This window comes from Mesorhizobium silamurunense (assembly GCF_014843905.1).
In the GTDB taxonomy this organism is placed as follows: domain Bacteria; phylum Pseudomonadota; class Alphaproteobacteria; order Rhizobiales; family Rhizobiaceae; genus Mesorhizobium; species Mesorhizobium silamurunense.
In genome coordinates this window covers 1-55,128 of record NZ_LPVS01000099.1, presented here as the reverse complement: position 1 = coordinate 55,128, position 55,128 = coordinate 1, and the positions used below count along the sequence as shown (strand labels likewise).

General features: G+C 65.0%; 58 protein-coding genes and 3 pseudogenes (1 of these 61 only partly in view). 23 read left to right on the top strand and 38 right to left on the bottom strand.

Going from position 1 to position 55,128, the window contains the following annotated elements:
* Positions 1-473, bottom strand: the 5' portion of a protein-coding gene (locus AU465_RS29635; protein WP_192255998.1) for a response regulator transcription factor. It extends 265 nt beyond the left edge of the window; only the first 473 of its 738 coding nucleotides appear in the window; it begins with the start codon at positions 471-473; its stop codon lies off the left edge, out of view.
* Complete coding sequence (locus AU465_RS29630) at positions 473-1,750, bottom strand: GAF domain-containing sensor histidine kinase (RefSeq protein ID WP_192255996.1); 1,278 nt, start codon at positions 1,748-1,750, stop codon at positions 473-475. The genes AU465_RS29635 and AU465_RS29630 overlap by 1 nt, the downstream gene beginning before the upstream one ends.
* A 227-nt stretch (positions 1,751-1,977) precedes the next feature.
* Between AU465_RS29630 and AU465_RS29625 the strand changes: the two genes are divergently transcribed.
* The 8 genes from AU465_RS29625 (at position 1,978) to AU465_RS29595 (ending at position 10,974) form a co-directional block, all read left to right on the top strand.
* Positions 1,978-4,389, top strand: a complete 2,412-nt coding sequence (locus tag AU465_RS29625) for a glucan 1,4-alpha-glucosidase (RefSeq protein WP_192255994.1) — start codon at positions 1,978-1,980, stop codon at positions 4,387-4,389.
* Between the two features lie 92 nt (positions 4,390-4,481).
* Complete coding sequence (gnd, locus tag AU465_RS29620; RefSeq protein WP_192255992.1) at positions 4,482-5,495, top strand: phosphogluconate dehydrogenase (NAD(+)-dependent, decarboxylating); 1,014 nt, start codon at positions 4,482-4,484, stop codon at positions 5,493-5,495.
* 14 nt (positions 5,496-5,509) lie between these two features.
* A complete protein-coding gene (zwf, locus tag AU465_RS29615; RefSeq protein WP_192255990.1) occupies positions 5,510-6,886 on the top strand; it encodes a glucose-6-phosphate dehydrogenase in 1,377 nt (458 codons plus the stop codon).
* A 15-nt stretch (positions 6,887-6,901) separates the two neighbouring features.
* Complete coding sequence (locus tag AU465_RS29610; protein ID WP_192255988.1) at positions 6,902-7,606, top strand: ROK family protein; 705 nt, start codon at positions 6,902-6,904, stop codon at positions 7,604-7,606.
* Between the two features lie 189 nt (positions 7,607-7,795).
* A complete protein-coding gene (locus AU465_RS29605) occupies positions 7,796-8,260 on the top strand; it encodes a Ros/MucR family transcriptional regulator (RefSeq protein ID WP_192255986.1) in 465 nt (154 codons plus the stop codon).
* A 216-nt stretch (positions 8,261-8,476) separates the two neighbouring features.
* Positions 8,477-8,671 carry a hypothetical protein gene (locus tag AU465_RS36820; RefSeq protein ID WP_246506535.1) on the top strand — a complete coding sequence of 65 codons (195 nt, stop codon included), beginning with the start codon at positions 8,477-8,479 and terminating at the stop codon, positions 8,669-8,671.
* A 24-nt stretch (positions 8,672-8,695) separates the two neighbouring features.
* The gene (locus AU465_RS29600) at positions 8,696-9,577 is read left to right on the top strand and encodes a pyridoxal phosphate-dependent aminotransferase (RefSeq protein ID WP_312891331.1); all 882 of its coding nucleotides are present in this window, start codon (positions 8,696-8,698) and stop codon (positions 9,575-9,577) included.
* 158 nt (positions 9,578-9,735) lie between these two features.
* Entirely contained in the window at positions 9,736-10,974 is a 1,239-nt protein-coding gene (locus AU465_RS29595) for an MFS transporter (RefSeq protein ID WP_192255982.1), read from the top strand.
* A 96-nt stretch (positions 10,975-11,070) separates the two neighbouring features.
* Here AU465_RS29595 and AU465_RS29590 read toward each other — a convergent pair whose 3' ends face one another.
* From AU465_RS29590 to hemC, 7 genes and pseudogenes are all read right to left on the bottom strand, one after another.
* Complete coding sequence (locus AU465_RS29590; RefSeq protein WP_192255981.1) at positions 11,071-11,655, bottom strand: hypothetical protein; 585 nt, start codon at positions 11,653-11,655, stop codon at positions 11,071-11,073.
* A 24-nt stretch (positions 11,656-11,679) separates the two neighbouring features.
* A pseudogene (locus tag AU465_RS29585) lies at positions 11,680-12,396 on the bottom strand (glutamine amidotransferase).
* Positions 12,397-12,410: 14 nt separating this feature from the next.
* Positions 12,411-12,887, bottom strand: a complete 477-nt coding sequence (locus AU465_RS29580; protein WP_192256025.1) for a tellurite resistance TerB family protein — start codon at positions 12,885-12,887, stop codon at positions 12,411-12,413.
* Between the two features lie 32 nt (positions 12,888-12,919).
* Positions 12,920-14,491: a heme biosynthesis protein HemY gene (locus tag AU465_RS29575; protein ID WP_192255979.1), complete on the bottom strand. Its 1,572-nt coding sequence runs from the start codon at positions 14,489-14,491 to the stop codon at positions 12,920-12,922.
* Between the two features lie 10 nt (positions 14,492-14,501).
* Positions 14,502-15,974, bottom strand: a complete 1,473-nt coding sequence (locus AU465_RS29570) for a COG4223 family protein (RefSeq protein WP_192255977.1) — start codon at positions 15,972-15,974, stop codon at positions 14,502-14,504.
* 99 nt (positions 15,975-16,073) lie between these two features.
* Positions 16,074-16,784, bottom strand: coding sequence for a uroporphyrinogen-III synthase (locus tag AU465_RS29565; RefSeq protein ID WP_192255975.1), 711 nt, complete (start codon positions 16,782-16,784; stop codon positions 16,074-16,076).
* A gap of 1 nt (position 16,785) precedes the next feature.
* Positions 16,786-17,709 carry a hydroxymethylbilane synthase gene (gene hemC / locus AU465_RS29560; protein WP_192255973.1) on the bottom strand — a complete coding sequence of 308 codons (924 nt, stop codon included), beginning with the start codon at positions 17,707-17,709 and terminating at the stop codon, positions 16,786-16,788.
* A 100-nt stretch (positions 17,710-17,809) separates the two neighbouring features.
* Here hemC and AU465_RS29555 point away from each other — a divergent pair.
* The 6 genes and pseudogenes from AU465_RS29555 (at position 17,810) to AU465_RS29530 (ending at position 21,954) form a co-directional block, all read left to right on the top strand.
* Positions 17,810-18,940 (top strand): annotated as a pseudogene (locus tag AU465_RS29555) (tRNA (adenosine(37)-N6)-threonylcarbamoyltransferase complex transferase subunit TsaD).
* Positions 18,937-19,962 (top strand): NAD(P)H-dependent glycerol-3-phosphate dehydrogenase, encoded by a 1,026-nt coding sequence (locus tag AU465_RS29550; RefSeq protein ID WP_192255971.1) that lies wholly within the window; start codon positions 18,937-18,939, stop codon positions 19,960-19,962. The pseudogene AU465_RS29555 and the gene AU465_RS29550 overlap by 4 nt, the downstream one beginning before the upstream one ends.
* A gap of 18 nt (positions 19,963-19,980) precedes the next feature.
* Positions 19,981-20,277, top strand: coding sequence for a YciI-like protein (locus AU465_RS29545; RefSeq protein WP_192255969.1), 297 nt, complete (start codon positions 19,981-19,983; stop codon positions 20,275-20,277).
* Between the two features lie 108 nt (positions 20,278-20,385).
* Positions 20,386-20,811, top strand: coding sequence for an EVE domain-containing protein (locus AU465_RS36815; protein WP_192255967.1), 426 nt, complete (start codon positions 20,386-20,388; stop codon positions 20,809-20,811).
* Positions 20,808-21,479, top strand: coding sequence for a class I SAM-dependent methyltransferase (locus tag AU465_RS29535; protein ID WP_192255958.1), 672 nt, complete (start codon positions 20,808-20,810; stop codon positions 21,477-21,479). Before AU465_RS36815 ends, AU465_RS29535 begins: the two co-directional genes overlap by 4 nt.
* Before the next feature lie 49 nt (positions 21,480-21,528).
* Positions 21,529-21,954, top strand: coding sequence for a DUF1761 domain-containing protein (locus AU465_RS29530; RefSeq protein ID WP_192255956.1), 426 nt, complete (start codon positions 21,529-21,531; stop codon positions 21,952-21,954).
* A gap of 65 nt (positions 21,955-22,019) precedes the next feature.
* On the opposite strand, the gene gcvA is transcribed toward AU465_RS29530, so the two are convergent.
* Positions 22,020-22,946, bottom strand: a complete 927-nt coding sequence (gcvA, locus tag AU465_RS29525; protein ID WP_192255954.1) for a transcriptional regulator GcvA — start codon at positions 22,944-22,946, stop codon at positions 22,020-22,022.
* Between the two features lie 130 nt (positions 22,947-23,076).
* On the opposite strand from gcvA, the gene AU465_RS29520 reads away from it, so the two are divergent.
* Positions 23,077-23,331, top strand: coding sequence for a hypothetical protein (locus tag AU465_RS29520; protein ID WP_192255952.1), 255 nt, complete (start codon positions 23,077-23,079; stop codon positions 23,329-23,331).
* A gap of 81 nt (positions 23,332-23,412) precedes the next feature.
* Here the strand turns inward: AU465_RS29520 and AU465_RS29515 are convergent, their stop codons facing one another.
* Positions 23,413-23,946, bottom strand: coding sequence for a L,D-transpeptidase family protein (locus AU465_RS29515; protein ID WP_246506533.1), 534 nt, complete (start codon positions 23,944-23,946; stop codon positions 23,413-23,415).
* A 146-nt stretch (positions 23,947-24,092) separates the two neighbouring features.
* Here AU465_RS29515 and AU465_RS29510 point away from each other — a divergent pair, with 146 nt between their 5' ends.
* Both AU465_RS29510 and AU465_RS29505 read left to right on the top strand, forming a co-directional pair.
* Positions 24,093-24,776, top strand: a complete 684-nt coding sequence (locus AU465_RS29510) for a response regulator transcription factor (protein ID WP_095804844.1) — start codon at positions 24,093-24,095, stop codon at positions 24,774-24,776.
* A gap of 225 nt (positions 24,777-25,001) precedes the next feature.
* Positions 25,002-25,457: a cyclic nucleotide-binding domain-containing protein gene (locus AU465_RS29505; RefSeq protein ID WP_192255948.1), complete on the top strand. Its 456-nt coding sequence runs from the start codon at positions 25,002-25,004 to the stop codon at positions 25,455-25,457.
* Between the two features lie 221 nt (positions 25,458-25,678).
* Here the strand turns inward: AU465_RS29505 and AU465_RS29500 are convergent, their stop codons facing one another.
* From AU465_RS29500 to tesB, 7 genes are all read right to left on the bottom strand, one after another.
* Positions 25,679-26,485, bottom strand: coding sequence for an exodeoxyribonuclease III (locus AU465_RS29500; protein WP_192255946.1), 807 nt, complete (start codon positions 26,483-26,485; stop codon positions 25,679-25,681).
* Positions 26,486-26,783: 298 nt separating this feature from the next.
* On the bottom strand, positions 26,784-27,452 hold the full coding sequence (locus AU465_RS29495) for an outer membrane lipoprotein carrier protein LolA (protein WP_192255944.1): 669 nt from the start codon (positions 27,450-27,452) through the stop codon (positions 26,784-26,786).
* 144 nt (positions 27,453-27,596) lie between these two features.
* On the bottom strand, positions 27,597-30,248 hold the full coding sequence (locus AU465_RS29490; RefSeq protein ID WP_192255942.1) for a DNA translocase FtsK: 2,652 nt from the start codon (positions 30,246-30,248) through the stop codon (positions 27,597-27,599).
* Between the two features lie 210 nt (positions 30,249-30,458).
* Positions 30,459-30,734: a hypothetical protein gene (locus AU465_RS29485; RefSeq protein WP_192255940.1), complete on the bottom strand. Its 276-nt coding sequence runs from the start codon at positions 30,732-30,734 to the stop codon at positions 30,459-30,461.
* Positions 30,735-31,093: 359 nt separating this feature from the next.
* Positions 31,094-32,422, bottom strand: a complete 1,329-nt coding sequence (locus AU465_RS29480; RefSeq protein ID WP_376774917.1) for an ammonium transporter — start codon at positions 32,420-32,422, stop codon at positions 31,094-31,096.
* Between the two features lie 49 nt (positions 32,423-32,471).
* Positions 32,472-32,810, bottom strand: coding sequence for a P-II family nitrogen regulator (locus AU465_RS29475; RefSeq protein WP_006327120.1), 339 nt, complete (start codon positions 32,808-32,810; stop codon positions 32,472-32,474).
* Positions 32,811-33,058: 248 nt separating this feature from the next.
* A complete protein-coding gene (tesB, locus tag AU465_RS29470; RefSeq protein WP_192255936.1) occupies positions 33,059-33,922 on the bottom strand; it encodes an acyl-CoA thioesterase II in 864 nt (287 codons plus the stop codon).
* Positions 33,923-34,030: 108 nt separating this feature from the next.
* Here tesB and AU465_RS29465 point away from each other — a divergent pair, with 108 nt between their 5' ends.
* Positions 34,031-35,293, top strand: coding sequence for a ubiquinone biosynthesis hydroxylase (locus AU465_RS29465; protein WP_192255934.1), 1,263 nt, complete (start codon positions 34,031-34,033; stop codon positions 35,291-35,293).
* 213 nt (positions 35,294-35,506) lie between these two features.
* On the opposite strand, the gene AU465_RS29460 is transcribed toward AU465_RS29465, so the two are convergent.
* The 3 genes and pseudogenes from AU465_RS29460 to AU465_RS29450 form a co-directional block, all read right to left on the bottom strand.
* Positions 35,507-36,037, bottom strand: a complete 531-nt coding sequence (locus AU465_RS29460; protein ID WP_192255933.1) for a hypothetical protein — start codon at positions 36,035-36,037, stop codon at positions 35,507-35,509.
* A 151-nt stretch (positions 36,038-36,188) separates the two neighbouring features.
* Positions 36,189-36,545: pseudogene (locus tag AU465_RS29455) on the bottom strand (YciI family protein).
* Positions 36,546-36,547: 2 nt separating this feature from the next.
* Positions 36,548-36,769 carry a hypothetical protein gene (locus AU465_RS29450; RefSeq protein ID WP_192255931.1) on the bottom strand — a complete coding sequence of 74 codons (222 nt, stop codon included), beginning with the start codon at positions 36,767-36,769 and terminating at the stop codon, positions 36,548-36,550.
* A 448-nt stretch (positions 36,770-37,217) separates the two neighbouring features.
* On the opposite strand from AU465_RS29450, the gene AU465_RS29445 reads away from it, so the two are divergent.
* On the top strand, positions 37,218-37,643 hold the full coding sequence (locus AU465_RS29445; RefSeq protein ID WP_059189445.1) for an OsmC family protein: 426 nt from the start codon (positions 37,218-37,220) through the stop codon (positions 37,641-37,643).
* A gap of 268 nt (positions 37,644-37,911) precedes the next feature.
* Here the strand turns inward: AU465_RS29445 and AU465_RS29440 are convergent, their stop codons facing one another.
* The 7 genes from AU465_RS29440 to AU465_RS37525 form a co-directional block, all read right to left on the bottom strand.
* Positions 37,912-38,541, bottom strand: coding sequence for a YceH family protein (locus tag AU465_RS29440; protein WP_192255929.1), 630 nt, complete (start codon positions 38,539-38,541; stop codon positions 37,912-37,914).
* Positions 38,542-38,821: 280 nt separating this feature from the next.
* Positions 38,822-39,601 (bottom strand): succinate dehydrogenase iron-sulfur subunit, encoded by a 780-nt coding sequence (locus AU465_RS29435; protein ID WP_192255927.1) that lies wholly within the window; start codon positions 39,599-39,601, stop codon positions 38,822-38,824.
* Positions 39,601-40,035 (bottom strand): DUF3052 family protein, encoded by a 435-nt coding sequence (locus tag AU465_RS29430; protein WP_192255925.1) that lies wholly within the window; start codon positions 40,033-40,035, stop codon positions 39,601-39,603. The genes AU465_RS29435 and AU465_RS29430 overlap by 1 nt, the downstream gene beginning before the upstream one ends.
* A 2-nt stretch (positions 40,036-40,037) precedes the next feature.
* On the bottom strand, positions 40,038-41,873 hold the full coding sequence (gene sdhA, locus AU465_RS29425) for a succinate dehydrogenase flavoprotein subunit (protein WP_192255923.1): 1,836 nt from the start codon (positions 41,871-41,873) through the stop codon (positions 40,038-40,040).
* A gap of 4 nt (positions 41,874-41,877) precedes the next feature.
* Positions 41,878-42,273, bottom strand: coding sequence for a succinate dehydrogenase, hydrophobic membrane anchor protein (gene sdhD, locus AU465_RS29420; RefSeq protein WP_192255921.1), 396 nt, complete (start codon positions 42,271-42,273; stop codon positions 41,878-41,880).
* Positions 42,273-42,695: a succinate dehydrogenase, cytochrome b556 subunit gene (gene sdhC / locus AU465_RS29415; protein WP_192255919.1), complete on the bottom strand. Its 423-nt coding sequence runs from the start codon at positions 42,693-42,695 to the stop codon at positions 42,273-42,275. The genes sdhD and sdhC overlap by 1 nt, the downstream gene beginning before the upstream one ends.
* Positions 42,696-42,926: 231 nt before the next feature.
* Complete coding sequence (locus AU465_RS37525; RefSeq protein WP_312891330.1) at positions 42,927-43,121, bottom strand: hypothetical protein; 195 nt, start codon at positions 43,119-43,121, stop codon at positions 42,927-42,929.
* 542 nt (positions 43,122-43,663) lie between these two features.
* On the opposite strand from AU465_RS37525, the gene AU465_RS29405 reads away from it, so the two are divergent.
* Positions 43,664-44,017, top strand: coding sequence for a hypothetical protein (locus AU465_RS29405; protein ID WP_192255915.1), 354 nt, complete (start codon positions 43,664-43,666; stop codon positions 44,015-44,017).
* Between the two features lie 40 nt (positions 44,018-44,057).
* Here the strand turns inward: AU465_RS29405 and AU465_RS29400 are convergent, their stop codons facing one another.
* Positions 44,058-45,254: a diguanylate cyclase gene (locus tag AU465_RS29400; protein WP_192255913.1), complete on the bottom strand. Its 1,197-nt coding sequence runs from the start codon at positions 45,252-45,254 to the stop codon at positions 44,058-44,060.
* Between the two features lie 125 nt (positions 45,255-45,379).
* On the opposite strand from AU465_RS29400, the gene AU465_RS29395 reads away from it, so the two are divergent.
* Complete coding sequence (locus tag AU465_RS29395) at positions 45,380-45,694, top strand: hypothetical protein (protein ID WP_192255905.1); 315 nt, start codon at positions 45,380-45,382, stop codon at positions 45,692-45,694.
* Between the two features lie 68 nt (positions 45,695-45,762).
* Here AU465_RS29395 and leuC read toward each other — a convergent pair whose 3' ends face one another.
* From leuC to rplS, 7 genes are all read right to left on the bottom strand, one after another.
* Positions 45,763-47,172, bottom strand: coding sequence for a 3-isopropylmalate dehydratase large subunit (leuC, locus tag AU465_RS29390; RefSeq protein WP_192255903.1), 1,410 nt, complete (start codon positions 47,170-47,172; stop codon positions 45,763-45,765).
* A gap of 470 nt (positions 47,173-47,642) precedes the next feature.
* A complete protein-coding gene (locus tag AU465_RS29385) occupies positions 47,643-48,278 on the bottom strand; it encodes a class I SAM-dependent DNA methyltransferase (RefSeq protein ID WP_192255901.1) in 636 nt (211 codons plus the stop codon).
* A gap of 109 nt (positions 48,279-48,387) precedes the next feature.
* Positions 48,388-49,200: an amino acid ABC transporter permease gene (locus AU465_RS29380; RefSeq protein ID WP_192255899.1), complete on the bottom strand. Its 813-nt coding sequence runs from the start codon at positions 49,198-49,200 to the stop codon at positions 48,388-48,390.
* Between the two features lie 266 nt (positions 49,201-49,466).
* A complete protein-coding gene (locus tag AU465_RS29375; RefSeq protein WP_192255897.1) occupies positions 49,467-50,264 on the bottom strand; it encodes a transporter substrate-binding domain-containing protein in 798 nt (265 codons plus the stop codon).
* 173 nt (positions 50,265-50,437) lie between these two features.
* Positions 50,438-50,941, bottom strand: a complete 504-nt coding sequence (locus AU465_RS29370; protein WP_192255894.1) for a MarR family winged helix-turn-helix transcriptional regulator — start codon at positions 50,939-50,941, stop codon at positions 50,438-50,440.
* Positions 50,938-51,372: an organic hydroperoxide resistance protein gene (locus tag AU465_RS29365; protein WP_192255892.1), complete on the bottom strand. Its 435-nt coding sequence runs from the start codon at positions 51,370-51,372 to the stop codon at positions 50,938-50,940. The genes AU465_RS29370 and AU465_RS29365 overlap by 4 nt, the downstream gene beginning before the upstream one ends.
* Before the next feature lie 410 nt (positions 51,373-51,782).
* A complete protein-coding gene (gene rplS / locus AU465_RS29360; protein ID WP_192255890.1) occupies positions 51,783-52,316 on the bottom strand; it encodes a 50S ribosomal protein L19 in 534 nt (177 codons plus the stop codon).
* Positions 52,317-52,729: 413 nt separating this feature from the next.
* On the opposite strand from rplS, the gene AU465_RS29355 reads away from it, so the two are divergent.
* Positions 52,730-53,482 carry a sulfite exporter TauE/SafE family protein gene (locus AU465_RS29355; protein ID WP_192255888.1) on the top strand — a complete coding sequence of 251 codons (753 nt, stop codon included), beginning with the start codon at positions 52,730-52,732 and terminating at the stop codon, positions 53,480-53,482.
* Here the strand turns inward: AU465_RS29355 and trmD are convergent.
* Positions 53,464-54,168 (bottom strand): tRNA (guanosine(37)-N1)-methyltransferase TrmD, encoded by a 705-nt coding sequence (gene trmD / locus AU465_RS29350; protein ID WP_192255886.1) that lies wholly within the window; start codon positions 54,166-54,168, stop codon positions 53,464-53,466. The two genes, AU465_RS29355 and trmD, sit on opposite strands and share 19 nt — an antisense overlap.
* The gene (rimM, locus tag AU465_RS29345; RefSeq protein WP_192255884.1) at positions 54,165-54,761 is read right to left on the bottom strand and encodes a ribosome maturation factor RimM; all 597 of its coding nucleotides are present in this window, start codon (positions 54,759-54,761) and stop codon (positions 54,165-54,167) included. Before rimM ends, trmD begins: the two co-directional genes overlap by 4 nt.
* A 98-nt stretch (positions 54,762-54,859) precedes the next feature.
* Here rimM and AU465_RS29340 point away from each other — a divergent pair.
* Positions 54,860-55,128 (top strand): site-specific integrase (locus AU465_RS29340; protein WP_192255882.1); only part of this gene is annotated, 269 nt, incomplete at its 3' end.

Sequence of the window (55,128 nt, the reverse complement as noted above, 5' to 3'; positions counted from 1 at the left end):
TCGATCAGGCTTTCATATTCGCCGTCGGTGATGCCTTCGAACCGGTCCTGGACGCGATGCTGGATGCCGCGGATCTCGCGGTCGATGATGCAATGCCCCTCGCTGAACACGCCGCGCAGCGCCGAGCGCATGCCTTCTTCGGTCGCCGACTTCAGCACATAGCCATAGACCGATCCCGGCGGCACGATACGCGCCACGCCCCGCACATAAGCCTCGTCGGCGAAATTCGACCAGAACAGGATATGCGTGCCGGCGCGCCGGCTCCAGATGGCGCGGGCCACCTCGATGCCCGTCGCCTTGGGCAATTGCAGGTCGAGCACGACATGCGGCGGCTGCCGCTCGGCCGCGAGGTTGATGGCGTCCTCGCCGTCGCCGGCTTCGATCACCTCGACGTCGCCGGGCCACAATTGCTCGACGGTGCGCCGCGCGAAGGTGCGGTGCAGCCCGTCATTTTCGGCAATCATGACCAGCATCAGACCGCCTCCGCCAATGGCTTGCCCTCGGTCGCCGCGGCGCCTGGCGCCGAAACCTTGCCCTGCGCGGGCTCGCGGTCGATCTCGACGATCACCCGCGTGCCGCCGTTGCGGCCGGCCGGCTCGAAACGCAGCCGCGCCCCGACAAGGGCCGCCCGCGTATGCATGTGGCCGATGCCGCCTTGGGCGGCGGGGTCGACGGCGCCGCAGCCGTGCCCATCATCGGTGACGGTCACGCTGAACGTGCCTGGCGTCGATGCCAGCTGCACCTCGATGCGACTTGGCCCGGCATGGCGCACCGCATTGTTGATTGCTTCCTGCACGATCCGGTAGAGCGCCGTGCGCAGCGTTTCCGACAGGCTGTCGGCACTGCCGTCGCTCATGTCGGCGATGCGCACCGCGATCGGCGGCTTGGCCCTGGCGACGCTGCGGTTGAGATGCGCCTCGACGGCGTCGCGCAGGCCGAACAATTCCAAAACGCTGGGCCGCATGTCGTCGACGATGTGGCGCAGTTCCGCCAGGCAGCCCGCCACCTCCTGCTCGAGATCGGCAAGCTGGGCCGTCCGCGCCACGCCCCGGCTGCGGAAGGCCGAGACCTGACGCGCGATGCGGGCGAGATCGGCGAGCGTCTGGTCGTGCAGGTCCATCGCCATGCGGCGGCGCTCGCGCTCCATGCCCTCGGTCAGCTGCGAGGCGCCGACCCTCAGCAGTTCCGCCCGGTTGCGCGCCTCGCTTTCGGCGAGCATGGCGCGGCGCGCTTCCTCTGTCTGGATCAGCGCGAAGATATAGGGCCCGATGAGGTCGGCGCATTGCTGGGCGACGTCGACGTCGGCCTGCGTGTAACATCCGGCCTCGTGCCGGCTGATGTTGAGCGCGCCGATGACGCTGCCGCGCGCTCGCAGCGGTACGATGATGCGGCTGCGCAGCTTGGCTGCGAAGATCGGACCGTCGAAGGCTCCCTCGAAATGGAAGCGGTCGTCGACGAGCGCATTGTCGGACAACAGATAAGGCGTCTCGCCCCACAGCACGCGGCGGATCGGGCTGCCCTCGACCGGATGCTGCGCCAGATCGCTCCAGCTGGTGTGGAAGCCGGCCTCGTAGCAGGCATGCATGCGTCCATCGAGCGACAGCACCGCCAGGTCGATATGGTCGTGCGGGATGAGCGTGCCGATTTCGATCGCCGTCGCCCGGAACGCGGAGCCGGGATCGATATGCCCGGCCAAGGCCCGCGAGATCGCGAGCAGCCGATCGATCAGCTGGGGAGATACCTCCGACATGTCTCCTCCCTTGCCGCTGGACGAATGTCGGGGAAAGACGCGCAGCGCCAACCATATGGCGCGGCTTCGCTCCCGTTTCCCGAATTCCTCCCTGCGAGCGAAATAGTGGGCGCTTGACGGTACAGCTGTCAACGAGGGCTTACACAGCGGCAGGCCGATCAACTTCAGGTGCGACGATTGAAAAGCCGCCGGCTCCTGGTCTAGGAACGGCGGCAGGAGGCCAATTGATGGCAGTGACGCCGACCGTTGCTCAGGGCGCCCCGGGAATTCCCGCACGCTGGACATCAAGCGCCAAGAGCGGCGTCGGCACCGCGCTTTCAGCGAAAAGCCCGCTCTGGTTCACCATCAGCCACGGCATATTGAACGAGGTCTATTATCCGCGCCTCGACAGCGCCTGCACGCGCGACATGGGCCTCCTCGTCACCCGCCCCGGTGGCTATTTCTCCGGGGAGAAACGCGACGCCGCCCACGCTATCGAGCCGTTCGAGGACGGCGTGCCCGGATACAGGTTGACTAACAGTGCCAGCGATGGCTGCTACCGGATAGAAAAGCGCATCGTTACGGATCCGAAACAGCCTGTCCTGCTGCAGGAAATCACCTTCGCGGCGCTCAAAGGCCCGGCTTCGGACTATCGCGTCTACGCGTTGCTCGCGCCGCATCTGGTCAATGCCGGCATGGGCAATACCGCCTGGGTCGGCGAGCATAAGGGGCAGCGCATCCTCTTTGCGTCAGGTCGCGGCGTCTCGCTAGCGCTCGCCTCTTCGCTGCCTTGGGGCGACTGCTCGGCCGGCTATGTCGGCTTCTCCGACGGCTGGCAGCAGCTCCGGGATGGCGGCGCGCTGGATCCTGCCTTTGAGCGCGCGGAGGACGGCAATGTGGCGCTGACCGGCAAGATCGGCTTCTCGGCAGGCAAGGGCACGGCCCTGCTCGCGCTCGGCTTCGGCACCTTGCCAGAAGAGGCGGCGGAGATCGCGCTGGCCAGCCTCAAGGACGGGTTCGAGACGGCCGCCGAAACCTATGCCGCCAAATGGCGGAGATTCCAGGCCGGCCTGGAAAAGCTCGACCGGCATCCTGCCCCCGGCCTGAACACCTACCGCGTCAGCACCGCGGTGCTTGCCTCGCATCTGTCGATCACCAGGCCCGGGGCCGCCGTCGGCAGTCTCTCGATCCCCTGGGGTTTCAACAAGGGCGACGACGATCTCGGCGGCTACCACCTGGTCTGGCCGCGCGACCTGGTCGAGACGGCGGGCGGCTTCCTCGCCGCAGGCGACGCCAGGCAGGCGCTGCAGATCCTCACCTATCTGCGCTCGATCCAGCTGCCGGACGGACACTGGCCGCAGAATTGCTGGTCCAGCGGAACGCCCTATTGGCCAGGCATCCAGATGGACGAGTGCGCCTTTCCGTTGCTGCTCGCCGATGCCTTGCGCCGCGCCGGCCATCTGCCGCGCGCGAAACTCGCCGAGTTCTTGGCCATGATCGAGAGCGCGGCCTCCTATGTCGTGCGCAACGGCCCCGTCACCGGCGAGGATCGCTGGGAAGAGGACGCCGGCTACAGTCCCTTCACACTGGCCGTCGAGATCGCGGCGCTGCTCGCGGCGGCCGACATGCTGGACGCTTGCGGCAAAAATGAGCCGGCAAACTATCTGCGCGAGACGGCCGACTGCTGGAACGACCAGATCGAGCGCTGGACCTATGTCACCGGCACCGAACTCTGCGCCAAGGAAGGCGTCGACGGCTATTATGTCCGCATCGCGCCGCCCGACGGTGCCGGCGCTGCTTCGCCGAAGGACGGCTTCGTGCCGATCAAGAACCGCCCGCCGGCCGACACCGACCGGCCGGCGGAAGCCATCATCAGTCCGGACGTACTGGCACTGGTCCGCTTTGGCCTGAGAGCCGCCGACGATCCGCGGGTCCTGAACACCATCAAAGCCGTCGACGCCACGCTGCGCTGCGCATTGCCGCAAGGTCCGCTCTGGTACCGCTACACCGGCGACGGCTATGGCGAGCACGAGGACGGCTCGCCTTTCGACGGCACCGGCCAGGGCCGGCCCTGGCCCCTGCTCGCCGGCGAACGTGCCCACTATGAGCTAGCCGCAGGGCGACCCGACAAGGCAGCCGAGCTGCTCGATACCTTCGAGCGTTCGGCAGGTATCAGTGGCCTTCTGCCTGAGCAGGTCTGGGACCAACCCGACATGCCGGAGCGCGAATTGCGGCTCGGCGCGCCGTCCGGCAGCGCTATGCCGCTGGTCTGGGCGCATGCCGAGCATGTCAAGCTGTTGCGCTCGCTGCGCGACGGCGCGGTGTTCGACATGCCGCCGCAAGGCGTCGAGCGCTACATCAAGCGAAAAACCGTCTCGCCCTTCCGCACATGGCGCTTCAACAACAAGATCCGGTCGATCCCCGCCGGCAAGGTGCTGCGCGTCGAGCTTTCGGCCCGCGGCGTGGTCCACTGGAGCAGCGACAAATGGCTGACGGTGCACGACGACAAGACGGCCGAGAACGCCTTCGGCGTCCACCTGGTCGACCTGTCCGTTGCCGGCCTGCCGCCGGGATCGACGGTCGCCTTCACTTTTTTCTGGCCCGAAGCCAGCCGTTGGGAGAATGTCGACTTCACCGTCGGCATCGATCCTCAATCATGATCCCGAAAAGTGATAGCGGTTTTCGGAAAAGATCATGATCAAGACAGCGCGGCCAGTAGACATTTCTTTCCTCAAGCAATCGGGATGACACCATGCAGATCGGAATGATGGGACTGGGCAGGATGGGCGCCAATATGGTGCGGCGCCTGATGCGCGACGGCCACGAATGCGTCGTCTACGACATCAACTCCGCAAGCGTCGCCGGCATGGTCAAGGACGGCGCCATCGGCGCCGCCTCGCTGGAAGAGTTCGTGGCCAAGCTGGCCAAGCCGCGCTGTGCGTGGCTGATGCTGCCGGCCGCGATCACCGGCAGGATCGTCGACCAGGTGGCGGCGCTAATGGAGCCCGGCGACATCATCATCGACGGCGGCAATTCCTATTACCATGACGCCGTCGACCAGGCCGCGAAACTGGCGACCAAAGGCATCAGCTTTGTCGATGTCGGCACCAGCGGCGGCGTGTGGGGACTGGAGCGCGGCTACTGCCTGATGATCGGCGGCCCCGATGAAGCCGTGCAGCACCTCGATACGGTCTTCGCCACGCTGGCCCCGGGCGCCGACCCGGGTTCCAGTCCGCCGAAGGACGTCGGGACTGCGCCTTACGGCTATCTGCATTGCGGACCGAGCGGCGCCGGCCATTTCGTCAAGATGGTGCACAACGGCATCGAATACGGCGTGATGGCCGCCTATGCCGAGGGCATCAACATCCTGAAATCGGCCAACGCCGGCAAACGCGACCGGACGTCGGACGCCGAAACCAGCCCGCTCGAAAATCCGCAGTATTACCAGTTCGACATCGACCTGCCGGCCGTGGCGGAGGTCTGGCGGCATGGCAGCGTCATCGGCTCCTGGCTGCTCGACCTCACCGCCGGCGCGCTGAAAAACGACCCCGCGCTTACGCAGTTCGGCGGTCGGGTGTCGGACTCGGGCGAAGGCCGCTGGACCCTGAAGGCGGCGATCGACACCGGCGTTCCGGCGCCCGTGCTCTCCTCGGCGCTGTTCGATCGCTTCTCCTCGCAAGGCGAATCCCAATTCGCCGACAAGCTTCTGTCCGCCATGCGCTATGCATTCGGCGGCCATGTCGAGAAGCCGAAGATCGGCGGTTGAGGGGGAGAGGCAGGATGAGCCAGGAGAGGTCCGACACGCTGGTGCTTTTCGGAGCGACCGGCGACCTTGCGCACAAGAAGATTTTTCCGGCGCTCTACCAGATGGTCGCCAAGGGAACGCTCACCGAGCCTGTGATCGGCGTCGCCTTCGACCCCTGGGACATTGGAAAGCTGGCGGACCGTGCCCGCGACGGCGTCGTCAATGCGCTGGGCAGCGCGGACGATGAGGTGTTCGCCAAGCTCGCCTCATTGCTGCGCTATGTCAGCGGCGATTATCGAGATTCCGCTACCTTCGAGAAGCTGAAGACGGCGCTTGGCTCGGCGCAGCGGCCGCTACACTACATGGCGGTGCCCCCGACCATGTTCGAAACCGTGGTCCAAGGATTGGAACAGTCCGGCACCGCGCGCGGCGCGCGGCTGATGATCGAAAAGCCGTTCGGCCACGACTTGCAGTCGGCGCGTTGGCTGAACCGCGTGCTGCACCTGGTGTTCGACGAGCAGTCGATCTTTCGCATCGACCATTATCTCGGCAAGGAGGCGATCCAGAATCTGCTCTATTTCCGCTTCGCCAATGCCTTCCTCGAGCCGATCTGGAACCGCAATTTCGTCGAAAGCGTGCAGATCACCATGGCCGAGGATTTCGGCATCGAAGGTCGTGGCAAATTCTATGACGATGTCGGCTGCATCCGCGACGTTATCGAGAACCATCTGCTCAATATCCTTTTGCTTTTAGCTATGGAGCCGCCGGTTGGCCGCTCGGCCGACGACCTGATCGACGAGAAGGTGCAGGTGCTGCGCGCGATCCGCACGCTGACCAAGGACGATGTCGTGCGCGGCCAGTTCGACGGCTATCTGGCGGAGCCTGGCGTGCGGCCGAACTCCCCGGTCGAAACCTTCGCCGCGGTGCGCTTCTTCGTCGACACCTGGCGCTGGCAGGATGTGCCGTTCTTCATCCGCGCCGGCAAGAACATGCCGGTGCACGCGACCGAAGTGATCGTGCGGCTGAAGCGGCCACCGCTCGACGTTTTCGACCCGATCAAGCCGGGCGACGCCAACTATGTCCGTTTCCGCATCGACCCGCAGGTGGCGATCTCGATCGGCGCCCAGCGCAAGGTGGCCGGCGACGACATGATCGGCGAGCAGGTGGAACTGACCGCGCTCGACGACACCAAGGGCGACATGCCGCCCTATGAGCGGCTGATCGGCGATGCCATGAACGGCAACGGCCAGCTGTTCACGCGCCAGGATGCGGCCGAGCTCGCATGGCGCATTGTCGGACCGGTGCTCGGCGACACCACGCCGCCGCAGATCTATGCGCCCAAGACCTGGGGACCGGCCGATGCCATGAACGGCTTCGGCCCGCCCAATGGCTGGATCAATCCGACCAAGTAGCACGGGAGGAATGGAATGGCGAAAGCGGCAAAACCGGCTGCGTCGAAGGGCGGGCAGATCGTGCTCACCATCGATGTCGGCGGCTCGCATGTGAAGATCCTCACCAGCGCCGGCGGCGAGATGCGCCGCGTCGAGTCCGGCCCCGGCCTGACACCTGAGCAGGTCGTCGCGTCGGTGAAGAAATTGGCCGAGGGACTGAGCTATGATGTCATCTCGATGGGCTATCCAGGTCCGGTCAGAGACAACAAGCCTTCGCTAGATCCCTTCAATCTCGGCAAAGGCTGGAAGGGCTATGATTTCGCTGCCGCCTTCGGCAAGCCGGTCAAGCTCGTCAACGACGCTCTTTTGCAGGCGATCGGCAGCTATGAGGGCGGCCGCATGCTGTTCCTCGGCCTGGGCACGGGCCTGGGCGCCGCGATGGTCCTCGACAATGTCGGGCAGCCGATGGAGCTTGCCCACCTTCCCTACAAGAAAGGCTGCAGCTTCGAGGACTATGTCGGCGAGCGCGGGCTGGTAAAGCATGGCAAGAAAAAATGGCGCAAATACGTTTTCGATGTCGTAAACAGGCTTCGCGCCGCCTTGCAGCCGGACTATGTGGTCATCGGCGGCGGCAATGTCGACAAGCTCGATGAATTGCCGGGGAAATCCAGGCGCGGCGACAACACACGCGCCTTCGAAGGCGGATTTCGACTGTGGCGCGACAAGGCGCTGATCGTCTGATATTTTTACTTTTCAGTATAGTTGTTCAAAATAGCGTGTAATCGCGCCGCTGGTCGTTGCGCCGCGCAGATTTGCCGACTAGGAATTCGCCGGCCTGCCGCACGATGTGCCTTCCCCGGCGCGAAGGAAGCGGCGGCGCTCTGGTTTACATCCCGATTTGCGGCCGTGCGGCATAGAGGAGGAATTGACGTGGACGAGGACACCAACACAGCCAAGGAAGAAGCCGACTTGCTCGAGCTCACCGCCCACATCGTGTCGGCCTATGTCGCCAAGAACCGGCTGCCGGCTTCGGGCCTGGGCGAGCTCATCGCCAGCGTCGCCTCCTCGATCGGCGGACTGAACCAGCCGCCGGCGCCGCCGGCACCGCTGCCCGTCCCCGCCGTCAATCCCCGGCGCTCGGTGACGCCGGACTACATCATCTGCCTCGAGGACGGGAAGAAGTTCAAATCGTTGAAGCGCCATATCGGCGTCCATTTCGGACTGACCCCGGAGGCCTACCGGACCAAATGGGGCCTCCCCGTGGACTACCCGATGGTCGCGCCCAATTATGCGGCGTCGCGCTCCGAGCTCGCCAAGTCGATCGGCCTCGGCCGCAAGGCGGAAGCCGAGCCGGTGAAGCCCGCCAGGGGACGGAAAGCCAAGGCTCCCGCCTAATGCATGTCGCCCGAAAGTGCGCAGCGGTTTTGGGAGAACGACATCCATCAAAACAAAGATTTAAAGTGCGTCGCCTGAATTCGCTTCAGCGCGACCTGCTTTAAGCGGCACCGGCGCCTGTGCCAACGGTTAGAGAAGCCTGCCGAGGAATCCGCCTTGGCAGGCTTCCTGCTTTTATGGCTTGGATAAAACCGAACAAGGCTGTTGGGGTGAGCCATGAATTACGCGCGTATGGTGATCGAGAAAGAGGCACCGGAGGAATACGGTTACGAGCGCATCCGCTTCAATCTCTCCGAAAGCTCGATCGCCGACCGGAAGCTCTCCGACATTGGCCTGTCGTTGCCCGACCTCACCCTTTTCTACGGCGAGCACCGCGGCGAAAAAGAGCTGCGAGCGCTGATCGCCGGGTAGGATGAAGGGCTCTCCGCCGACGACGTGCTGGTGACCGCGGGCGCCGCCGGGGCGCTGTTCATCATCGCCACCTCGCTGCTTTCGGCCGATGACCATCTCGTCGTCGTGCGGCCGAACTATGCCACCAACATCGTGACGCCCAAGGCGATCGGCTGCGCCATCAGCTATGTCGATCTCGATTTCGACGACGGCTTCGCCATCGATGTCGCGCGCGTCGCGGCAGCCGTGCGGCCGAACACCAGGCTGATCAGCGTCACCTGCCCGCACAACCCGACCGGCACCATGATGAGCCGCACCGATCTCGATGCACTGGTCGCGCTCGCCGAGGGCCGGCGCTGCCGGCTGCTGGTCGACGAGACCTATCGAGACCTTTCCTATGGCGAGCGCCTGCCTTCGGCGGCATCGCTCAGTCCCACCGCCATCAGCGTCTCCTCGCTGTCCAAGGCCTTCGGCATTCCCGGCATCCGCATCGGCTGGCTGGTCACGAAGGACGAGGCTCTCAAGGAGACGTTCCTCGCCGCCAAGGAGCAGATCGGCATCTGCGGCAGCGTCATCGACGAGGCGATCGCGCGCTCCATGCTCGAGCGCCGCGACGCCTTCCTCAAGTCGCTGCTGCCGGACATGGCGAAGCGCCGCGATATCGTCCAGGCCTGGATCGATGGCGAGCCGCTGGTCGACTGGGTGCGTCCGCAAGGCGGCGTCGTCGGCTTCCCGCGGCTGAACGTCGATGCCGGCTTCGACCTCGAACGGTTCTACGCGAGGCTCCTGGAAGAGCACGGCACCTATGTCGGCCCCGGCCACTGGTTCGAAATGCCGAAGCGCTTCTTCCGCGTCGGCTTCGGCTGGCCGAAGGAGGCGGAATTGCGCGGCGGGTTGCAAGCGATCTCCGCGGCGTTGAGAGGCTGAGCCTCCTTGTACCGCGAACGATAATTTCCGGATTTCCTGCATCCGGCGCGGATTTTTTGCGCGCGCGACGAAACGAACTGGGCTAAGGGTCTCCGGCCGGACCAGCGCCCACCGTGGAAGTGCCCCGCCGGCCGATGTCACAACGGGGCCCCCAGACCATGACTGCCGAAGCAACCTCACCTGAACAGCGATACGCCGCTTTCCGGCACCGACCGTACCTCAGCTACTGGACGGCGCGCTTCCTCACCACTTTCGCCACCCAGATCGTCTCGGTCGCCGTCGGCTGGCAGATCTACGACCTGACGCGCAACCCCTTCGACCTCGGCATCGTCGGCATCGTCCAGTTCCTGCCGTCGCTGCTCTTGGTCCTCATCACCGGCGTCGTCGCCGACCGCTTCGGCCGCCGCCTGATCATGACATTGGCGTCGCTCGTCGAGGCCGGCTGCGCGCTCGCTCTCCTGTTGTTGACGCTGCGCGGCCTTGGCGGCCCGTTGCCGATCTTCGTCGTGCTCGCCATGTTCGGTATCGCCCGTGCCTTCTATGGGCCGGCATCGTCCTCGCTGGTCGCCAATCTTGTGCCGCCGCAGGATTTCGCCAACGCGATTGCCTGGAACTCGTCCGCCTGGCAGACGGCGACGATTGTCGGCCCGGTCGCCGGCGGCCTGCTCTACGGCCTTTCGGCGGAGATCGCTTACGCCACTGCCGCCATCATGATGCTGGCCGCCGCGCTGCTCATCTTCACCATCCCCAAGCCCGCCCAGCAGACGGCTACCGACAAGCCGACGATGCAGACGCTGTTTGCCGGCTTCCGCTATATCTGGAGCGAGAAGATCGTGCTTGGCGCGATCTCGCTCGACCTCTTTGCCGTGCTTCTGTCGGGCGCCTCGGCGCTGCTGCCGGTCTATGCGCGCGACATACTGGAACTTGGCCCCTGGGGCCTCGGCCTGCTGCGCTCGGCGCCCGGCATCGGCGCCATCGCGGTGGCGGTCTGGCTCGCCGGCCACCCGATCCGCGACCATGCCGGCAAGATCATGCTGGGCTTCGTCGCGCTGTTCGGCGCCTTCACCGTTCTGTTCGGCGTTTCGACCCTCACCTGGCTGTCGATCGCGGTGCTCGCCATGCTCGGCGCCACCGACATGTTCAGCGTCTATATCCGCGAGACGCTGATCCAGCTGTGGACGCCTGACGAGGTGCGCGGCCGCGTCAACGCCGTCAACCAGGTCTTCGTCGGCGCCTCCAACGAGGTCGGCGAATTCCGCGCCGGCACCATGGCGGCGCTAATCGGCACGGTTCCGGCGGTGGTCATCGGCGGCATCGGCGCCATCGCGGTCGCTGGATTGTGGGCGTATTTGTTCCCCGCGCTGCGGCAGGTGCGGCATCTGAACAGCCGGAATTGATTGAGCGCCGGATCCGACTACGACGCATCGGTCCGCCGTGGAGACATGGAATTGCGGCTGAGCTGCGATGGCACGAACGTGAAAGCGCAGTTCTTCTCACTTGTTTCTAGCGCGATATACACCGCCATCACGCGCGAAAGGCTCGATATCTCGACAATCAGGAGGGGCTTTAACGGCAGCCATCCTTGCCAATAGGTACGGAACTCGAAACTCGTCCCTATTGCTTTTTTGGACCTTATCTACGGAGATCGAACTGACATAGTAATCGGGACAGGTGATGGAAGCTTGGAGATATCCACCCCATGCCACCGCCGCCGCGTAGATTTTGTACTGTGAACTGCCACGAGGCGCCGCATTGAGTAGACTTAGCATCTCGTCGCGGGGATTCGGGGTTCCAATATCGAAATACAGAATTTCATAGCTAAGGTCATCACACTCTGTTCCGGGTATCCCGCCGCCTTTGGCGCTCCAAGTGGTTTGGGCGTCGGAGTAGTGTTTTTGTACCAGTGCGAGGTCTGAATGGCTTAGACTCCAAGTCAGTTTTTCGTAGTAATTTTCGAATGAATTAATATCTATAAGCGGAACCAAATCGCATTTGTCGTCGAATTCTTTGTGTAGCGTCAGCGCGTTCATCATGCGGCCGAGTATGTCGGCGCGAATCAATGAATCTTGGCTGGCCACGTTCTCAGAGCAATCGGTTTTACTCTATCCCACGGCCGGCTTGCCAAAAATCAGGCCTAAAAATTCGCCAAGCCAGCGCTTGAGGTGCATGTCCCAGATCAGCCGGCCGCCGAGATGGTCGCGGCCGGGCTGCGCGCCGGGCAGCTCGAAGCGGTGCGCGCCGCGCACCACCCAGCGCTGCATCATCACCCTGGTCAGCTCGCCGTGGAACTGGATGCCCCAGGCATTGTCGCCATAGCGAAAGGCCTGGTTGGGATAGGTTTCGGCGGTCGCAAGCAACGTCGCGTCCTTCGGCAGCGAAAAGCCCTCGCGGTGGAACTGCTAGACCATCTCCGGCCAGTGCAGCAGTTTCTTGCCCGCCTCGGTCGCCTTCAGCGGATACCAGCCGATCTCGACCAGCCCTTCGCCATGACCCTCGACCTTGCCGCCGAGATGATTGGCGAGCATCTGCGCGCCGAGGCAGATGCCGAGAAACGGCCGGTTTTCCTTGAGCGGGATTTCGAGCCAGTCGGTCTCACGCCGGACGAACTCGTCCTGGTCGTTGGCGCTCATCGGCCCGCCGAAGATCACCGCCCCGGCATGGCCGTCCAGCGTGCAAGGCAGCTCTTCGCCAAGCGGAGGCCGGCGGATGTCGAGATCGAAGCCTTCTTCCAGAAGCATGTGGCCGACGCGGCCGGGGCTCGAAGTCTCCTGATGCAGCACGATCAGGATTTTTGGTCTCGGCCTCGGTCTGGGTGGCATGGGCAGGCGTAGTCCTATTCGTCGCTCGACGTCCCGCGCGCGCCGGGCGCCTCGGCCGCCGCCTTGCGGCGCGCCTCGATTCGATCCTGCCGCTCGACGCCGATCAATTCCGCGACGCGCCAGACAGTGTTGTCCTCGAGCTCGTGCAATTCGCCATCGGCATAGACGATCTCCCACATCAGGCCGATGAAGGCCTTGCGCGCGTCGGCGTCGAGATGGCGCTTGAGCACACTGGTGAAGGCGTAGAGATCGATCGCCTCATTGTCGGCGCGCTCGCCGGCGGCCGCCAGCGCGTCGAGCTCGTCGCCGCGGATCGAGTAGGTCTTGGCGAGAATCTCCTTGAACCGCTCCCACTCGACATCCTGGCGCACGCCGTCGGCGTTCATCACATGGTAGAGCAGCGCCGAGGCCGCGACGCGCGGATCGTCGGCGCTCGGCTTGGCCTCGCTGGCCGGCAAATCCCTCAGAAAGGACAACACGCGTTCGAACATCGACACTTTTTCCCTGTCCGCCATAACCGGTCTCAAAACAAACGAAACCGGCGCGGCGATTTTTCCGCCTCGTCTTCCGGCGCGACGCCGGGATCATCCGGCAAGCGCGGCGGCTCCGGTGCCTGCTCGCCTGCCGCGTCGTCGGTTGCGGCGACGGTCCCGTCCTTCTGCCCCCCGTTCGCAGCCGCGGTGGCCGGTTTTTCGGCAGTGCCGTCGGGCACGATATCGATCGTCTTCTCTTCAGTCGGCACAGCCGGCGCGGAGGCGGGGATTGCTGGTATGGCGGCATCAACCTCGCTGTCGATCAGCTGCCCGAGCCGCTCCATCGGCGCGCGCCAGGTGAAGGCGTCCAACTTGCCGGTGATCGGCGACACCGGCGCCCAGCGCTCGGAGACGACGCCGTCCGCGACCCATGCCGGATCGCGCGGCGCGCGCACGGCTTTCGACAAAAGCTGCCGCACCTTGCCCTGGTCGCCGCTTTCGGCCTCCTCGATGTCGGCCAGCAACAGATAGGCGCCTTCGCGGCGATCCATGCGGATCGCGGCCTCCGCCTCGTGCCTGGCGGTGGCGAAATCCTGCGCGTCGAGCGCGGCGCGCGCCACGGCCATCGACGATTCGGCGTGGTTCTTCTTCATCTCCTGCAGCTTTTTCGCCCGGTTGAGACGGTCGAGCACGGCATCGCCCGGCCTTGCATGCGTGTAGAGCTCGGCGATGTCCGGATGCGGCTCGGCCCGCCAGGCCGTCTCCAGGATCTTGGAACCCTTGCGCACGTCGTTTTGCCGGAAAAGCATATTGGCCGCGACCACCGCGGCCGGCGCGAAATCGGGCGCCAGCTTGTTGGCTTCGACGGCGGCAGTCCGGGCGGCATTCGGATCGCTGTCGATCAGCGACTGCGCCTTGGCCGTGAGCAGCACGGCGCGGCGGCGGTTGGCGGCATCGCGCTCGATCTGCCGGGTGGATTTTTGCGCCTCGACCAGCTTCAGCGCGCCGTCCCAGTCGCCACGCTCGGTCAGTTCCTCCAGCGTCGATTCCGCCGCCCAGGCGAGCTGCGGCGCCACTGCCGCGGCGCGGCCGGCATAGTGGCGCGCGGCGTTGCGGTCGCCCAGCCGTTCGGCCTCGAGATAGAGCCCGCGCAGGCCGAGCAGCCGCATTTCCGGATCGTCGAGCATGCGCTCGAACTTCTCCCGCGCGCCTTCGTGGTCGCCTTCGAGCAGCGAGGCCTGCGCGTCGAGCAGATTGATCAGCGGCTCCTGGTCGGAGCTGATCAGCTTGGCCGCCTCCTTGGTCTTCTTGCGGGCCAGTGCGCCGTCGCCGGCGCCGGCCGCGATCATGCCGGTCGACAGCGCCTGGTAGCCGCGGTCACGGCGGCGCACCCGGAAATAGCGCGAGATCGTATAGGGGCTGTTCCACAGCGACTTGATCAGCCACCAGACGATCATCACCGCGGCGACCACGGCCACGATCGCCACCGCCGCCACCATCAGCGTGACCTGGTACTGGTAGCCGTTGAAGGTGACGAGCATCTCGCCCGGACGGTCGGCCAGCCAGGCGAAGCCCAGCCCCAGCGCGAAGACGACGGCAAGGAAGATGAGGATGCGGATCATCGGATGGTCCTCACGCCTTCGTCGCGCCGGCAATCAGCGATTCGATCTGCCTTTCGACCTCGAGCCTCGCCTTCAGTTTGCCGGCAAAATCGGCGCCGGCCGCCTTTGCCGCGTCGGGCAGCGTGTCGTATTCGCTGAGCGCCTTGGCATAGTCGCCCTGGTTGACCGCCACCTCCATGCGCGCCACGGTTTCCGGCGCGCCTTTGCCTTCGACGGCGCCGACCGGCCGTACCTTGACCAGCGATTCGGCGCTCGACACCAGACTTTGGAAGAAGCCGGCATTCTGGTCGACCGGAGTCGCCGCCTCGACCATGGCGTTGGCAGCGGCATCGGCTTCCGAGGCGATCGTGGCACGGGTGGGAACACCTTTTTCCGCATAGCCGCGCAGAACTCCAAGCTCGGGCGCGTTTGGCGCGATCGCCGCGAAAGTATCGAGCTCCGTCGCGAACGGCGCGCCGCGGTCGAGCGCAGCCTTCAGCGCCGAGGCGGCAATCGCCAGCGCGATCTTGGGCTGCGAGGCCTGCGCCTCGACCTTGCCGGAGAGCTGCTGCACCGACTGTTCCAGCGCCGCGATCCGGCCGTCTTCGGCCTTCGCCGCGTCGCCGGCCGATTTCACCAGCGCGTCGAGCCCGGCGAGTTTCTCGTTGAGCGGTCCGAGATCGACGGGGGCGGCACTGCCTGCCTTCTGCAGGTCGGCAACTGCGGTCTCGATCTGGCCGACCTTGTCGTTGAGCGCCTTGAGCGCGGTGCCGTCGCCGCTTTGTCCAGCCGACGATTTCAGCGCCGCGATATCCGACTTCACCTGGTCGAGCGCCGACGACAGGCCGTCAACCTTGGCCGAGGCGCCGGCATCGCCCGTTTCCTTCAGCGCCGTGATTTCACCCTTGAGCGAAGCGATCTCGCTATTGACGCCGTCGAGCGATGGTCCACCGGAGGCCGGCGAGCCGAGCAAGCCGACCGCCTGCAGGAGACCGGCGCCGGCGAGAGCGATCACGCCGCCGATGAGGCCGGCGGCGATGGTGCGCACTCCGGCACGTCCGGAAGCCGACGTCGCACGATCGTCGCTCCGGGTCTCGCCCGGTTTCGGCGCAGAGGCGGCGGAACCGGTCCTGGTCGCCGAAGCATCCTCGAAATCGTAGCCGACATTCTTTGGCTCGCTTTTCGAAGCCTCTTCACCGCCCGGATAGGGCGCCTCCGCCTCATCCTTGCTCCTGGCTTCAGACTCGTCAGCCCCGGCCTGCGCCGCATCGGCGTGTTCCCACGGCTCGATCTCGGTCTGCTCGGCGTGGATCGGCACTTCCGGAGCGTCCGGCTGCGAGGCGACGGCCGCTTCCTCCGCCTTCGCCTCGTCGGTCTGTTCCGGGTTGGCCTCGTCCTTGGCGCCATCCTCGTCGGTGATTCGCGAGACGGCGCCGGGTTCGAGGTCGATGGTCACCGGCTCACGGCGGCTCTTCGAATGTCGCACCTTCGGCGTCTTGACCATGCTTGGGCTCCGCGAACTGGCTTGAGGATGGTTCAAAGGGTCTAGGGGATGCTCTAGCACATCACCAAGCGGTGAAAAGGGGCGGTGTGATGACGCGGCTCAACCCGGCAGCGACAAAAGCGCCAGCAGCGCGTCCTCGTCGGGTTGGGAGGCAATGCGGACCTTTTGCTCGACGACCCCGTCCAATGCCTTAGCGACGCGCGCGGACAGCGCCAGAAACGCCGCCTTTTCGAACAGGTCACGCAGGGCGGGCCGGCGGATCAGCGGACTCAGCGCCTCGGCCGCCCTGGCCGAATAGAGCAGCACCGCGTCGACCGGCCTGTTCGAAAGGCGCGTCACGATCTCTGCATCGGTATGGGTCAGCCGAACGGTGTCGTAGGTCTCGATCGTGCGGACCCGAACGCCGGCTGTCGCAAGCCGCTCCTCGAAGGCGGGGAAACGCACGCGGCCGCAAAGATAGGCGAGGTCCTTGCCCGCGAGCTCGCCGCTGATCGCATCGGCCAATGCCCCCGCATCGCCTGGGCCTTCAGCGACGGAGAGAAACCCAGCCGCGCGGCAAGCCTCCGCGGTCCTTTTGCCGACGGCATGGCAAGGCAAGGCGGCAAGCGCCGCGAGCAGCTTCTTCGGCGCATGACGAACCGCGTTGGCGCTGGTGACGGCGACCGCTGCAGCGGAAAAGACGCTGGCCTCGACCGGCAGCGCCACCGTTTCGGTCAGCGGCAGCAGGACGGGCTGAAATCCCTGGGCTTCGAGCCGCCGGACCGTGCGGGAGGCGCCTGGCTTCGGCCTCGTCACCAGGACGCGGACCATGTCAGGCCCACCCGTCGAAGAATTTTGCGCCGGCCTTGGCGCGCACCGTCCGCGCGGCTTCCGCGCCTATCTCCGCCGCATCCCGGGCCGGGCCGTCCAGCCGAACTTCATGCGACTCGGTGCCGTCGGGCGAGATGATCAGACCGGCGAAAGACAGTTTTTCACCCGATATGGTCGCGTGGCCGGCGATCGGCGTGCGGCAGGAACCGTCGAGCGCGGCAAGAAAGGCGCGCTCGCAGGCCAATGCCTGGCCGGTCGGCACATCGTGGATGGCCGCCAGCATTCTTTCCACCGCGCCGTCGCCGATGCGGCTTTCGATGCCGATCGCGCCCTGGCCCGGCGCCGGCGGGAAGACGTCCAGCGGCATCAGGTCGGTGATGACGCTTTCGAGGCCGAGCCGCTTCAGCCCGGCATAGGCGAGAATGGTGCCCTCGGCGACGCCTTCGTCCAGCTTGCGCAGTCTTGTCTGCACATTGCCGCGGAACATCACCACGTCGAGATCGGGCCGCATCCGGCGGATCAGTGCCTGGCGCCTCAGCGACGACGAGCCGACCCTGGCGCCACGCGGGAGCTCGACGATCCGCTTCACCGCTTTGCCGATGAAGGCGTCGCGCGCGTCTTCGCGCGGCAGAAAGGTGGAGAGCTCCAGTCCATCGGGCAGCACCGTCGGCATGTCCTTGGAGGAATGCACAGCGATGTCGATGCGGCCGTCGAGCAGCGCTTCCTCGATCTCCTTGGTGAACAGGCCCTTGCCACCGGCTTCCGACAGCGGCCGGTCCTGGATGCGGTCGCCGCTGGTCGAGATGGGCACCACTTCGAATGCGTCTTCGGGAAGGCCCTGCGCCTTCATCAGCCGCGCTTGCGTCTCATGCGCCTGGGCGAGCGCCAGCGGGCTGCCACGTGTTCCGATTTTCAAAGTTTGCATGGCGCGCGGTCCGTGATAACCCCCGGCAGGCGAAGCCTGGCCGGCCTTGTCCTATATAGGAATAGCCGGCGACACAATCTTCGAGGACAGCGACGAATTGATCCGCGTTCTGGGCATTGAGACGAGTTGCGACGAGACAGCCGCCAGCGTGGTGGCGCTGGACGGCGGCTCCGCGCCCGAAATCCTGTCCAATGTGGTGCTGAGCCAGATCGAGGAACATGCGGCCTTCGGCGGTGTCGTGCCCGAGATCGCGGCGCGTGCCCATGTCGAGGCGCTGGACGGCATCGTCGAGGCGGCGCTGACCGATTCGGCGGTATCGCTCGACGAGGTCGATGCGATCGCCGCCACGGCCGGGCCGGGTCTGGTCGGCGGGCTGATCGTCGGGCTGATGACCGCCAAGGCGATCGCTGCCGCCGCCAACAAGCCGCTGATTGCCATCAACCATCTCGAAGGCCATGCGCTGACGGCAAGACTGACTGATGGGCTCGATTTTCCTTATCTGCTGTTGCTCGTTTCCGGCGGCCATACCCAGATCGTCGCGGTGCGCGGCGTCGGCGACTAGGGCGGCCATACCCAGATCGTCGCGGTGCGCGGCGTCGGCGACTACCAGCGCTGGGCAACGACCATCGACGATGCGCTGGGCGAGGCCTTCGACAAGACGGCCAAGATGCTCGGCCTGCCCTATCCGGGCGGACCGAATGTCGAGAAGGCGGCGGCCAAGGGCGATGCCAGCCGCTTCGCCTTCCCGCGCCCGATGAAAGGTTCGGCGCAGCCGGACTTCTCCTTTTCCGGGCTGAAGACCGCCGTGCGCCAGGCGGCGACGGCGATCGCGCCGCTCAGCGATCAGGACGTCGCCGACATCTGCGCCTCCTTCCAGGCGGCGGTGGCCGATGCGCTGGGCGACCGTGTCGCGCGCGCTCTCGCCCGTTTCCGCCGGGAATTTCCCGACAAGGCGAGCCCTGCGCTGGTCGTCGCCGGCGGTGTCGCCGCCAACCGGACGATCAAGGCGACGCTGGAAGCCCTGTGCTCCGAAGCCGGCTTTGCGTTCGTGGCACCGCCGCAAAAGCTCTGCACCGACAATGCGGCGATGATCGCCTGGGCCGGCATCGAGCGGCTGCGCGCCGGCATGGCGGGCGAGAATGCCACCGACTTCGTGCCGCGCTCGCGCTGGCCGCTGGACAGTGTCTCTGCCCCGATAGTCGGCTCGGGCCGGCGCGGTGCCAAGGCATGACTGACGCGGTCACGAGCGGTGGACAGGCCAAAACGCCAAGCGGCTGGCGCGTCGCGGTGCTTGGTGGCGGCGCCTGGGGCACAGCACTGGCGCTCGCTATGCTGCGGGCCGGGCATTTTGTCCGCCTCTATGCGCGCGATGCTGAAACTGTCGCCGCCATCGATCGCGGCGAGAATCCGCGATATCTGCCGGGCATCGCGATCGAGCCCGGCATCGTCGCCACCAGCGACATCGCCGCGGCGCTCGGCGGCGCCGACTGCGTGCTGGCGGTGACGCCGGCGCAGTCGTTGCGCGCGGTACTGGCCACCGCCGCCGGCCACGTGCCGAACGGCGTCCCGCTGGTCCTCTGCGCCAAGGGTATCGAGCGCGACACCGGCGCGCTGCTGTCGGCAATCGTCGAGGAAAGCCTGCCGAACAATCCTGTCGCGGCACTTTCCGGTCCGAGTTTTGCCAGCGATGTTGCGCGCGGCCTGCCGACGGCCGTCGTGGTTGCCGCCCGGGACGGGAAACTGGCGGCGGAGCTCGCCGCCCGCTTTTCGGCCGAGAACCTGCGCTGCTATTCCAGCGACGACCTGATCGGCGTCGAGATCGGCGGCGCGCTGAAGAACGTCTTTGCCATCGCCGCCGGCGCGGTGACCGGCGCCGGGCTCGGCGCCAGCGCCCAGGCCGCCATGGTGACGCGCGGCTTCGTCGAATTGCGCCGCATCGGCGCGGCCTTCGGCGCCAAGCCGGAGACGCTGATGGGACTTTCCGGCCTCGGCGACCTGCTGCTCACCTGCTCCTCCGCCCAATCGCGCAATTTCGCCTATGGCCTGGCGCTCGGCAAGGGCAAGCCGCTTGCCGGCCTGCCGCTCGCCGAAGGCGTGCCGACGGCCGGCATTGCCGCCCGCATCGCTGCCGAGCGCGGCATCGAGGCGCCGATCATTGCCGCAGTGGCCGCCATCCTCGACGGCAAGGTGACCATCGGCCAGGCCGTGACGGCGCTGATGACGCGGCCGCTCAAAACCGAAACCGACATCTGAAGCATCGGAGTTTTAGACATGCTGTTTGCGTTGATTTGCAAGGACAAGCCGGGCAGCCTGCAACTGCGCGCCGATACAAGGCCGGCGCATGCGGCGTTCCTGGAAGCCCTGATCAGCGAAGGGAAACTCGCCTTTGCCGGCCCCTTCCTCGACGGAGACGGCAAGCCCGACGGAAGCCTGGTCATGATCGAAGCGGCGGATATGGCGGCCGCGCAAGCCCTGGCGGCCACCGACCCCTATGCCAAGGCCGGCCTGTTCGAAAGCGTCGAAATCCGTGCATGGAACTGGGTCTTCCAGAAGCCCGCCAGCGCATGAGTGTTGGGCTGCGCTCCCCTCTCCCCGCGAGAACGGGGAAGGGGTAAGGGTAGGAAGCGCGCGAACGCTGGATAGTGGCGTATCGACAACGGCAATGGGACAACTGAGATGAACTACTGGCTGTTCAAGTCCGAACCCTCGGTCTTTTCCTTCGAGGCGCTGAAGGCGAAAGGCAAGGCCGGCACGCAGTGGGACGGCGTGCGCAACTACGCCGCGCGCAACAACATGAAGGCGATGAAAATCGGCGATCTCGGCTTCTTCTATCACTCCAACGAAGGCCTCGACATCGTCGGCATCGCCGAGGTCTGCGCGCTTGCCCACCCCGATACCACCACCGACGATCCGCGCTGGGAATGCGTCGACATCCGCGCCTGGAAGGACGTGCCGAAGCCGGTGACGCTGGAAGAGGTCAAGGCCAATCCGAAGCTGGCCGACATGGCGCTGGTCCGGCTCGGCCGGCTTTCCGTGCAGCCGGTGACGCCGGCAGAGTGGAAAGAGGTCTGCCGCATGGCCGATCTCAACCCGGCGCCGTGACCAGGCTCACGCCCAAAAGCGCGAAGACATTCATCCTCGACAATACTGCGCTGATGGCGCCGCCGCATGTGCCGGAAGTGCTGCTGCACCTGGCCGACGAGGCGCATGATTTGTGGCTGCGCACCGAGGAGGAACTGGCCGAGATCGGCCTGCCGCCGCCATTCTGGGCCTTCGCCTGGGCCGGCGGCCAAGGCCTCGCCCGCTATGTGCTCGACCATCCCGCGACGGTGCGGGGAAAAAGCGTGCTCGACTTCGCTTCCGGCTCCGGCATGGTCGCGATCGCCGCCTTGAAGGCCGGCGCGAGGCAGGTGATCGCCGCCGATATCGACCCCTTTTGCCAAACGGTGATTACGCTCAACCTGGAAGCCAATGGCGTGAAGGCCGATTTCCTGGATGCGGACTGCATCGATACGGATGACGGCTGGGACATCGTGCTCGCCGGCGACGTCTTCTACGACAAGCCGTTGGCGGACAGGCTGGCGCCGTGGTTCACCAGCCTGAAGGCGCGCGGCGCCGACATCCTCGTCGGCGATCCCGGCCGTGCCTATCTGCCGAAGAAGGGGCTGCAATCGCTCGCCGTCTATCAGGTGCCGGTGACACGCGTGCTGGAGGATGCCGAGGTCAAGCGCACGACCGTCTGGCGCTGGGCTTCCAATGCGCCGGCTTGATGCAGCCGGCGAACAGGGATTCCATCGTTAATCTTTCGGGAGGGGACTCATGGATTTCTCAACGGTGAATTGGCTGGCGGTAATTGTCGCCGCCGTAGTGGCGTGGCTGTTCGGCGCGGTCTGGTACATGGGCTTGAGCAAGCCCTGGCTGAAGGCGGCAAAACTCGACCCTGCCACCATGAAGCGATCCGTCGCCCCGTTTATCGTCAGTTTCGTCGCCGAGGTGATCATGGCGCTGGTCATGACGCTGGTGGTCGGCGCCATAACCGGCGGCGAGCCAAACCCGCTCGCAGGCGTGATCTTCGGCTTCATGCTCTGGTTGGGCTTCGTCGCCACCACGCTTTCTGCCAACCACCGCTACCAAGGCTTCGGCTGGGACCTGACGCTGATCGATGCCGGCCATTGGCTTGGCGTTCTGCTCATCATCGGCGTGGTGATCGGCTGGTTCGGCGCGCCTGCGGCACCGGCTGGCTAGAGCGATGCCAGGAAAGGTGTGAACAGTTTTCCGCCGCAGCCGAATACGCGCGGCGGATTCGGGCATCACCCTGCGTCCGCGTCTTTCGCCACCTCATCGAGAAGCCATTCACGGAAGGCAATGACGCGCCCGTCGTCCTTCACCGCTTCGGGATAGACCAGGAAGTAGGCGAATTCCGGCGCGACCTTGATGCCGAGCTCGAACGGTCGGATGAGCCTGCCCTCGGACAGATCGTTGGCGACCATGGCGAAATCGGCGAGCGCGACGGCAACGCCGTCGAGCGCCGCCTGGACGACATCCGTCGAGGTGTCGAACACGATGGTCCGGCTGTCGTCGAAATCATCGACGCCGGCCGCCGCCATCCACATGCGCCAGTTCGGCCATGTGATACCCTGGCGGGACCATTCGATGTGGGCGAGCGTGTGATGGAAGAGGTCGCGCGGCTCCTTCAGCGGCGGTCCGGCCCGCAGCAGAGCCGGACTGCAAACAGGAATGATGACGTTCTCGAACAGCCGGTCCGCGCATAATCCCGGATATTTGCCGGCGCCGAATCGAATGCCGACATCGACATCATCGCGATCGAAGTCGCGCAGCTTGGAGGCGATGTCGAAGCGGAGCTCGACTCCCGGCCGCTGCCTGCGGAAATCGTCGACGCGCCGCATCAGCCATTTGGTCGCGAACTGCGCGTCAAGCGTGATCTTGAGCAGCGCCGTGCCTCTGCTCATCTTGCGCGCGCGGCTGACGGCGCGGCCAAGCAGGTCGAGCGCATCGACCGAGGCCTCGTGAAGCACGTTGCCCGCTTCGGTCAGCCGGATGGTGCGGCTGGTGCGCGTGAACAGCACCAGGTCGAGCTGATCCTCGATTTCCTTGATCTGATGGCTGACCGCCGCCGGCGTCAGGCCGAGCTCATCGGCGGCGCGGGTGAAATTGAGGTGCCTGGCCGCCGCCTCGAAGGTCCTCAACGCACGCGTTCCGGGCAGCAGGCGGGACATTCGATCTCCAAATAAAACTTGACGATCGAACAAGAACTACTCGTTTCCTGTTTATTTTTCAATCCGGCATGATCGTTTCATCGCAACACCATCAAACCGGATTTGATGTCCGGAGAACACGGATGAAGCCATGACCGAGATCGTTCTCAAGTCCCAGACCGTCCTGAAACCCCGCTCCGGTGTCGCCCTTTGGCTGCGCGCCGCGATCGACTGGCTACGTCAGGCGCGGGTCGCCGCCCGGCTTCCTCACGAGTCCGTCGAGGATCTCTCCGACAGCCAATTGCGCGACATCGGCGCCGAGCGCCGGAACGTCACCAAGGCGATGGACCGCGAGCTCCGCATGATCGGGCTGCTGGGTTCCGGCTGGGAGCAGCCGAGGCGGTGAGAGAAAGGCAGTAGGGAATAGGCAGTAGGCCAATTTGCTCTCTTCCTACTGCCTAATCCCTACTGCCTAACCCTATTCCCCCTACCTCACCACCCTCACCACCGTCCGATCCGACAGCAGCGGCAGCAGCCTTGTCATGGTGCGCGCCGTCACCGCCACGCAGCCTTGCGTCGGCGTGAAGCCCGGGCGCGCCAGATGGAAGAAGATCGCGCTGCCGCGCCCGCGCCGGCGCGGCGCGATGTTCCAGTCCAGCACCAGGCATACATCGTAGAGCCGGTCGGCGCGCCGCATCCGTTCATGGCTGGCGCCGTAAGGGATCTTGACCGGACGGTTGTAGTTGCGGTCGTGCGGCACCTCGCACCAGCCGAGGTCCGGCCCGATCCGCGCCATCGCCAGCCTTGTCCGGCGCCCGCCGGGAAATTGGTCGTTGCGAAAATAGCCCGACAATATCCGCATCGCGGCCAGCGGCGTCGCGCCGTCGCCCTCGCGCTTGCCGGCGGAGATGCCGCCGCGCCCGAGCGCGCAGGGAAACACCGTTTTGCCGGCCTGCAGCAACCCCTGCGCAGGGTTGCCGGGCCTCGCGCGCACAACCAGGACACGCAGGCCTTTCGGCAAAAATGCGCCTGCCTCATTGCGCGCGCGTTTTTTCTTGTATGATTGTGTCACGGAACAAATCACTGTGATCGGCTGTTGCGCCGGTGAGCTTCCGCATAAATGGGGGGAGGTCAACTGAATATTCTTTTTAAAACAACGGATTGATCATGACATCACGCACCATTCTGATCGTGGATGACGACGACGACCTGCGAGCCACCCTCGTCGAGCAACTGGCGCTTTACGAGGAATTCGACGTCCAGCAGGAAGCCACTGCCGCAAAAGGCGTCGCCGCGGCGCGCGGCGGTCTTGTCGATCTACTCATCATGGACGTCGGCCTGCCCGACATGGACGGCCGCGAGGCGGTGAAGATCCTGCGCAAGGGCGGCTATAAGGCGCCGATCATCATGCTGACCGGCCACGACACCGATTCCGACACGATTCTGGGGCTCGAGGCCGGCGCCAACGACTATGTGACCAAGCCCTTCCGCTTCGCCGTGCTCCTGGCGCGCATCCGTGCGCAGCTGCGCCAGCACGAGCAGAGCGAGGACGCCACCTTCTCGGTCGGCCCCTACACGTTCAAGCCCAGCCAGAAGCTTCTGATCGATCCGCGCGGCGCCAAGGTGCGGCTGACCGAAAAGGAAGCCTCGATCATCAAATATCTCTATCGCGCCGACCAGAAGGTGGTGACGCGCGACGTGCTCCTGGAGGAGGTATGGGGCTACAATTCCGGCGTCACCACGCACACGCTGGAAACCCATGTCTACCGGCTACGCCAGAAGATTGAGCGTGATCCTTCCAATGCCGAAATTCTTGTGACAGAAAGCGGCGGCTACAAGCTGGTTCCTTAAACATTTCATGATCAAATGAGCGGTCGGGCGGGACCGCTTTAGGGTACGATCCTGGTGCTGGAGGGTGATGGATCGGCTCGCTGGACGCATCGGCCCAGGAATCGGAACCGATTTTTGGGATCGCACGGTGCGCAGGCTGCAAGTGTTGGAGCGTTCCTTTGCACGCCTGGGAGGCGCGCCGCTCCAAAGGAGGGACTGGACTGACCGCTCGGGGACACAGCTAGCATGGCGCTGGATGACGACATCCGCATCCTGTCCGCCGTGAAGCTTTTTCAGGGCTTCACGCAGGAACAGTTGCGCCTGCTCGCCTTCGGCGCCGAGACCACTTTTCTGCAGGCCGACCACAAGCTCTACCGCGAGGATGACGTGGCCGACTCGGCCTATATCGTGGTCAGCGGCTTGATCGCGCTCTATCGCGAGCAGGGCGGCGAACGCGTCCCGATCGGCACGGCAGGCCCCGGCGCCATGCTCAGCGAACTGGCGCTGATCGCCGACACCAATCGGCTGACCAGCGCCTCGGCCGCGGTCGATTCGGAAGTGATCCGCTTGAGCCGCAAGATGTTCCGCCGCATCCTGGAGGAATATCCGGAGCTGGCGCTGCAGCTGCACGAGCGCATCCTGGAGGAGTTCCAGCAGATGATCGCCCGTATCGAGGCGCTGGCGCCGCGTTTTACGGAGTGAGGAGCCAGCCCCTAGGTGGGCTGAGATTCAGGTCAGGCCGAGCCGGAAATGGTGGTTTCCGAGAACCGGAGCGGAGCGTACTTAAAGTACGTGAGCACCGGCCTACGCCGGCAGTAGCCTTAATTTAACTGCCACGCCACTCATGAGTGCTTCGGCAGGCGAAGGCCGGAAGCGCAGGAAGCCGCCATTTGCAGGCCGGCATCACCTGAATATCAGCCCACCTACTCCAGATCGAACCGCGCGATAACCGGCACATGGTCAGACGGCTTCTCCCAGCCGCGCGCCATTTTCAGGATCTCGTAGCCGGCAAAACTCGGCACCAGATTGGCCGATGACCAGACATGGTCGAGCCGGCGCCCGCGATCCGAGGCCTCCCAGTTCTTCGCGCGATAGCTCCACCAGGTGTAGAGCTTCTGCTTGGCAGGCACGTTGAGCCGCATCAGGTCGACCCAACCGCCTGCCTGCCGCATCGCCTCGAAGTTTTCTGTCTCGACCGGCGTGTGGCTGACGACGTTGAGCAATTGCTTGTGCGACCAGACGTCATGCTCCTGCGGCGCGATGTTGAGGTCGCCGACCAGGATCGAGGCGGATTGATCGTCCTGGCCCGCCGGCACGCCGTTCATCTCGTGGACGAAGTCGAGCTTATGCCGGAATTTCCGGTTGATCTCCGGATCGGGCTCGTCGCCACCGGCCGGAACGTAGAAATTGTGCAGCAGGATCGACCTGCCGCCGGCCTGCACTTTGACGGACAGATGCCGGCTGTCGTCGATCTCGCAGAAACGCCGCTTCTCGACCAGCTCGATCGGCCGGCGCGCCACGGTCGCCACGCCGTGATAGCCCTTCTGGCCGTGGAAAAGGATGTGCTCGTAGCCCGCCTTGCGGAAGGCCTTCTCGGGAAAAAGCTCGTCCGGAACCTTGGTTTCCTGCAGGCAAAGCACATCCGGCACATGCTCTTTCAAGAGCCGCTCGACGATCGGCATGCGCAAGCGCACAGAGTTGATGTTCCAGGTGGCGATTGTAAAGGGCATGCGGCGGGTCCAAGGCGGCCTAGGTCGCCGAACTACTGCCAGCCGCGCGCCGGAAAGACAAGCCGACCTGCGCTCGTCGGTTAGCGCTGGCGGAGGTCAGCGCCACCCCTCATCCGCCTGCCCGTCCTCCGCAGCAGCTGCGCTGCAGCTGCGGAGGGTGGACCGGCACCTTCTCCTCGTGAAGGATGGGGAGAAGGAATAAACTCCAACGCTGGCGCGCCCCTCTCCCCGTTCTTCACGGGGAGAGGTAAGGGTGAGGAGCAGCGCCGACGCCGGGAAACCTTCACAACACCTGCATCTACCGCGTCTTCGTATTCAGCTCTCTGTTCGCCGTATAGTCGATGGCGAAGGTGTCCGGCGGGATGCTCACACCTTCCTTGACGTTGAAGATCATCACCGTCGTGTCCTTGCCCTGCGCGTCGGTGATCGTCCACTGGCGCAGCTCGTAGCTCTTCGGATCGAACATCATGGTGATCCGGGCATTGCCGAACACCGACTTGTCGGAAAGCTGGATGGTGGTGAGGTCGTCCTCTTCCTTGACGGCCTTCACGCGCCCGCCGGAGAGGTCGATCCTGTCGTCGAGCAACAGCTTCAGCGGCGTCTTCGACAGCGGATAGAGGTCGGAGGTGTTGAGCTTCTTGTTGAGGATCACCACCGATTTGCCGTCGGAGATCACCCGGAAATTCGACGACCCGTCATAGTTGAAGCGGATCTTGCCGGGACGCTCGAGGAAGAACTTGCCGCCGGTCTGCTCGCCCTTCGGGCCGAACTGCACGAACTCGCCGCTCATCGATTTGACCGAGGAGAAGTGGTCGGCGATCTTTTGCGCCGCCGGCGGAACCGCGGCCTGCGCCTGGGCCAGGAGTTGGAAGCCAGGCACGACATTGATGGCGGCGGCGCCCGCGAGCACAAGGCCAAGGCCGAGCACCTGCCGGCGGGTCGGAGCGAAATCTGTCTGGGTCTTCATGCCGGTCACTTCCTGTGATTTTGTCTTGGTCGCTGTCTCTGGACCCCCAGTTGGGCCTAAGTTTGGCGGGTCACACGGCGCTTGGTCGCATGAACGCGCCAGAAGGTTCAAAGTTGCCGGCCGGTCCCCTGCGGGCGTCGTCGGCTAGAATTTGTCGTCCTCGGTGGGAACAAGGATCTCGCGCTTGCCGGCGTGGTTGGCCGGGCCGACGATGCCTTCCTTTTCCATCTTCTCGATGATCGAGGCGGCGCGGTTGTAGCCGATGCCGAGCCGGCGCTGGATATAGCTGGTCGAGGCCTTGCCGTCGCGCAGCACCACCGCCACGGCCTGGTCGTAGGGATCGTCGGAATCCTCGAAATTGCCGCCGCCACCGCCGCCGGAGCTTCTGCTCGAGGAGCCGTCCTCGTCGTCTTCCTCATCGTCCTCGGTGATGGCGTCGAGATATTCGGGCACGCCCTGCAGCTTGAGATGCCCGACGATCCGCTCGACCTCGTCGTCCGAGACGAAGGGGCCGTGGACGCGCTGGATGCGGCCGCCGCCGGCCATGTAGAGCATGTCGCCCATGCCGAGCAGCTGCTCGGCGCCCTGCTCGCCAAGGATGGTGCGGCTGTCGATCTTCGACGTCACCTGGAAGGAGATGCGGGTCGGGAAGTTGGCTTTGATCGTGCCAGTGATGACGTCGACCGACGGGCGCTGCGTCGCCATGATGACATGGATGCCGGCGGCACGCGCCATCTGCGCCAGGCGCTGCACCGCGCCTTCGATGTCCTTGCCGGCCACCATCATCAGGTCGGCCATCTCGTCGATGATGACGACGATATAGGGCATCGGCTCGAGGTCGAGATCCTCGGTCTCGTAGATCGCCTCGCCGGTCTGGCGGTCGAAGCCGGTCTGCACCGTGCGCGAGATTTTTTCGCCCTTCTTCTCGGCCTGGCTGACGCGTGCGTTGAAACCGTCGATATTGCGCACGCCGACCTTGGACATCTTGCGGTAGCGGTCCTCCATCTCGCGCACGGTCCATTTCAGCGCCACCACCGCCTTCTTCGGATCGGTGACGACGGGTGTGAGCAGATGCGGGATACCGTCATAGACCGAGAGCTCGAGCATCTTGGGATCGATCATGATCAGCCGGCATTCCTGCGGCGTCAGCCGGTAGAGCAGCGACAGGATCATGGTGTTGATGGCCACCGACTTGCCCGACCCGGTGGTGCCGGCGACCAGCACGTGCGGCATCTTGGCGATGTCGACGATAACCGCCTCGCCATTGATGGTCTTGCCGAGCGCCAGCGCAAGCTTCGCCTTCGTCGTCTCGAAGTCGCGGCTCGCCATGATCTCACGCAGATAGACCGTCTCGCGTTTGGCGTTAGGCAACTCGATGCCGATGGCGTTGCGGCCGGGCACGACCGCGACGCGGCAGGCGATCGCGCTCATCGAGCGGGCGATGTCGTCGGAAAGGCCGATGACGCGCGAGGACTTGATGCCGGGGGCGGGTTCGAGTTCGTAAAGCGTGACGACCGGACCGGGGCGGACATGGATGATCTCGCCCTTGACGCCGAAATCCTCGAGCACGCCTTCGAGCAGCCTTGCGTTCTGCTCCAGCGCATCCTTCGACAGGCTCGGGTCTTTCGCCACGTTCTTCGGCTCGGACAGGAAATGCAGCGACGGCATCTCGAACGTGCCGGAGCCGATCAGCGAGGTCTGCGCCTCGCGCTGGACGCGCGCGCCCTGCACCGGGCGCGGCGCCGGGGCTTCCACGCGGGTCGCCGCGTCGGAGCGGAAGTTGCGCACATTGGCGCGGCGCTGGACAGGCTCCCCGTCGTCGAAATCGTCGAGATCGGCCTCTTCGTCGAAGACATCGTCGTCGACCGGATCGACCGAAGCGCTTCGGTCGTTGACCATGGCGGCGAAGAATTCCGGCTCGACGCGGGCACGACCGCCCGGGCTCATCCTGGCCTCCGCATACTCGGCCGATTCGACGCGCTCGGCGGCGCGCCGCCACGCGCTTGCCCGTGGCTCCATCGGAGGCTCGAACTCGTCGCGCTCTTGCCTGCGGCGCGCGGCGCGGCGGTGCATCCACGCACGGAACGACAGCCACCAGTGGGTGATGGCGCCGAGCGCGAGAATGCCTTCGTCGCCCTCGTCCTCATCCTCGTCGAAGAGCAGATCGTCCTGCTCGCGCGGATCGGGCGCGGCGGCGCGCTCCATGACGGCAAAGCCGTTCTTGCGCGCAATCAGCGCCGAGCCATAGGCGAACAGCCACAGCGCCGGCGCGGCGAGAACCACCGCGATGGTGCTGGCGAAAAGCCCCTTTGGATATCCGCCGACGGCGATGCCCGGAATCTTCAACACCATATCGCCGAACACGCCGCCCAGGCCGGTCGGCAGCGGCCATGTGTTGGGCGGCGTCACGCATCCAGCCATGGCCGCCGCAAGCAGCGCGAAGCCGAACCAGGCAAGCCCGCGCTTCGGCAGCCGATCGACGCCGCGCGCGGAGAAGAGAAGAAAACCCCAGACCACCGCCGGCACCAGGCCGGCGACGGCGGCGAGGCCGAAGAACTGCATGGCGAGGTCGGAAAACACCGCGCCCGTATAGCCCATGGCGTTGGTGACGATGTTGTTGGTGGCGTGCGAGAAGCTCGGGTCGGCGACGTTCCAGGTGGCGAGGCTGGCGACGCCGAAAGCGGTGAACACGAACAAGCCTGCACCGACCAGCCGCCCGACCTGGCGCCGCGCGAATGCATGGATGCCGTGCCCCGTGTCGGTCAGCGCGAGCGGTGCTGAAGCGCCTGAACGCATGCCTTCTTCCCCGTAAGTCAGTGCCTGGCCGGATGCGTGGCGCATGCCGGGAGATTCGGCTGCCAGACTATCGGGGGGAAGGTTAAGGCCGCATTAACCATGGCCTTTTGCCGACGATGACGCCGAGACAAAGATGGCAGGCCTGGCGGCCCGCCATCCCTCCGCGTGAAATGACGAAACGATCGGATCCGTCAGGACCCGACCCGCATATCACTTGTGACCGGCATACATCATCAGGTTGGCGCAGAATTCGGCGTGGGGCTTGCTCATCGCCGCGTCCTGGCACTCCTTCATCATCATGTCCTGCTTGTCCTTCGCCGTCGAAGCCCAGGCGGCCTTGAAATCGGCTTCTGACTTCATGGTCTTCATGCTGGAATCGGCGAAGAACGGCGCCATGTTGTCAGGCTCGTCGAGCGCGCCAGCAAGTGCAACGCCGCTGACCACCGACAGAGCCATTGCTCCCAGGAAGATGTTCTTGAGGTTCATCGGTCGGTTCCTTGCCTTTTGTTTGGCGAGCGCCACGGTGGCGGTCGCTATCCCAGTACGGAACCACGAAGGTCAACGTTTCATGCTGGCGTGATCAAGTGAATGTGATCGAAAATTCGCCCGACGATCCGCCAAACAAAAAAGGAGGCCCGGAAGAGCTTCCGGGCCTCAAGGCGTGAGCCCCTTTTGAGAGCATCACGACGGGATCTTGGGAGTAAATCCTGAAAACCGCTGCGCGGCTTTCGTTGATGTCCGGGCCGGCGGGAGGAGGATCCGCCGGCCCTAGGGCAATTCCAGGAAAAGTGTGAAACGGTTTTCCGTCCGGAATTGCGCCAAACAAAGAGATAACGAAGCCTGCCTTACGGCACCACTTCGCCGTGCTGGGTGACGTCGAGACCCTCGACCTCTTCCTGGCTGCTCGGACGCAGGCCGACCAGCGCCTTGACGATGAACAGGATCACGAAGGTGGCGATCGCCGTCCACAGGATGGTGAAGACGATGCCGTAGACCTGGGTGCCGACCGAAGCGCCCTTGCCGAGCGCGTTGATCGCCGGATCGGCGAGCGTGCCAGTAAGCAGCGCGCCGACCACACCGCCGACGCCGTGCACGCCGAAGGCATCGAGCGAGTCGTCATAGCCGAACGCATGCTTGAGCTTGACCGCCGACAGGTAGCAGACCACGCCGGCGACGATGCCGATGATGAAGGCGCCGGTCGGGTTGACGAAGCCGGAGGCCGGCGTCACCGCAACGAGGCCGGCGACGGCGCCCGAGATGATGCCGAGCACCGAGGGCTTCTTGGCGACGATCCATTCGGCGAACATCCAGGCCAGCGCGGCGGCGGCGGTGGCGACCTGCGTGTTCATCATGGCGGCACCGGCGAGGCCGTCGGCTGCAAGCTCCGAACCGGCGTTGAAGCCGAACCAGCCGACCCACAGCAGTGAGGCGCCGATCACCGAATAGACGAGGTTGTGCGGCGCCATGTTGGTGGTGCCGTAACCCTCGCGCTTGCCGAGAACGAGCGCGCAGACGAGGCCCGCGACACCTGCATTGATGTGGACGACCGTGCCGCCGGCGAAGTCGAGCACGCCGGCCGTGCCGAGGAAGCCGCCTCCCCACACCCAGTGCGCGATCGGCGCGTAGACCAGGACCAGCCACAGGCCCATGAAGATCAGCAGCGCCGAGAACTTCATGCGCTCGGCGAAGGCGCCGGCGATCAGCGCCGGCGTGATGATGGCGAAGGTCATCTGGAACATCGAGAAGACGAACTCGGGAATGTTCGCCACACCCGGCGCCCACAGCGTCGCGGTGGTGATGCCGTGGTGGAAGAATTTGGAGAAGCCGCCCAGATAGGCGTTCGTGCCGCCGCCGTCGGAGAAGGCGAGCGAATAGCCGAACATGAACCACAGCACCGTCACCAGGCAGGTGATGGCGAAGCTCTGCATGATGGTGGCAAGCACATTCTTCTTGCGCACCATGCCGCCGTAGAACAGCGCCAGGCCCGGAATGGTCATCATCAGCACCAGCGCCGTCGAGGTCAGCATCCAGGCGGTGTTGCCGGTGTCGAGCGCCGGCGCCGGAGCGGCGGGAGCTGCGGCTGTTGCCGGAGCCGCGGCTTCCTGCGCGAAGGCGGCGACCGTGCTGAGCGCTGCGAGAGCGAGCGCTGCGGCCGCGCGTCCCGTCGTCTTCAAGGGGGAAGGAATATTCATTGAACTCTCCGTTGGAATAGCTGGTCGCCGCTTAGAGCGCGTCGGTGTCTGTTTCGCCGGTGCGGATGCGCACCGCCTGGTCGATGCCGAAGACGAAGATCTTGCCGTCGCCGATCTGGCCGGTCTTGGCGGCCGCGGTGATGGCTTCGACGGCCTTGTCGACCATGTCGGCGCCGACGGCGACTTCGATCTTGATCTTGGGCAGGAAGCTCACCGCGTATTCCGCGCCGCGATAGATTTCCGTATGTCCCTTCTGACGCCCGTAGCCTTTGACTTCGGTGACGGTCAGGCCCTGGATGCCGACGGCGGTGAGCGCTTCGCGCACCTCGTCGAGCTTGAACGGCTTGATGATTGCCATCACGATCTTCATAAGGTTTCACCCTTTGCTGTTGCGGTTCCCCCGCGTTTGCACACCTTCACCGATCCCGAGGAGCCGGAGAGTACCGGACAGGATTCAAGCTCCGTGCCAATTGCCGAAGCAGGGCGTTAACCTGTTGTAAACAAAGGGGATGAGCGGTCCGTGCACAACAATCGTGCGCGGAGGCAGCATGGCATCTGATTAAGAAATAGGCAAAATTCAGAAAATGCCTGTTTTATGGGCGTTAACTGGAAGCCGGCTCAGCGTTTCAGCCGGATGAGGCCTTCCTGGGCGACCGAGGCGATCAGCGTTCCGTCGCGCGCGAACAGCGAACCGCGGGTGAAACCGCGCGAGCCTTGCGTGGAGGGACTGTCCTGCGTGTAGAGGATCCAGTCGTCCAGCGAATGGCTGCGGTGGAACCACATCGCGTGGTCGAGGCTGGCCGCCTGGATGTCGCGGTCGAAAATGGCGCGGCCATGCGCGAAGGTCGAGGTGTCGAGCAGCGTCATGTCGGAGAGGTAGGCGAGCACAGCGGCCTGCGTCGCGCGGTCTTCCGGCACCGGGCCGGTGGTGCGGATCCAGATGTTCTGCTCCGGCTCCAGCTTCTCGCGGCTGGTATAGTGCTTCAGCATCACCGGCTTCATCTCGATCGGCCGGTCGCGCTCCCAGTAGCGCCTGATGCCTTCCGGCACCGCCTCGCCGAACTTGCCGAGCAGCTCGCGCTGCGACAGCAGCGTGTCGGGCGCCGGCACGTCGCGCGGCATCGGCAGTTGGTGCTCGAGGCCGACCTCGTCCTGCTGGAACGAGGCTTCCAGCGAGAAGATCGCCTGTCCGTGCTGGATCGCCACCACCCGGCGCGTGGTGAAGGAGCCGCCGTCGCGGATGCGATCGACCTCATAGACGATCGGAACCTTGGTGTCGCCGGGCCGCATGAAATAGCCGTGCAGCGAGTGCACATGGCGCTCGGGCTCGACCGTGCGCTGGGCCGCGACCAGGGCCTGGGCGATGGTCTGGCCACCAAAGACCCGCTGCCAGTCGAGCTTGGGGCTGCGACCACGATACAGATTGTGTTCGAGCTGCTCGAGGTCGAGAATGTCGAGAAGCTCGTCCATGGCCGCCGTCATGTTCCACGTCCTTGAAAAGATGTGCCCTGGCGGGTTTCGGACAGGACAGGCAAGCAGTCAAGCCGCTACGGCCGCAGCCGAGACCGGAAGCCGCGAAAGGAAAGTGCCATGGTCGACCGCAAGGCGGGTGAAGCAGGCGAAGCCTCATTGGACGTACTGGTGGCGGGCGCCGGCTATGTCGGCCTTGCCGCTGCGGTATCGCTGAAACAGGCGCGCCCCAGCCTGGGCGTCGCGATCGTCGACGCCGCGCCCGCCGGCGTCTGGAAGAAGGACGGGCGCGCTTCGGCGATTGCCGCCGCGGCATGCCGCATGCTCGAGCAGCTCGGCGTCTGGGACGAGATCGCGCCCGAGGCGCAGGCGATCACCGAGATGATCATCACCGACTCGCGCGCCGCCGATCCGGTGCGCCCCGTGTTTTTGACCTTCGACGGCGAGGTTGCGCCCGGCGAACCCTTCGCGCATATGGTCGCAAACCGGGTTCTGAATGGCGCGCTGCGCCGCCGCGCCGAAAAGCTCGGCATCGACATCATTGAAGGCATGGCCGTCAGCGCCTTCGACGCGAACGGCGCCGGCATCACCGTGCACCTGGCCGACGGTGCCGCGCTGAAGGCGCGGCTGCTGATCGCCGCCGACGGCGTGAATTCGAAATTGCGCGACATGGCGGGCATCAAGACGGTGAAATGGGAATACGGCCAGTCCGGCATCGTCTGCACGGTAGCCCACGAGCGTCCGCACAATGGCCGCGCCGAGGAACATTTTTTACCCGCCGGCCCCTTCGCCACATTGCCGCTGAAGCCCGGCAAGGACGGCACCAACCGGTCGTCGATCGTCTGGGTCGAGCGCACGGAAGACGCGCAGAAGCTGGTCGAAGGCGACGCGTTCGTCTTCGAGCATGAGCTGGAGCAGCGCTTTGGGCTGAAGCTCGGCGAGGTCCACGCCGCCGACAAACCGCGCGCCTGGCCGCTCGGCCTGACCCTTGCGCGTGCCTTCGTCGTCCCGCGTATCGCGCTCGCCGGCGACGCCGCGCACGGCATCCACCCGATCGCCGGCCAGGGCCTCAATCTCGGCTTCAAGGACGCCGCGGCCCTTGCCGAAGTCCTGGTCGAGGCCGACCGCCTCGGCCAAGACATCGGCGCGCTGGACGTGCTCGAGCGCTACCAGCAATGGCGCCGCTTCGACACGCTGCAGATGGGCGTCACCACCGATGTGCTGAACCGCCTGTTCTCGAACGACATCGGCCCGCTGCGCGCGGTACGCGACATCGGCCTCGGCCTCGTCGAGCGCATGCCCAAGCTCAAGGATTTCTTCATCCGCCAGGCGTCGGGCCTCTCCGGCGATACGCCAAGACTATTGAAGGGCGAGGCTATCTAGTCGCCTCCCTGTCCTGCCGTGTCGCGATGAAATTCGGGTCAGGCCGAGTCGAAAATGGTGGATTTCGAGAACCGGAGCGGAGCGTACTTGAAGTACGTGAGCACCGGCCTACGCCGGCCGTAGCCTTAACTGCAACGCCACTCATGAGTGCTTCGGCCGGCGGAAGCCGGAAGCGCAGGAAGCCGCCATTTGCAGGCCGGCCTCACCTGAATTCTAGTTCACCTCAAAACCCAGCTTCTGCCGCAACCTCAGCATTCGCTGGTCTGCGATCCGCAGGCGTTGCTCGCCGCCCTGAGCCACTCGGTTCAGCATCCTGATCAGATCGTCCCTTTCGTGCGGATCGAGGCGCTCGCGCAGGAACGGCGCCAGCTTGTCGATGACGATCGTCGTGTCGTCGATCTGCGAGGCGGCCCACTTGGCGTAGACGACCGCCTCGTCGGTCGTCTTCGGGCTGTCGGCAATCTGCGCGATCACCTCGCGGAGGACGGCTTCGCGCTGCGGCAGGATCGGGCCATGTTCCGAAACGATCGCGGTGATCAGCGTCGCGGCCGCCACGACGGGATCGTCGATCGCCGTGAGCGGCGAGAGCGCCGCCTGCTTGCGCAGCTTCTTGCGGCGGATGTTGCCTTGCACGCGTCCGACCACGTCGGCGACCTCGCGCGCGGCCTCGTTCATGGCCTTTATCCGGTACCACCAGATGGCCGCTGCTCCCAGCAAGCCGAGTACGGCAATCAGGAAAGGCATGCCGGAAATCCCCCGAAATCCCGGCAACGATAAAAGAAGAGCGGCATCGCTTCAACTCGCGAAAGTTGCGGCATGCGAAGAATAGCCCGGAGATGTCTCCGGGCAGTGACGGATACCGAAGGACGCCCGCTACCCTTTCGCGTGCCGAGAACTATGATCCCGGCACGTTGTAGATCGCCCGGACCTCGACGGTTCCGAGCTCGGCGAGCGGAATGCGGTCGGCGATCGCCAGCGCCTCGTCGAGATCCGCCGCCTCGACCATGACGAAGCCGAGCAGCTGCTATTTCGTCTCGGCGAACGGGCCGTCGGTGACCAGTCGCTTGCCCTTGCGCCGGCGCAGCGACTTCGACTTGCTCACCGGTTGCAGCGCCTGCGCGATGATCAGCTTGCCTTGTCGGTCGAGTTCCCTGTCATAGGCGAGCGAGTCGGTGTCGAGCTTGGCGGATCTTTCCGGCGTGAGCGCGAAGAGGTCTTTTTCCTCGCCATAGACCAGCAGGACATATTTCATTGTCAGTTCCCTTCCTGTGATGAACCATATGAGGCGACGGCGACGCTGTCAGCCTTGCTTCTGACCGTCGCCGCGTGGTCGAGCAGGAATGCCGCGATCCCGATGATGGCCACGGCCGCCACCAGCCGGCCGAAGCCGGACGGCGGTGGATCCAGCCAGAAGTCTTCCGGCCGCCGGGCTCTTCGGCCGGGGCGCCTCCAAAGTGCGAAAAACAGATTGTCCATCCTGAACCTCCATCGGCCGTAAACTCCGTGGCCGCCCGCAGGACGCTCCGGCCACAGGGAAGTCGACATTTTTGCACACGCATTTTTTTGAGAAATTTGCCGCTGCGCTCCCCAAGGTCGGCGAGAGGCGTGCTGAGATTCAGGTCAGGCCGAGCTGGAGTCGAAGACGGGCGCGAAGCGACCAAACTGGGCGGATTCCGAGAACCGGAGCGGAGCGTACTTAATATACGTGAGCACCGGCCTACGCCGGCCGTCGCCTTAATTTAACTGCCACGCCACTCATGAGTGCTTCGGCCGGCGAAGGCAGGAAGCGCAGGAAGTGGCCGTTTGCGGGCCGGCCTCACTGAATCTCAGCACGCCTTAGGATGGTCTTCCGGCGCGCCCGCGCTATAGTTCACGGGGACGCCGGCTTCCGCCGGCGCAAACCCCGAAAAGCCAGGAGGACTTCATGGACCGCACAGCAAACGCCGTCTGGAAAGGCAATCTGAAAGAGGGCAAAGGCACGCTGGACACTCAGAGCGGGACCTTGAAGGGCACGCCCTATTCCTTCAAGGCGCGCTTCGAGGATGAGAGCGGCAAATCCGGCACCAACCCGGAAGAGCTGATCGCCGCGGCGCATGCCGGCTGCTACGCCATGCAGCTTTCGCACTTCCTCGCCGAAAACGGCACGCCGGCGGCCGAGCTCGACGCCAAGGCGGTGGTGACGCTGGTGCCCGGCACCGGCATCACCGGCAGCGCCATCACTCTGGTCGGCAAGGTTCCGGGCATCGACGCGGCGAAATTCAAGGAGCTGGCCGAGAAGGCCAAGGCCGAGTGCCCGGTCTCGAAAGCGCTCGGCGCCATAAAGGTCTCGCTCGACGCGAGATTGGGTTGAGAAAGACCGGAGACGCCGGTCTGCCGGTGCTGCCCATTGCAGACGCTGGGTGCTGCCCCTCACCTGCCTGCCGGCATCCTCTCTCCGTATAGTGACGGGGAGAGGGGCGCTTTCACCAATGGTTTCGCCAATCCCCAACGCTGCAAGACCGGCACCGAAGTCGCGGCCAGCCTCTTTCTCCCCCGTTTACGGGGAGAAATGCCCGGCAGGGCAATGAGCGGCGGCGCCGGCTTGGGCCATGATGCGAGACTATCGCACTAAGGTACTACTACCCGCCCAGCGCCTCGATTTTCGCGCGCAGCGCCGCGACCTCTTCCTCGAGCGCCCGTACGCGGGCTTCAAGATCGCCGTCCGATGATGACGGCGGCTCCCAGGGCGCTGCAGCCGCCGTCATTTCCACCGGGCCGCTCAGCAGATGCACATAGCGCTCCTCGCGCTGGCCGGGAGCGCGCTCAAGAAGCTGCACCAGCGGCGGCCGGCGGCCGATCATCAGGTCGAGATTGTCGTGAAGCTCCTCGATCGAGGCAAAGCGCGCCATGCGTTCCGAGCGCGCGAGCAGCTCATGCGCGGTCTGCGCGCCGCGCAGGAGCAGCAGGCCGACGATGGCGATCTGTGGCGTGGTCAGCGAAAAACGCTGCGCCATAAGATGCTCGTGGCGTTCGACGCGCGAGGCGAAGGCCTGGCGCACCAGACCCTTCTGTTCGAGCGAGCTGAGCGCCCGCCGAACCTCCGCCAGCTCCAGCGCCATCACCGGCTCGCGCGCCGTCTTCTGGTTGGCGGCGGCATGCGCGCCGTTGAGCGTCAGCGGATAGACATCCGGTGTCAGCTCCTTCTTCTCGATCAGAGAGCCAAGGACGCGCACTTCGATGGCGGAGAGGACGGGGAGGTCTTCGCTCATTGGGTTGGCTATCCTTTCAGGTTGGAGGGACAGCACGCCCCCCTGCGGCCTGCCGGCCATCTCCCCGCAAGGGGGAGATCGGCAGCTTCAGCGCCGTTCGCCCAGTCTTGCCACGTTGAAGATTAGCGAAAGCCGAGGTGGTGGCCAATCTCCCCCCTTGCGGGGGAAATGTCCGGTCCACCCTCCGTAGCTGCAGCGCAGTTGCTGCGGAGGACGGGCAGGACAGAGGGGGTGCGAAGGAACGCGACCCTGCGGTTGCTGTCACCAAACCCTCTTCGTCTCAGATGCGTCTCTCCACCATCATCTTCTTGATCTCGGCGATCGCCTTGGCCGGGTTCAGGCCCTTGGGGCAGGTCTGCGCGCAGTTCATGATGGTATGGCAGCGATAGAGCCGGAACGGGTCTTCGAGATTGTCGAGCCGCTCCCCGGTTGCCTCGTCACGCGAATCGATCAGCCAGCGATAGGCCTGCAGCAGCGTCGCCGGGCCGAGATAGCGCTCGCCGTTCCACCAATAGCTCGGGCATGAGGTCGAGCAGCAGGCGCACAGGATGCATTCGTAGAGCCCGTCGAGCTTCTCGCGGTCCTCATGGCTTTGCAGCCATTCCTTGGCCGGCTCGGGCGACACCGTCTTCAGCCACGGCTCGATCGAGGCATGCTGGGCATAGAAATTGGTGAGGTCGGGCACAAGGTCCTTGATCACCGGCATATGCGGCAGCGGGTAGATCTTCACCGCGCCCGAAATGTCCTCGGCGCCCTTGGTGCAGGCGAGCGTGTTGGAGCCGTCGATGTTCATGGCGCAGGAGCCGCAAATGCCTTCGCGGCAGGAGCGGCGCAGCGTCAGCGTCGGGTCGATCTTGTTCTTGATCCACAGCAGCGCGTCGAGCACCATCGGCCCGCAATCGTCCATGTCGACGAAATAGGTGTCCATGCGCGGGTTTTCGCCGTCGTCCGGCGACCAGCGATAGATGCGGTATTCGCGCAGGTTCGTGGCGCCCTCCGGCTTCGGCCAGGTCTTGCCCTGCTGGACCTTCGAATTCTTGGGAAGCGTGAGTTCGACCATTACCTGCGGTCCTTTCGGATGACGAGCTTCAGCCCGGACCAGATTTCGTTGACGGCGGCGACCTTGACGTCGACGAGGTCCAGCTTGAGCGCTTGCGTGCGGATCACGTCCTCAGTCACGTCTGTCGCCATTTTCGATGCCTTCTTCGGCCATGACACCCAGACCATGCCGTCGCGCTTGATCGCCGTCTCGATGCCGGCCAGGCCGTCCTCGATCTCGGCGCGCTGCCGGGTAAAGGCGTGCACGGCATCGTATTTCCGGTTGCCCGAGATCGCCGACCACTTTGACAGCCGATCGACCCCGGCAAACGCCACGGCGTCGGTCAGGTCGTCGAGCTCCGGCGGCAGCGCGATGAAGGCGGCGACCATGCCATCCTTCAGGCCGAGCTTGGCCGGAAGGGGCGTGCCGGAATATCCTGCGGCCGCCAATGCCATGGTCAGTAGACCCTGGCCTTCGGCGCGATCTTGGCCGGGTTGATGCCGCCGTCCTTTTCCGCCAGCAGCGTCTCGGTATGCACCGGCCGGTAAGTGAGCGTCACCTTGCCGTCCTCGTTGACGCGGGCCAGCGTATGCTTGCGCCAGTTGGCGTCGTCGCGGTTTGCGAAATCTTCCCGCGCGTGCGCGCCGCGGCTCTCCTTGCGCGCTTCCGCGCCGTAGACCGTGGTGATGGCGTTGACCATCAGGTTTTCCAGCTCCAGCGTCTCGACGAGATCGGAATTCCAGATCATCGAGCGGTCGAAGACCTTGATGTCCTTCAGCTCGCCCCAGATCTCGGAAATGCGCTTGCAGCCTTTTTCGAGCGATTCCTGCGTGCGGAACACCGCGGCGTCTTCCTGCATCGCCCGCTGCATCTTCTCACGCAGCACCGCCGTCGGCGTCGAGCCGTTGGCGTGGCGCAGGCTGTCGAAGCGGTCCATGATCTTCTCGACCGAGGCCGCGTTGGGCGACGGGATCGCCGACTTGCGGTCGATGACCTGGCCGGCGCGCAGCGCCGCGGCGCGCCCGAACACGACGAGGTCGATCAGCGAGTTGGAGCCCAGCCGGTTGGCGCCGTGCACGGATGCGCAGCCGGCCTCGCCCACGGCCATCAGACCGGGCAGCACGCGATCCGGGCTTTTAGCCGCCGGGTTGAGCACCTCGCCCCAATAATTGGTCGGCACGCCGCCCATATTATAGTGCACCGTCGGCAGCACCGGGATCGGCTCCTTGGTCAGGTCGACGCCGGCGAAGATTTTTGCCGACTCCGAAATGCCCGGCAGCCTTTCGTGCAACACGGCCGGATCGAGATGGTCGAGGTGCAGGAAGATGTGATCCTTCTTCGGCCCGACGCCGCGACCTTCGCGGATCTCCATCGTCATGCAGCGTGAGACCACGTCGCGCGAGGCAAGGTCCTTGGCCGACGGCGCATAGCGCTCCATGAAGCGCTCGCCCTCGGAATTGACGAGATAGCCGCCCTCGCCGCGCGCGCCTTCGGTGATCAGGCAGCCGGCGCCATAGATGCCGGTCGGGTGGAACTGCACGAACTCCATGTCCTGCAGCGCAAGCCCGGCACGTGCGGCCATGCCGCCGCCGTCGCCGGTGCAGGTGTGCGCCGAAGTGGCGGAGAAATAGGCGCGGCCGTAGCCGCCGGTCGCCAGCACCACCATCTTGGCCGAAAAGCGGTGGATGGTGCCGTCGTCGAGATTCCAGGCCACGACCCCGGTGCAGGTGCCGTCCGGCTCCATGATCAGGTCGAGCGCGAAATACTCGATGAAGAACTGCGCGTTGTTCTTCAACGACTGGCCGTAGAGCGTGTGCAGCATGGCATGGCCGGTGCGGTCGGCAGCGGCACATGTGCGCTGCACCGGCGGGCCTTCGCCGAAGTTCATCATCATGCCGCCGAATGGCCGCTGATAGATCTTGCCCTCTTCCGTGCGCGAGAACGGCACGCCGTAGTGTTCGAGCTCGTAGACGGCCGCGGGCGCCTCTCGCACCATGTATTCCTGCGCGTCGATGTCGCCCAGCCAGTCCGAGCCCTTGACAGTGTCGAAGAGATGCCACTGCCAATTGTCGGGGCCCATATTGGCAAGCGAGGCGGCGATGCCGCCTTGCGCCGCCACCGTGTGCGAGCGGGTCGGGAACACTTTGGTGATGCAGGCGGTGCGCAGCCCCTGCTCGGCCATGCCGAGCGCGGCGCGCAACCCGGCACCGCCGGCGCCGACGATCACCACATCGAATTTGTGATCGACAAAAGTGTAGGCGGAAGACGTGCCGGCTGTATTTGCGTTGGCCAAGACTTCAGCCTCCGAATGCGAGTTTGAGCAGGGCGAAGAGCGAGGCGACGCCCACTGCTATTGAGAAGAATGTGTTGAGGGCGATCAGCGCCAGCTTCATGCCTTCGCCATGCACATAGTCCTCGATGATCACCTGCATGCCGAGCCGCATGTGGTAGAGCCCGGAAATCAGCACCAGCGACAGCACCAGCGCCACGAACGGATTGGCAAGGGAAGCCCGCACGTCGGCATAGCCGTGGCCGTTGACCGCGATCAGGAAGCCGACGAAGAACAGGATGAGCGGGATATTGGCGATCGCCGTCAGCCGCTGGCGCCAGAAATGGCCGGTGCCTTCGCGGGCCGAGCCCAGGCCGCGAACCTTGCCCAGCGGCGTGCGCATGTCCGAATTCTTTGCGGTCATCAGAGGGCTCCCCGCGCCGTGTAGCCGGCGATCCAGATCAGCAGCGTCAGCACGATCGAGCCGGCGAGCGTTGCCCATGCGATCTTCGAGGCGGTGTGTTTTTCGAGTCCCACGCCGGTATCCCAGACGAGATGGCGCAGCCCGCCCAGCATGTGGTGCATCAGCGCCCAGGTGTAGCCGAACAGGACCAGCCGGCCGAGCCAGGAGCCGAAGGCCCAGTTGACGAGATCGAACGCGGCCTGCGACGTCGAAGCCGCGATCAGCCATGCCGCCACCAGCAACGTGCCGAAATAAAGCGCGCCGCCGGTAATGCGGTGGATGATCGACATCGTCATCGTGATCGGCGGCCGGTAGACCGTCAGATGCGGCGAAAGCGGCCGCTCATGTCTGGCAACTGCGCGGGTGGCTGGTGATTTGCTCATGGCTCCCCCAGTTCGGCGTTCCGGAGCCGCGAAGGATGCGGCCTTTGCCGCCTCCATATATGGCTTCGGATAGGCGGTTTCTAATGCGCTTTTTGCACCGCGTCAAAGCCGGAAAATCGTTTTGGAAACGTCATTTAGTCTGACAAAAAGGGGAAATTCCGCTTCAATCGATTAGCGGGCGACGCGAAGCCGGCGCAGCGTCGCTGCAGTGCGGTATGCCGACGAGGATTGCTACCTTCTGCAGGTGAGCGGCGTCGACCCCTTCTTCATCAGCAGCGCCTCGCGTCCGTCGATCACAACTGCGTCATGCGTCGCCGCGGCCTGGTAGCGGCTGCTCTGGTTGGCGGGCGACGCCGCAAACTCCTCGGTCCAGCCATCCGGCCCTGCCACGCGCAGCGACGTGCCGAGATTTTGGATGGAGATCATGCCGCCATTGCCGCATCTGTACGTGGCCGTTCCGACACCGGATCGCGGTACGGTTAGGTCGGTGATGATCTTGGTTGCGGGCGGCGCAGCGGTTGCAGGTGTCTTGGGCGTTGCAGCGGCTCCAGCCGCGGGCGCGGCGAGTTGCTCGGTTGGAGCAGACGAGACTGCTGGCGATGCCGTGTTCGCTGCCTTGGGCGCGCCGTCCTGCGGCACGCAAGCCGCGGCTGCAAGAACCAGCGGAACAACGAGCGACATCCGAACCGTGCGGCCAAACGCCATGTGCTGCCCCTTTCTTCGCGCGGCACGCTAACCACGCGCCGCGCCAAGATCAAGTTCACCTTGAGTCAGCCATGCAGGGCGGCGGCCCATCGGGGCTTGCGGACGGACCGAAGAGGACGCCCGCGAAAATTAACCATAATCATTAAGAACCGGCGCGCCGGGGGCCGTCCGCCCTTAACAAAGGTTAAGAAAGGGTTAATTTCCGATTCGAACGACGTTTTGCAAGGCGATCCCAAGGGTCGCACCGTCCAAGGGAGAGCGACATGCGTTCGAATTCAGTGCGGGTAAGCCTCGCGGCCGTCACGCTGGCGGCACTCGCCACCGCAATTGCCGCGCCGGCCGAAGCAGGCCTGCGCCATCACGACCGCGTCTATGCCGACTCCTTCGGCAATCTCGTCATCGACAGCGCCGCCGGCTACAAGCGCATCATCGTCGGCGAAGGCAGGCACGCCAAGCAGCTTTCCGACTACACCGGCGCCGGCCAGCCCGATGTGATCTATGATTCGGACGATACCGGCGCGCCCGGCTGCTACCAGCCGCCGGTCTTCGTGAAGGGCCGCTCCTATATGTACGGGCTTTCCGACGGCGAGATGCCCAACCTCAGCCCCTGCCGCTGACCGCCACCGGGAACTGCCGGCGCGCGGAGCCGGGCGATCCTCAGCCGACGCTCACCGTTTCAGGCGCGAAGGCGGTTTCGGGGCGCTCGTAGGAGAGGCGGACACTGTCGCGGCCGTTCCTCTTTGCTTTGTATAGCGCCTCGTCGGCGCGCCGCATCAGCGGCGCCAGCCCTTCATTGCCGCTGCGGGCGGCGACGCCGAAGCTCGAGGTCACCCTGGTGCCGGGCGGCAGGCCGTCGACGGCCCCGGCGGAATAGAAGGTGCGGATCGCTTCGGCGAACAGGCGCGCCGCGGCGAGATCGCTGAGCGGCAGAAGCACAGCGAACTCCTCGCCGCCGATGCGGCCCGCAGCGCCTCGCGCGCCCGTGGCAAAGCGCAGCTTGGCGGCGAAATCGGCAATCACCCGGTCGCCCGCCTCATGTCCGTGCTGGTCGTTGAGCGCCTTGAAGTGATCGAGGTCGGCAAGCACCAGCGCGACGGGGAACCCCGCCCTGGCGCATTGATCGAGCAGCAATGCCGCCCGTTCCTCGAAGCCGCGGCGGTTGAGAAGGCCGGACAGCGGATCGGTATGGGTCTCGGCCTTCAGCGCCTTCAGCACATCGAGCGCCGCCGCCGTGAACAGGCAGAGCGCGATCAGGAGCGATAGAAGCGCATGCGAAAGCAGCGCCGTCGTCCAATAGGACGAGCCGTAGAAGCCGTCATAGCTCGGGAACGGTCCATGCGCGATGACGACGATCAGGGTACGGGCGGTGAAGTTCAGTGCTGAAAGCAGCGACAGCACGAGCAGGATCTTCTCGGTCGGCCCATTGTTGCGCACCGGCCTGAGCTCGGCGGCGACGAGCAGGCTCAGGCCGCCGAAGCCGAAATTCATGCCGAGCACGCGCCAGGTGAGATCGGGCTGGACGAACATGAACCATGCGAAGGCGGCGAGCCCGCCGCCGGTCATGATGCCGATGCCGACATAAGGCACGCGCCGGCCGTAGCGCGCGACGATCGCGCCGGAAAGGCAGCAGGCGGCTATCGTGAAGCATATGTTGGAGATCAGCTTGGTCGCCACGATGCCGAACGGAAGCGTGAAATATTGCAGCAGGAAACCCGGCGCCGACAGGCAGTAGCTTGCCGCCAGCACCGCCAGATAGGGACGATGGCGCTGATGAAACCACAGCACGAGGAACGCAGCGCCAAGCGCCAGCGCTATCGTCGGATTGAGCAGCGCTATGAGCAGACCGGTGTCCAACGGACCGAGACTTTCCCAACTTGACCCAAGGGGAGATGCTAGTCCGGAAGCGCAAACAAGCGGTTAAGCCATGCCACGGAACAGCTCCGGGAGACCGGCGTTCTCAACAAAACAGGAGAACGCCGATGGCCGGTACAATCACCCTGACCGAGCACGATGCGATCCGTTCCTGGGCGGCGGCGCGCGCCGGATTTCCGGCCATCGTCGACGTTTCGCCCGAAGCCGGAACGCAACCCATGCTGCGCCTGGTTTTTGGCCAGAACGCCTATGAGGACAACGACCGCCCGGAGCGGCCGTTCAACGCCGGCGGCTATGAGCTGGTCGAATGGGATGAATGGTTCAGCGTTTTCGACGAGCAGAAACTGGCGCTGGTGGTCGCCGCCGACGAGCCCGGCCGGCGCGAGGAGTTCCATCAGATCATTCGGCGCGGAGACCGCTGAGCGCAACAAAGCAAAAAGGCCCGGATCGCAGTGCGCTCCGGGCCTTCTATCGCGTTTGCAGCCGGTGGTTATTTCCAGTCGCGGATGTCGACGAAGTGGCCGGCGATCGCCGCCGCCGCCGCCATGGCCGGCGACACCAGATGGGTGCGGCCTTTAAAACCTTGCCGGCCCTCGAAATTGCGGTTCGAGGTCGAGGCGCAGCGCTCATGCGGCTTCAGCCGGTCGTCGTTCATGGCAAGGCACATCGAGCAGCCAGGCTCGCGCCAGTCGAAGCCGGCGGCGACGAAGATCTTGTCGAGGCCTTCGGCTTCGGCCTGCTCCTTGACCAGGCCGGAGCCCGGCACGATCATGGCGTTGACGCGCGGGTTGACCTTCTTGCCCTCGACAACCTTGGCGGCGGCGCGCAGGTCCTCGATGCGGCCATTGGTGCAGGAGCCGATGAAGACGCGGTCGAGCGCGATATCGGTGATCTTGGTTCCCGGCATCAGCCCCATATAGTCGAGCGCGCGCAGCTTCGACGAACGCTTGTTCTCGTCGGCGATATCGGCCGGATTGGGCACGAACCCTTGTACCGAGACGACGTCCTCGGGCGATGAGCCCCAGGAGACGATCGGCGGCAGTTTTCGCGCATCAAGCACGACGACCTTGTCGAAATGCGCGCCTTCGTCGGAATGCAAGGTCTTCCAATAGGCGAGCGCGGCGTCCCAGGCGGCGCCCTTCGGCGCGCGCGGCTTGTCCTTCACATAGGCGAAGGTCGTCTCGTCCGGCGCGATCAGGCCGGCGCGGGCCCCGCCTTCGATCGACATGTTGCAGATCGTCATGCGGCCTTCCATCGACAGCGAGCGGATCGCCTCGCCCGCATATTCGATGACGTAGCCGGTGCCGCCGGCGGTGCCGATCTCGCCGATGATGGCGAGGATGATGTCCTTGGCGGTGACGCCTTCCGGAAGCTGGCCGTCGACGCGCACCAGCATGTTCTTGGCCTTGCGCTGGATCAGCGTCTGGGTGGCGAGCACATGCTCGACCTCGGACGTGCCGATGCCATGCGCCAGCGCGCCGAAGGCGCCGTGCGTCGAGGTGTGGCTGTCGCCGCAGACGATGGTCATGCCGGGGAGCGTGAAACCCTGCTCGGGCCCGATGATGTGGACGATGCCCTGGCGGACGTCGTTCTCGGAATAGTACTCGATGCCGAAATCCTTGGCGTTCCTGGCCAGCGCCTCGACCTGGATGCGGCTTTCCTCGTTCTTGATGCCGAACTTGCGCTCGGGCGAGGTCGGCACGTTGTGATCGACCACGGCCAGCGTCTTTTCCGGATGCCTGACCTTGCGGTTGCTCATGCGCAGGCCTTCGAAGGCCTGCGGGCTGGTGACTTCGTGGACCAGATGGCGGTCGATATAGAGCAGGCAGGTGCCGTCGTCCTGGCGGTCGACGACATGGTCGTCGAAGATCTTGTCGTAGAGGGTGCGCGGTGCGCTCATGTGCGTAAATCCGTCGATATGAGAATGGGATAAGCTGGCGCCGGGTTTCGAGCCGGCGAAGCGACCTGGATCGGTCGGCCTCAGCTAAGTCGGCTGGTGAGCGCGCCGCAAACGCGCGCGGCAAATCGCGACGGCAGGCGCTTCCTGTCCTGCAGCACGAAACCCTTGTAGGCCGGATCGCCGAATAGCTCTTCCATGGCGCTGCTCATATCAATGTTTGCCGATTTCGGCAATTGCGGTGTGGCTCAAGTTCCTCGCCCCACGAAGTGGGGAGAGGTGGCCCGGCGAAGCCGGGACGGAGAGGGGGCTGCGCGGCGTTGGGAAATTAATGTCCTCCTGACCGCCTTGGGAACTGACAATCTTGCGACCGCTCTGGCGTCGCCAACGTCGTCCCCCGCTCCGTCCCGGCTTCGCGGGCCACCTCTCCCCCGCTGCGCGGGGGCGAGGAACTGGCGCTAAACTTAGCCTGCTCAAAGCACCTCGAACACAAACGCCTTCACCAGCGCTTCCGGATCGCCGATCGCGTAGCAGCGGAACCACGGGCTTTGCTCGACCGGCCGCCATTTCCTTGCCTGGGTGAGATCGGCGAACACAGCCTGGAAGCCGCCGCTTTCGAACACCTGGTCGCGCACGGTGAAGATGGCGTGGCCGCCGCTCTTCGTGATGCGCACCAGCTCGTGCAGGCCGGAGGCCGGCGCGTGGCCGATGGTGAAGACGCCGGTCGAGAAGAAGGCGCGGAAATGTCCGTCCGGCCATGGCAGCGGGCCGCCGAGCATGGCCTTCTTCAGCTCGCTGTAGGCCTGGCGGCTGCCGGCGATCTTCAGCATGTCGTCGGAGAGGTCGAGGCCGGCGATGTCGCCATAGCCCAGCGCCTTCAGCGACGATCCCGAAAGCCCTGTGCCGCAGCCGGCGTCGAGTAGCGGACCTTCGCCCGAAGGCACATGCCGCGCCACCCATGCGGCGATGAGGAAGGGCAAGAGATAGCCGAGCGAGGCGGTCTCGCTGTCATAGCTCGCCGCCCATTCGGCATAGGCCTTGGCCAGCGCTTCCGGCGTTTCTGCCGTGTAGACGGAATCCAGCGCAGCATTGGTCTTGTCGAAATTCATGGATCTGACTCCTTCGCGCCGGATGCATGTCGCCCAAAAGTGTGCAGCGGTTTTGGCAAAACGACATGCATCAAACAAAGACGATCGTAGCGCGGACTACCTCTGCCGGCTATTCCTCGTGCTGCCGCCGCAGCCGCTGTTCCAGCGCCCGCAGCGCCAGCGAAAGGCCGACTGTCAGGATGAGATAGACATAGGCGACGATCGAATAGGTCTCGAAGAAGCGGAAGGAGCCGGCGGCATAGATCTTGCCGATCTGAGTGATGTCGGCGACGCCCAGCACCGAGACCAGCGAGGAATCCTTGACCATGGCGACGAAATCGTTGCCGAGCGGCGGCAGGATGGTGCGGATCGCCTGCGGGAAGACGATCAGCCGGAAGCGCTGCACGCGTGTCAGCCCCAGCGCCTTCGCCGCTTCGATCTGGCCCTTCTCGACCGACTGGATGCCGGCCCGGAACACTTCCGAGATGAAGGCGGAATAGCCGATGGTCAGCGCCATGATGGCGCGCCACAGAAGCGACACGTCGCGCACCAGAAGCTCGCCCATGAAGCCGGCGCTTTGCAGCGGCGCCGTCAGCGCGTTCCACGCCGCGACGAAGGCAGGCGCCCCGACAAAGGCGATCCAGAACAGGAGCACCAGGATCGGCACGCCGCGGATGATCTCGACATAGAAGCGTGCGATCTGGCGCAGCCATTGCGACCCCGACAGCGCCATCAGCGCGATGCCGAGCCCGAGCGCCGAGGCCAGCGCAAAAGCGACCACGGTGACGAAGACGGTGATGCCGATGCCTTTGGCGACTGTGGCGAAGACTTCGGCATAGAGGTCGCTCGCGGCGATCGCCAGGGCGGCGATCAAGGCGAGGACAAGGGCGGCGGCCAGCCACCAGGGGAATTCGGACTTGGCGGTGGAGGTTGCGGGCGGCATCAGGCGATACCGGCGACCAAGCAACGACGGTCGCGTTCCGGCACACCCCTCTCTGCCCTACCGGGCATCTCCCCCGCAAGGGGGGAGATCAGATGTCGCGACGGCTTTCGCCAATCACCGACGTTGAAGAAAAGGCGCCGTCGATGAAGCTGCCAATCTCCCCCCTTGCGGGGGAGATGTCCGGCAGGACAGAGGGGGGTGGGAAGGAATGAGGCCTTTGCAGATTTCTGCCCCTCGCCGTTGCACATCGCTCTCAACAAGAGCGCCTACTGCCCCATCTTGTAGTCGAGGAACCACTTCTTGTTCAGCGCGTCGAGCGTGCCGTCGGCCTTGAGCGCGGCGATCGCGGCGTTGACCGGCTTCACCAGGTCGGAGCCTTTCGGGAAGATGAAGCCGAAATCCTCAGTGCCGAGCGGCCCGCCGATCAGCTTGAGCTTGCCTTCGGAGGCATCGACATAGCCCTTGCCGGCGGTGCCGTCGGTGAGCACCACGTCGACATCGCCGGACTTCAGCGCCTGGACGCTGGCGCCGAACGTCTCGAACAGTTTTATGCGCGGGTTCTGCTCATTGCCGTCGAGCACGCTGTAGACGGCGGTGTAGAAGGGCGTGGTGCCGGCCTGCGCGCCGATCAGCCCGTCCTTGAAGGCGGCAAAACTCTTGGCGTCGGTGAAGCGGCTCTCGTCGCCGCGCACCAGCATGAACTGCTCCGAGCGCATATAGGGATCGGAGAAGTCGACCTTCGCCTTGCGCTCTTCCTTGATGGTGATGCCGGTCATGCCGATGTTGTACTGGTTGTCGGAAACGGCCTGGATCATCGCATCCCAGGAGGTGTTCTGGTACTCGACCTTGAAGTTCAGCCGCTTGGCGATCTCGTCCATCGCGTCATATTCCCAGCCGATCTGCTTGCCGCTCTTCTTGTCGATGAACTGCAGCGGCGGGTAGGCGTTTTCCGTAACCACCACAACCTTCTTGCCGCCGAGATCGGGCAGCGTGTCGGCGAGCGCCGCAGCGGGCGCGAGAAGGCAGGCCAGCAAGGCGGCCAGCAGCAGTTTCGACTTGATCATGATAAACTCCCCGAAAGTAATTGGCCGCGCTACGCTCGCGCGCCAAGAGAAAATCCGGCGCCGACTTTAGCTTTCCGCAAGCGCCTTGCAAGCCGATCCACTGCATGGACAAGCGCCAAAGCGGATTCCCATGCTCCGATCGGCACGGTTCCCGAACTCAGCCATGCGAGCGATTATTCCGCGGATTCCGCAACCGCTTCGCGCAAGCCCGCGACCAGCCGCCTGAGCGTGCCATGCAGGGCTTCCAACTCGGCTCGCTCCAGCGGCATGCTGCAGGCAAGCGCCGCCTGAACATCCTTCATGTTCGCTCGCAACGCCTGGCCCTTGGCGGTCGGCTCGACCAGCACCCGGCGCTCGTCCGCATTGTCTCGGCGGCGGGTGACCAGGCCGCCCGCTTCCATCCGCTTGATCAGCGGCGTCAGCGTCGCCGAATCGAGACCCAGCGCCTCGCTGAGCTCGCCGACGGTCATGGGCGAGCGCTGCCACAGCGCCAGCATCGCCAGATATTGCGGATAAGTGAGGCCGAGCGGGTCGAGCAGCGGCCGGTAAAGCTTCGTCATCAGCCCGCTTGCGGAATAAAGCGCGAAGCAGAGCTGCTGATCGAGACGCGGAACGGCAATCGTCCCGGCGCTGTCGGCCGGGACGTCGCTTGCTCGAATTTCGGTTTCAGTCGTCATGCCGCCTTTGCCGCGAGCGCCACCGTGGAAAGCGCCACGTCGATATTGCCCCGGATGGCGTTGGAGTAGGGGCAGATCTGGTGCGCCTCGGATACAAGCGCTTCCGCGGCCGCCTGATCAAGACCTTTCGTCTCGGCCGCCAGCGCCACACCCAGCCTGAAGCCGCCCTGGTCGTTGGGGTAGAGGCTGACGGTCGCCGTCACCGCCGCATCCTCGAGCGGCAGCTTCTTTTTGCGCGCCACGAAGCGGATCGCGCTTTCGAAGCAGGCGCCATAGCCGGCGGCGAAGAGCTGTTCGGGATTGGTCGCGCCGCCCTGCCCGCCGAGCTCCTTGGGCATTGCCAGATCGACCTTGAGCAACCCGTCGCTGGTCTCGGCATGACCCGCGCGGCCACCGACGACGCGAGCCTGGGTGGTGTAGAGTGCTGACATTTTCGTCTCCATTTATCTTGTGCACGATTATTTAGTGTACAAGATAACAGGATGTCAAGCCGGATGTCGTCATCCTTGGGCGTAGCACCGCGAAGCGGTGCGAAGCCCCAAGGATCCATGCCGTAACCTCAGCCGAAGTTTGTAGCGGAGCAGAATTCTGCACCGTTGCAATGCCTTAACGTTCACGGCATGGATCCTCGGGTCTGCGCCGCGTCGCTTCGCTCCTTGCTCCGCCCGTGGATGACGACGCGCAGATCTTTCGGGCCAATCGCCAAGGCATGCAGTGCACGAACGCAGGCACGATAGGACCTGATCAGGGAGCCGAGAGGCCTTCGCCGCTCCGCCAAATGAAAAAGGCGGCCGAAGCCGCCTTTCCAAACACTCTGTCCCAAAGGACCGATGCGAGAGCCTTATTCGGCCGACGCGGACTCGGCCGAAGCAGCCTCGGCGGCCTTCTTCTCGGCGGCGTCCTGCGCGGCCTTCTCGACGGCCAGCGCCTCGGCGGCGGCGACCTTCTCGGCCTCGATGCGGGCGCGCTCGGCGGCCAAAGCATCGCGCTCCTCGTCGTTCAGCTTGCGGGCGCGCACGCCGGTGTTTTCCGAAATACGGGCCGACTTGCCGCGACGGTCACGCAGGTAATAGAGCTTGGCGCGGCGCACCTTGCCGCGGCGCACGATCTCGACGGCCTCGACCATCGGCGAGTAGACCGGGAAAACGCGCTCGACGCCTTCGCCGTAGGAAATCTTGCGGACGGTGAAATTCTCCTGGAAGCCGGAGCCGGAGCGGGCGATGACGACGCCCTCATAGGCCTGGACGCGGGTGCGGCTGCCTTCGGTGACGCGCACCTGGACGCGCACGGTGTCGCCGGGCTGGAATTCGGGCAGCTTGCGCTTGGCTTCGATCTTGGCGGCCTGCTCGGCCTCAAGCTGACGGATGAGATCCATCTCAAAAATCCACTTCTTGTTCTTCCGACAGCCAGAGCGTCCTCGACTCGCCTTGCAGTTCCAACGACCGCTCGGCTATGCCCTTTGCCGTAAGCATCGGACAGGGACGGCTACACCGCCATTTGTTGACGGGCCCCGAAGATCGTTCTTCCGGTTCGGGCGGCCACATACAGCTATTTCGGCGCTTTGTCACGCCTTAATGCATGTCGCCCAGAAGTGGTGCGCGGCTCTGGGACAACGACATGCATCAAAACAACGATTTAAAGCGCGTCGCCTGAAACCGTTTCAGCGCGACGCGCTTTAAAGGCGTATTTTTTGCGGCCATGGCACCATCCAATTGCCGCGGTGCCGGGTTGCGCGAGGTCCGCAAGCTTTCTAAGCCGGGAAAAGCGTATTCCCCGGGCTTCTCCTCAATGACATTCTTCGATGCCGTCCTGCTCTTCCTCGCGGGCTTTGCTTCGGGTGCCGCCAACGCGGTTGCGGGCGGCGGCACTTTCCTCACCTTCGGCGCCATGACGCTGGTCGGCCTGCCGGCGATCGTCGCCAACGCCACCTCCTCGGTGACGCAACTGCCGGGCTACATCGCCTCGACGCTCGCCTATTGGACCGATATCCGGCATTTCTGGCGCGGCGCCCTAGTGCTTTGCCTGATCTCGGCTCTCGGCGCGCTGGCCGGTTCGCTCATCCTTCTGGCGCTCTCCAATCCGTCGTTCCGGGCGCTGGTGCCATGGCTGCTCATCGCCGCCACTGCCCTGTTTGCCGCCGGCCCGTGGCTGAAGCCGGCGGCCGGGCCGGAGCACCAGGCCTCGGTCGGCTCGCTCGCCGGTTCGCTCGTGCAGTTCGCGACCGCGGTTTATGGCGGCTTCTTCGGCGCAGGCATGGGCGTCATGATGCTGGCGACCCTCGGCCTGACGCAAGCCGGCGACTATCACCGCCTGAACGCGCTGAAGAACATGCTGTCCATAGTGATCGCGGTTGTCGCCATTCTGGTTTTCGTTTCCGGGGGGGTCATCGCCTGGCCGCAGGCGGTCGTCATGATCCCGGGCGTCGCGCTGGGCGGCTATGCCGGTGTCTGGATCGCCAAACGCGTGCCGCAAGGCGTCGTGCGCGGCTTCGTCGTCGCCGTCGGCCTGCTTCTGGCTTTTTATTACTTCACCAAGGGGTGAGGCACGGCGCCAAGCAAGTCCGGCCGCCGCTCCTGAGTGAGCTTCACCGCCTGGGCGCGCCGCCACTCCGCGATCTTCTTGTGGTTGCCGGAGATCAACACGTCCGGGATTGGCCTGCCCTCGAACTCCGGCGGCCGCGTGTAGTGCGGATGCTCGAGCAGGCCGTTCTCAAAGCTTTCTTCCTCGCCCGAGACGACGTTGCCCATGACGCCGGGCAGCAGCCGCACCACCGCGTCGAGCAGCACGAGCGCCGCCGGCTCGCCGCCCGACAGGATGAAATCGCCGATCGAGACTTCCTCCAAAGCACGCGCTTCGATCAGCCGCTGGTCGACGCCTTCGAAGCGGCCGCACAGGATGACAGCGCCCGGCCCGGCGGCGAGCGCCCGCACCCGGGCCTGGGTGAGCGGTTTCCCACGCGGGCTCATCAGCAGCCTTGGACGTTCGTCGCCTTGCGGCGAAACGTGATCAATAGCCTTGGCCAGCACATCCGCGCGCATCACCATGCCAGCGCCGCCGCCGGCCGGCGTGTCGTCGACGGTGCGGTGCCTGTCGGTGGCGAAATCGCGGATCTGGATCGCCTCCAGCGACCATGTGCCGGCCTCCAGCGCCCGGCCCGCCAGCGACAGGCCGAGAGCGCCCGGAAACATCTCCGGATAGAGCGTCAGCACCGAGGCGGCAAAGCTCACCGGTTGCCCCCGGCGTCCTTCGGTCCGCGCGGCCTGCCTTTCGGATCGAACCCGGAATGGCCCGGCGCCTCGCTCTCCTCGTCGTCGAGCAACCCCGCCGCCAGCGGATCGACCTGGACATAACCGTCGGCGATCGACACATGCGGCACCGCCGCCTGGGTGAACGGGATGAGCACCCCCTTGCGGCCGGCGAGTGTGACGTCGAGGATGTCGCCGCCGCCGAAATTGTGCACGGCGACAACCCTGCCGATGACGCCGGTGTCGTCCCTGACCTCCAGGCCGATGAGGTCGGCATGGTAGAACTCGTCCTCCTCGCCGTCGTCCGGCAGCACCGAACGATCGACGAAGAGTTCCGTGCCGGCAAGCGCTTCGGCGGCGTTGCGGTCGCTGATGCCCTTGAAGCGCACCACCACCACCGTGCCGGCCGGCCTGATGTCGAGGATCTGGAAGGTGCGGCCATCCTTGGCTTGGAGCGGCCCATAATCGGCGAGCGCCAGCGGATCGCCGGTGAACGTCTTCACCCGCAATTCGCCCTTGATGCCGTGCGCGGCGCCGATCACGGCCATCTGGACGGGGTTCTGGAGCTTCGACATCGGCGTCACTTCCTTTGCCTTGCTCTAACCCTCCCCGGCCGCCATTTCAATGATCGCCTCTTCACTGCTTCCTAACCTCCGCGCCGGAAAATGCCGCCATGCAGGAATTCCTCATCCCGGCAAAACCCGATCTTCAGGCGGCGCGCGAAAGCTGGCTGAAGATGCTGGCGCGCGAGCGCCGGCTGTCGCCGGAGACGGTCGAAGCCTATGAGCGCGACACCCGTCAGTTCCTGCATTTTTTGACCGGACACTGCGGCGGACCGCCCGGCATCTCCGATATCGCCGACTTGCGGCCGGCCGATCTGCGCGGCTTCCTCGCCGCGCGCCGCAACAGCGGCGCCGGCGCCCGCACGCTCGGCCGCGGCTT

What these genes read in the sequence shown, in the direction of transcription:
- AU465_RS29440 (WP_192255929.1), bottom strand. Translation starts at nt 38,541, where the DNA reads ATGAGCGAAGACCTCCCCGTCCTCTCCGCCATCGAAGTGCGCGTCCTT.
- rimM (WP_192255884.1), bottom strand. Translation starts at nt 54,761, where the DNA reads ATGTCGAAGCTCCAGAACCCCGTCCAGATGGCCGTGATCGGCGCCGCG.
- sdhD (WP_192255921.1), bottom strand. Translation starts at nt 42,273, where the DNA reads ATGACCGCAAAGAATTCGGACATGCGCACGCCGCTGGGCAAGGTTCGC.
- AU465_RS36815 (WP_192255967.1), top strand. Translation starts at nt 20,386, where the DNA reads ATGAACTACTGGCTGTTCAAGTCCGAACCCTCGGTCTTTTCCTTCGAG.
- rplS (WP_192255890.1), bottom strand. Translation starts at nt 52,316, where the DNA reads ATGGATCTCATCCGTCAGCTTGAGGCCGAGCAGGCCGCCAAGATCGAA.
- AU465_RS29610 (WP_192255988.1), top strand. Translation starts at nt 6,902, where the DNA reads ATGGCGAAAGCGGCAAAACCGGCTGCGTCGAAGGGCGGGCAGATCGTG.
- AU465_RS29495 (WP_192255944.1), bottom strand. Translation starts at nt 27,452, where the DNA reads ATGAAGACCCAGACAGATTTCGCTCCGACCCGCCGGCAGGTGCTCGGC.
- AU465_RS29580 (WP_192256025.1), bottom strand. Translation starts at nt 12,887, where the DNA reads ATGTTCGAACGCGTGTTGTCCTTTCTGAGGGATTTGCCGGCCAGCGAG.
- AU465_RS29355 (WP_192255888.1), top strand. Translation starts at nt 52,730, where the DNA reads ATGACATTCTTCGATGCCGTCCTGCTCTTCCTCGCGGGCTTTGCTTCG.
- AU465_RS29510 (WP_095804844.1), top strand. Translation starts at nt 24,093, where the DNA reads ATGACATCACGCACCATTCTGATCGTGGATGACGACGACGACCTGCGA.
- AU465_RS29465 (WP_192255934.1), top strand. Translation starts at nt 34,031, where the DNA reads ATGGTCGACCGCAAGGCGGGTGAAGCAGGCGAAGCCTCATTGGACGTA.
- AU465_RS29550 (WP_192255971.1), top strand. Translation starts at nt 18,937, where the DNA reads ATGACTGACGCGGTCACGAGCGGTGGACAGGCCAAAACGCCAAGCGGC.
- AU465_RS29485 (WP_192255940.1), bottom strand. Translation starts at nt 30,734, where the DNA reads ATGAACCTCAAGAACATCTTCCTGGGAGCAATGGCTCTGTCGGTGGTC.
- AU465_RS29570 (WP_192255977.1), bottom strand. Translation starts at nt 15,974, where the DNA reads ATGGTCAAGACGCCGAAGGTGCGACATTCGAAGAGCCGCCGTGAGCCG.
- AU465_RS29630 (WP_192255996.1), bottom strand. Translation starts at nt 1,750, where the DNA reads ATGTCGGAGGTATCTCCCCAGCTGATCGATCGGCTGCTCGCGATCTCG.
- AU465_RS29365 (WP_192255892.1), bottom strand. Translation starts at nt 51,372, where the DNA reads ATGTCAGCACTCTACACCACCCAGGCTCGCGTCGTCGGTGGCCGCGCG.
- leuC (WP_192255903.1), bottom strand. Translation starts at nt 47,172, where the DNA reads ATGAGCGCACCGCGCACCCTCTACGACAAGATCTTCGACGACCATGTC.
- AU465_RS29450 (WP_192255931.1), bottom strand. Translation starts at nt 36,769, where the DNA reads ATGGACAATCTGTTTTTCGCACTTTGGAGGCGCCCCGGCCGAAGAGCC.
- AU465_RS29430 (WP_192255925.1), bottom strand. Translation starts at nt 40,035, where the DNA reads ATGGCATTGGCGGCCGCAGGATATTCCGGCACGCCCCTTCCGGCCAAG.
- AU465_RS29380 (WP_192255899.1), bottom strand. Translation starts at nt 49,200, where the DNA reads ATGCCGCCCGCAACCTCCACCGCCAAGTCCGAATTCCCCTGGTGGCTG.
- AU465_RS29405 (WP_192255915.1), top strand. Translation starts at nt 43,664, where the DNA reads ATGCGTTCGAATTCAGTGCGGGTAAGCCTCGCGGCCGTCACGCTGGCG.
- AU465_RS29505 (WP_192255948.1), top strand. Translation starts at nt 25,002, where the DNA reads ATGGCGCTGGATGACGACATCCGCATCCTGTCCGCCGTGAAGCTTTTT.
- AU465_RS29565 (WP_192255975.1), bottom strand. Translation starts at nt 16,784, where the DNA reads ATGGTCCGCGTCCTGGTGACGAGGCCGAAGCCAGGCGCCTCCCGCACG.
- gnd (WP_192255992.1), top strand. Translation starts at nt 4,482, where the DNA reads ATGCAGATCGGAATGATGGGACTGGGCAGGATGGGCGCCAATATGGTG.
- zwf (WP_192255990.1), top strand. Translation starts at nt 5,510, where the DNA reads ATGAGCCAGGAGAGGTCCGACACGCTGGTGCTTTTCGGAGCGACCGGC.
- AU465_RS29395 (WP_192255905.1), top strand. Translation starts at nt 45,380, where the DNA reads ATGGCCGGTACAATCACCCTGACCGAGCACGATGCGATCCGTTCCTGG.
- AU465_RS29595 (WP_192255982.1), top strand. Translation starts at nt 9,736, where the DNA reads ATGACTGCCGAAGCAACCTCACCTGAACAGCGATACGCCGCTTTCCGG.
- sdhC (WP_192255919.1), bottom strand. Translation starts at nt 42,695, where the DNA reads ATGAGCAAATCACCAGCCACCCGCGCAGTTGCCAGACATGAGCGGCCG.
- AU465_RS29445 (WP_059189445.1), top strand. Translation starts at nt 37,218, where the DNA reads ATGGACCGCACAGCAAACGCCGTCTGGAAAGGCAATCTGAAAGAGGGC.
- AU465_RS29545 (WP_192255969.1), top strand. Translation starts at nt 19,981, where the DNA reads ATGCTGTTTGCGTTGATTTGCAAGGACAAGCCGGGCAGCCTGCAACTG.
- AU465_RS29460 (WP_192255933.1), bottom strand. Translation starts at nt 36,037, where the DNA reads ATGCCTTTCCTGATTGCCGTACTCGGCTTGCTGGGAGCAGCGGCCATC.
- AU465_RS29575 (WP_192255979.1), bottom strand. Translation starts at nt 14,491, where the DNA reads ATGATCCGCATCCTCATCTTCCTTGCCGTCGTCTTCGCGCTGGGGCTG.
- AU465_RS37525 (WP_312891330.1), bottom strand. Translation starts at nt 43,121, where the DNA reads ATGATCTCCATCCAAAATCTCGGCACGTCGCTGCGCGTGGCAGGGCCG.
- AU465_RS29435 (WP_192255927.1), bottom strand. Translation starts at nt 39,601, where the DNA reads ATGGTCGAACTCACGCTTCCCAAGAATTCGAAGGTCCAGCAGGGCAAG.
- AU465_RS29385 (WP_192255901.1), bottom strand. Translation starts at nt 48,278, where the DNA reads ATGAATTTCGACAAGACCAATGCTGCGCTGGATTCCGTCTACACGGCA.
- AU465_RS29625 (WP_192255994.1), top strand. Translation starts at nt 1,978, where the DNA reads ATGGCAGTGACGCCGACCGTTGCTCAGGGCGCCCCGGGAATTCCCGCA.
- AU465_RS29475 (WP_006327120.1), bottom strand. Translation starts at nt 32,810, where the DNA reads ATGAAGATCGTGATGGCAATCATCAAGCCGTTCAAGCTCGACGAGGTG.
- tesB (WP_192255936.1), bottom strand. Translation starts at nt 33,922, where the DNA reads ATGACGGCGGCCATGGACGAGCTTCTCGACATTCTCGACCTCGAGCAG.
- AU465_RS29520 (WP_192255952.1), top strand. Translation starts at nt 23,077, where the DNA reads ATGACCGAGATCGTTCTCAAGTCCCAGACCGTCCTGAAACCCCGCTCC.
- AU465_RS29375 (WP_192255897.1), bottom strand. Translation starts at nt 50,264, where the DNA reads ATGATCAAGTCGAAACTGCTGCTGGCCGCCTTGCTGGCCTGCCTTCTC.
- AU465_RS29490 (WP_192255942.1), bottom strand. Translation starts at nt 30,248, where the DNA reads ATGCGTTCAGGCGCTTCAGCACCGCTCGCGCTGACCGACACGGGGCAC.
- AU465_RS29370 (WP_192255894.1), bottom strand. Translation starts at nt 50,941, where the DNA reads ATGACGACTGAAACCGAAATTCGAGCAAGCGACGTCCCGGCCGACAGC.
- AU465_RS29530 (WP_192255956.1), top strand. Translation starts at nt 21,529, where the DNA reads ATGGATTTCTCAACGGTGAATTGGCTGGCGGTAATTGTCGCCGCCGTA.
- AU465_RS29500 (WP_192255946.1), bottom strand. Translation starts at nt 26,485, where the DNA reads ATGCCCTTTACAATCGCCACCTGGAACATCAACTCTGTGCGCTTGCGC.
- gcvA (WP_192255954.1), bottom strand. Translation starts at nt 22,946, where the DNA reads ATGTCCCGCCTGCTGCCCGGAACGCGTGCGTTGAGGACCTTCGAGGCG.
- hemC (WP_192255973.1), bottom strand. Translation starts at nt 17,709, where the DNA reads ATGCAAACTTTGAAAATCGGAACACGTGGCAGCCCGCTGGCGCTCGCC.
- AU465_RS36820 (WP_246506535.1), top strand. Translation starts at nt 8,477, where the DNA reads ATGAATTACGCGCGTATGGTGATCGAGAAAGAGGCACCGGAGGAATAC.